The organism is Priestia sp. USM5, from assembly GCF_058323215.1.
The window spans coordinates 230,686-288,356 of sequence record NZ_JBSGKN010000001.1; the positions used below are offsets into that span (position 1 = coordinate 230,686).

58 protein-coding genes, 2 pseudogenes and 3 other annotated features (2 of these 63 only partly in view) are annotated in these 57,671 nt (G+C 38.7%); of the genes and pseudogenes, 50 read left to right on the forward strand and 10 right to left on the reverse strand.

Annotated features, from left to right (window positions below):
- Window positions 1-998 carry the 3' portion of a spore coat protein YsxE gene (ysxE, locus tag ACWATA_RS01160; protein ID WP_013085128.1) on the forward strand. It extends 52 nt beyond the left edge of the window, so 998 of the gene's 1,050 nt are visible here — the last part of the coding sequence; the start codon falls outside the window, past its left edge; its stop codon occupies window positions 996-998.
- A gap of 11 nt (window positions 999-1,009) precedes the next feature.
- Here ysxE and ACWATA_RS01165 read toward each other — a convergent pair whose 3' ends face one another.
- Window positions 1,010-1,207, reverse strand: coding sequence for a YszA family small membrane protein (locus tag ACWATA_RS01165; RefSeq protein WP_013059354.1), 198 nt, complete (start codon window positions 1,205-1,207; stop codon window positions 1,010-1,012).
- Between the two features lie 230 nt (window positions 1,208-1,437).
- Window positions 1,438-1,682: a binding site (T-box leader), on the forward strand.
- 82 nt (window positions 1,683-1,764) lie between these two features.
- On the opposite strand from ACWATA_RS01165, the gene ACWATA_RS01170 reads away from it, so the two are divergent.
- The 11 genes and pseudogenes from ACWATA_RS01170 to ACWATA_RS01220 all read left to right on the forward strand — a co-directional run bounded on the left by ACWATA_RS01170 (window position 1,765) and on the right by ACWATA_RS01220 (window position 13,598).
- Complete coding sequence (locus tag ACWATA_RS01170) at window positions 1,765-4,407, forward strand: valine--tRNA ligase (protein ID WP_034265552.1); 2,643 nt, start codon at window positions 1,765-1,767, stop codon at window positions 4,405-4,407.
- Between the two features lie 96 nt (window positions 4,408-4,503).
- Entirely contained in the window at window positions 4,504-5,802 is a 1,299-nt protein-coding gene (locus ACWATA_RS01175; RefSeq protein ID WP_028411724.1) for a bifunctional folylpolyglutamate synthase/dihydrofolate synthase, read from the forward strand.
- 156 nt (window positions 5,803-5,958) lie between these two features.
- The gene (locus tag ACWATA_RS01180; RefSeq protein ID WP_028411723.1) at window positions 5,959-6,516 is read left to right on the forward strand and encodes a DUF420 domain-containing protein; all 558 of its coding nucleotides are present in this window, start codon (window positions 5,959-5,961) and stop codon (window positions 6,514-6,516) included.
- Between the two features lie 186 nt (window positions 6,517-6,702).
- A complete protein-coding gene (locus ACWATA_RS01185; RefSeq protein WP_033579647.1) occupies window positions 6,703-6,897 on the forward strand; it encodes an ATP synthase subunit B family protein in 195 nt (64 codons plus the stop codon).
- Window positions 6,894-7,649 (forward strand): prepilin peptidase, encoded by a 756-nt coding sequence (locus tag ACWATA_RS01190; RefSeq protein WP_034265545.1) that lies wholly within the window; start codon window positions 6,894-6,896, stop codon window positions 7,647-7,649. The genes ACWATA_RS01185 and ACWATA_RS01190 overlap by 4 nt, the downstream gene beginning before the upstream one ends.
- Before the next feature lie 118 nt (window positions 7,650-7,767).
- The gene (locus ACWATA_RS01195; protein ID WP_033579649.1) at window positions 7,768-8,850 is read left to right on the forward strand and encodes an SPOR domain-containing protein; all 1,083 of its coding nucleotides are present in this window, start codon (window positions 7,768-7,770) and stop codon (window positions 8,848-8,850) included.
- A 111-nt stretch (window positions 8,851-8,961) separates the two neighbouring features.
- The gene (locus tag ACWATA_RS01200) at window positions 8,962-9,531 is read left to right on the forward strand and encodes a Maf family protein (protein WP_033579650.1); all 570 of its coding nucleotides are present in this window, start codon (window positions 8,962-8,964) and stop codon (window positions 9,529-9,531) included.
- Window positions 9,532-9,546: 15 nt separating this feature from the next.
- A pseudogene (radC, locus tag ACWATA_RS01205) lies at window positions 9,547-10,098 on the forward strand (RadC family protein); the annotation flags it as partial.
- Window positions 10,099-10,229: 131 nt separating this feature from the next.
- Window positions 10,230-11,315 carry a phage lytic cycle repressor MrpR family protein gene (locus tag ACWATA_RS01210; RefSeq protein WP_000867971.1) on the forward strand — a complete coding sequence of 362 codons (1,086 nt, stop codon included), beginning with the start codon at window positions 10,230-10,232 and terminating at the stop codon, window positions 11,313-11,315.
- 2 nt (window positions 11,316-11,317) lie between these two features.
- Complete coding sequence (locus ACWATA_RS01215) at window positions 11,318-13,231, forward strand: tyrosine-type recombinase/integrase (RefSeq protein WP_029658482.1); 1,914 nt, start codon at window positions 11,318-11,320, stop codon at window positions 13,229-13,231.
- A 1-nt stretch (window position 13,232) separates the two neighbouring features.
- Window positions 13,233-13,598, forward strand: coding sequence for a DUF6262 family protein (locus ACWATA_RS01220; protein ID WP_000619629.1), 366 nt, complete (start codon window positions 13,233-13,235; stop codon window positions 13,596-13,598).
- A gap of 282 nt (window positions 13,599-13,880) precedes the next feature.
- Here ACWATA_RS01220 and ACWATA_RS01225 read toward each other — a convergent pair whose 3' ends face one another.
- The 3 genes from ACWATA_RS01225 to ACWATA_RS01235 all read right to left on the reverse strand — a co-directional run bounded on the left by ACWATA_RS01225 (window position 13,881) and on the right by ACWATA_RS01235 (window position 16,299).
- Window positions 13,881-14,297, reverse strand: coding sequence for an NAD(P)H-dependent oxidoreductase (locus ACWATA_RS01225; RefSeq protein ID WP_000855243.1), 417 nt, complete (start codon window positions 14,295-14,297; stop codon window positions 13,881-13,883).
- 177 nt (window positions 14,298-14,474) lie between these two features.
- A complete protein-coding gene (fexA, locus tag ACWATA_RS01230; RefSeq protein ID WP_078122474.1) occupies window positions 14,475-15,902 on the reverse strand; it encodes a chloramphenicol/florfenicol efflux MFS transporter FexA in 1,428 nt (475 codons plus the stop codon).
- A gap of 253 nt (window positions 15,903-16,155) precedes the next feature.
- The gene (locus ACWATA_RS01235) at window positions 16,156-16,299 is read right to left on the reverse strand and encodes a hypothetical protein (RefSeq protein ID WP_002360221.1); all 144 of its coding nucleotides are present in this window, start codon (window positions 16,297-16,299) and stop codon (window positions 16,156-16,158) included.
- Between the two features lie 438 nt (window positions 16,300-16,737).
- On the opposite strand from ACWATA_RS01235, the pseudogene ACWATA_RS01240 reads away from it, so the two are divergent.
- The 16 genes and pseudogenes from ACWATA_RS01240 to pheA form a co-directional block, all read left to right on the forward strand.
- A pseudogene (locus ACWATA_RS01240) lies at window positions 16,738-16,878 on the forward strand (JAB domain-containing protein); the annotation flags it as partial.
- 229 nt (window positions 16,879-17,107) lie between these two features.
- Entirely contained in the window at window positions 17,108-18,133 is a 1,026-nt protein-coding gene (locus ACWATA_RS01245) for a rod shape-determining protein (RefSeq protein ID WP_013059345.1), read from the forward strand.
- Between the two features lie 19 nt (window positions 18,134-18,152).
- Window positions 18,153-19,034: a rod shape-determining protein MreC gene (gene mreC, locus ACWATA_RS01250; RefSeq protein WP_013059344.1), complete on the forward strand. Its 882-nt coding sequence runs from the start codon at window positions 18,153-18,155 to the stop codon at window positions 19,032-19,034.
- Window positions 19,034-19,552, forward strand: coding sequence for a rod shape-determining protein MreD (gene mreD / locus ACWATA_RS01255; RefSeq protein ID WP_014458115.1), 519 nt, complete (start codon window positions 19,034-19,036; stop codon window positions 19,550-19,552). The genes mreC and mreD overlap by 1 nt, the downstream gene beginning before the upstream one ends.
- Before the next feature lie 116 nt (window positions 19,553-19,668).
- Window positions 19,669-20,352: a septum site-determining protein MinC gene (minC, locus tag ACWATA_RS01260; protein WP_028411717.1), complete on the forward strand. Its 684-nt coding sequence runs from the start codon at window positions 19,669-19,671 to the stop codon at window positions 20,350-20,352.
- Window positions 20,353-20,354: 2 nt separating this feature from the next.
- Window positions 20,355-21,155 (forward strand): septum site-determining protein MinD, encoded by an 801-nt coding sequence (gene minD / locus ACWATA_RS01265; protein ID WP_013059341.1) that lies wholly within the window; start codon window positions 20,355-20,357, stop codon window positions 21,153-21,155.
- A gap of 120 nt (window positions 21,156-21,275) precedes the next feature.
- Window positions 21,276-22,058, forward strand: a complete 783-nt coding sequence (locus tag ACWATA_RS01270) for a M23 family metallopeptidase (RefSeq protein WP_028411716.1) — start codon at window positions 21,276-21,278, stop codon at window positions 22,056-22,058.
- Complete coding sequence (locus tag ACWATA_RS01275; protein WP_033579652.1) at window positions 22,051-22,917, forward strand: M50 family metallopeptidase; 867 nt, start codon at window positions 22,051-22,053, stop codon at window positions 22,915-22,917. Before ACWATA_RS01270 ends, ACWATA_RS01275 begins: the two co-directional genes overlap by 8 nt.
- A gap of 83 nt (window positions 22,918-23,000) precedes the next feature.
- Entirely contained in the window at window positions 23,001-24,470 is a 1,470-nt protein-coding gene (locus tag ACWATA_RS01280; protein ID WP_048019719.1) for an Rne/Rng family ribonuclease, read from the forward strand.
- A 78-nt stretch (window positions 24,471-24,548) separates the two neighbouring features.
- Window positions 24,549-24,620, forward strand: a sequence feature (ribosomal protein L21 leader region).
- 14 nt (window positions 24,621-24,634) lie between these two features.
- On the forward strand, window positions 24,635-24,943 hold the full coding sequence (gene rplU, locus ACWATA_RS01285) for a 50S ribosomal protein L21 (RefSeq protein WP_013059337.1): 309 nt from the start codon (window positions 24,635-24,637) through the stop codon (window positions 24,941-24,943).
- 9 nt (window positions 24,944-24,952) lie between these two features.
- A complete protein-coding gene (locus ACWATA_RS01290) occupies window positions 24,953-25,285 on the forward strand; it encodes a ribosomal-processing cysteine protease Prp (RefSeq protein ID WP_013059336.1) in 333 nt (110 codons plus the stop codon).
- Between the two features lie 16 nt (window positions 25,286-25,301).
- Window positions 25,302-25,595 (forward strand): 50S ribosomal protein L27, encoded by a 294-nt coding sequence (gene rpmA / locus ACWATA_RS01295; RefSeq protein ID WP_013059335.1) that lies wholly within the window; start codon window positions 25,302-25,304, stop codon window positions 25,593-25,595.
- Between the two features lie 171 nt (window positions 25,596-25,766).
- Window positions 25,767-26,303, forward strand: a complete 537-nt coding sequence (locus tag ACWATA_RS01300; RefSeq protein WP_013085118.1) for a Spo0B C-terminal domain-containing protein — start codon at window positions 25,767-25,769, stop codon at window positions 26,301-26,303.
- A 51-nt stretch (window positions 26,304-26,354) separates the two neighbouring features.
- Window positions 26,355-27,641 (forward strand): GTPase ObgE, encoded by a 1,287-nt coding sequence (obgE, locus tag ACWATA_RS01305; RefSeq protein ID WP_028411712.1) that lies wholly within the window; start codon window positions 26,355-26,357, stop codon window positions 27,639-27,641.
- Window positions 27,642-27,674: 33 nt separating this feature from the next.
- Window positions 27,675-28,124, forward strand: coding sequence for an ACT domain-containing protein (locus ACWATA_RS01310; RefSeq protein WP_028411711.1), 450 nt, complete (start codon window positions 27,675-27,677; stop codon window positions 28,122-28,124).
- A 28-nt stretch (window positions 28,125-28,152) separates the two neighbouring features.
- Window positions 28,153-29,025 (forward strand): prephenate dehydratase, encoded by an 873-nt coding sequence (pheA, locus tag ACWATA_RS01315; RefSeq protein WP_028411710.1) that lies wholly within the window; start codon window positions 28,153-28,155, stop codon window positions 29,023-29,025.
- A 29-nt stretch (window positions 29,026-29,054) separates the two neighbouring features.
- Here pheA and ACWATA_RS01320 read toward each other — a convergent pair whose 3' ends face one another.
- Together ACWATA_RS01320 and ACWATA_RS01325 are read right to left on the reverse strand one after the other, a co-directional pair.
- On the reverse strand, window positions 29,055-29,600 hold the full coding sequence (locus ACWATA_RS01320; protein ID WP_028411709.1) for a transcription repressor NadR: 546 nt from the start codon (window positions 29,598-29,600) through the stop codon (window positions 29,055-29,057).
- Window positions 29,601-29,615: 15 nt separating this feature from the next.
- Window positions 29,616-30,752: an IscS subfamily cysteine desulfurase gene (locus tag ACWATA_RS01325; RefSeq protein ID WP_473049548.1), complete on the reverse strand. Its 1,137-nt coding sequence runs from the start codon at window positions 30,750-30,752 to the stop codon at window positions 29,616-29,618.
- 89 nt (window positions 30,753-30,841) lie between these two features.
- On the opposite strand from ACWATA_RS01325, the gene nadB reads away from it, so the two are divergent.
- The 6 genes from nadB to ACWATA_RS01355 all read left to right on the forward strand — a co-directional run bounded on the left by nadB (window position 30,842) and on the right by ACWATA_RS01355 (window position 37,576).
- Complete coding sequence (nadB, locus tag ACWATA_RS01330; protein WP_028411707.1) at window positions 30,842-32,386, forward strand: L-aspartate oxidase; 1,545 nt, start codon at window positions 30,842-30,844, stop codon at window positions 32,384-32,386.
- Window positions 32,387-32,421: 35 nt separating this feature from the next.
- Window positions 32,422-33,315, forward strand: coding sequence for a carboxylating nicotinate-nucleotide diphosphorylase (gene nadC, locus ACWATA_RS01335; protein WP_028411706.1), 894 nt, complete (start codon window positions 32,422-32,424; stop codon window positions 33,313-33,315).
- Window positions 33,272-34,372 (forward strand): quinolinate synthase NadA, encoded by a 1,101-nt coding sequence (nadA, locus tag ACWATA_RS01340; RefSeq protein WP_034265535.1) that lies wholly within the window; start codon window positions 33,272-33,274, stop codon window positions 34,370-34,372. The genes nadC and nadA overlap by 44 nt, the downstream gene beginning before the upstream one ends.
- 214 nt (window positions 34,373-34,586) lie before the next feature.
- The gene (gene safA, locus ACWATA_RS01345) at window positions 34,587-35,867 is read left to right on the forward strand and encodes a SafA/ExsA family spore coat assembly protein (protein ID WP_165635125.1); all 1,281 of its coding nucleotides are present in this window, start codon (window positions 34,587-34,589) and stop codon (window positions 35,865-35,867) included.
- On the forward strand, window positions 35,857-36,822 hold the full coding sequence (locus tag ACWATA_RS01350) for a phosphotransferase (RefSeq protein WP_231099271.1): 966 nt from the start codon (window positions 35,857-35,859) through the stop codon (window positions 36,820-36,822). Before safA ends, ACWATA_RS01350 begins: the two co-directional genes overlap by 11 nt.
- Window positions 36,823-36,916: 94 nt before the next feature.
- The gene (locus tag ACWATA_RS01355) at window positions 36,917-37,576 is read left to right on the forward strand and encodes a YhcN/YlaJ family sporulation lipoprotein (RefSeq protein WP_033579658.1); all 660 of its coding nucleotides are present in this window, start codon (window positions 36,917-36,919) and stop codon (window positions 37,574-37,576) included.
- 103 nt (window positions 37,577-37,679) lie between these two features.
- Here the strand turns inward: ACWATA_RS01355 and ACWATA_RS01360 are convergent, their stop codons facing one another.
- Window positions 37,680-38,759 (reverse strand): YsnF/AvaK domain-containing protein, encoded by a 1,080-nt coding sequence (locus ACWATA_RS01360; RefSeq protein WP_165635126.1) that lies wholly within the window; start codon window positions 38,757-38,759, stop codon window positions 37,680-37,682.
- Between the two features lie 291 nt (window positions 38,760-39,050).
- Between ACWATA_RS01360 and ACWATA_RS01365 the strand changes: the two genes are divergently transcribed.
- The 7 genes from ACWATA_RS01365 (at window position 39,051) to yajC (ending at window position 44,261) form a co-directional block, all read left to right on the forward strand.
- On the forward strand, window positions 39,051-39,587 hold the full coding sequence (locus ACWATA_RS01365; RefSeq protein WP_028411700.1) for a BofC C-terminal domain-containing protein: 537 nt from the start codon (window positions 39,051-39,053) through the stop codon (window positions 39,585-39,587).
- A gap of 296 nt (window positions 39,588-39,883) precedes the next feature.
- Window positions 39,884-40,495 carry a Holliday junction branch migration protein RuvA gene (gene ruvA, locus ACWATA_RS01370; RefSeq protein ID WP_028411699.1) on the forward strand — a complete coding sequence of 204 codons (612 nt, stop codon included), beginning with the start codon at window positions 39,884-39,886 and terminating at the stop codon, window positions 40,493-40,495.
- A 16-nt stretch (window positions 40,496-40,511) separates the two neighbouring features.
- Window positions 40,512-41,513, forward strand: a complete 1,002-nt coding sequence (ruvB, locus tag ACWATA_RS01375; protein WP_028411698.1) for a Holliday junction branch migration DNA helicase RuvB — start codon at window positions 40,512-40,514, stop codon at window positions 41,511-41,513.
- Window positions 41,510-41,710 carry a DUF2905 domain-containing protein gene (locus ACWATA_RS01380; protein ID WP_028411697.1) on the forward strand — a complete coding sequence of 67 codons (201 nt, stop codon included), beginning with the start codon at window positions 41,510-41,512 and terminating at the stop codon, window positions 41,708-41,710. Before ruvB ends, ACWATA_RS01380 begins: the two co-directional genes overlap by 4 nt.
- A 23-nt stretch (window positions 41,711-41,733) precedes the next feature.
- Entirely contained in the window at window positions 41,734-42,762 is a 1,029-nt protein-coding gene (gene queA / locus ACWATA_RS01385; protein ID WP_028411696.1) for a tRNA preQ1(34) S-adenosylmethionine ribosyltransferase-isomerase QueA, read from the forward strand.
- Between the two features lie 23 nt (window positions 42,763-42,785).
- Window positions 42,786-43,925 (forward strand): tRNA guanosine(34) transglycosylase Tgt, encoded by a 1,140-nt coding sequence (gene tgt, locus ACWATA_RS01390; RefSeq protein ID WP_013059317.1) that lies wholly within the window; start codon window positions 42,786-42,788, stop codon window positions 43,923-43,925.
- 72 nt (window positions 43,926-43,997) lie between these two features.
- Window positions 43,998-44,261 (forward strand): preprotein translocase subunit YajC, encoded by a 264-nt coding sequence (gene yajC / locus ACWATA_RS01395; RefSeq protein WP_028411695.1) that lies wholly within the window; start codon window positions 43,998-44,000, stop codon window positions 44,259-44,261.
- Window positions 44,262-44,296: 35 nt separating this feature from the next.
- Here yajC and ACWATA_RS01400 read toward each other — a convergent pair whose 3' ends face one another.
- Window positions 44,297-44,680: a TIGR04086 family membrane protein gene (locus tag ACWATA_RS01400; protein WP_034265495.1), complete on the reverse strand. Its 384-nt coding sequence runs from the start codon at window positions 44,678-44,680 to the stop codon at window positions 44,297-44,299.
- Window positions 44,681-44,826: 146 nt separating this feature from the next.
- Between ACWATA_RS01400 and ACWATA_RS01405 the strand changes: the two genes are divergently transcribed.
- Window positions 44,827-45,480: a DUF421 domain-containing protein gene (locus tag ACWATA_RS01405; RefSeq protein WP_028411694.1), complete on the forward strand. Its 654-nt coding sequence runs from the start codon at window positions 44,827-44,829 to the stop codon at window positions 45,478-45,480.
- 20 nt (window positions 45,481-45,500) lie between these two features.
- On the opposite strand, the gene spoVB is transcribed toward ACWATA_RS01405, so the two are convergent.
- Window positions 45,501-47,111, reverse strand: a complete 1,611-nt coding sequence (gene spoVB, locus ACWATA_RS01410) for a stage V sporulation protein B (RefSeq protein ID WP_028411693.1) — start codon at window positions 47,109-47,111, stop codon at window positions 45,501-45,503.
- 64 nt (window positions 47,112-47,175) lie between these two features.
- Between spoVB and ACWATA_RS01415 the strand changes: the two genes are divergently transcribed.
- The 6 genes from ACWATA_RS01415 (at window position 47,176) to dtd (ending at window position 55,716) form a co-directional block, all read left to right on the forward strand.
- On the forward strand, window positions 47,176-47,469 hold the full coding sequence (locus ACWATA_RS01415) for a post-transcriptional regulator (RefSeq protein ID WP_028411692.1): 294 nt from the start codon (window positions 47,176-47,178) through the stop codon (window positions 47,467-47,469).
- 137 nt (window positions 47,470-47,606) lie between these two features.
- A complete protein-coding gene (gene secDF, locus ACWATA_RS01420) occupies window positions 47,607-49,844 on the forward strand; it encodes a protein translocase subunit SecDF (RefSeq protein WP_328170660.1) in 2,238 nt (745 codons plus the stop codon).
- A gap of 140 nt (window positions 49,845-49,984) precedes the next feature.
- Entirely contained in the window at window positions 49,985-52,327 is a 2,343-nt protein-coding gene (gene recJ / locus ACWATA_RS01425; protein WP_473049549.1) for a single-stranded-DNA-specific exonuclease RecJ, read from the forward strand.
- Window positions 52,328-52,342: 15 nt separating this feature from the next.
- On the forward strand, window positions 52,343-52,855 hold the full coding sequence (locus tag ACWATA_RS01430) for an adenine phosphoribosyltransferase (RefSeq protein ID WP_165635128.1): 513 nt from the start codon (window positions 52,343-52,345) through the stop codon (window positions 52,853-52,855).
- A 185-nt stretch (window positions 52,856-53,040) separates the two neighbouring features.
- Window positions 53,041-55,239, forward strand: coding sequence for a RelA/SpoT family protein (locus ACWATA_RS01435; protein ID WP_013059308.1), 2,199 nt, complete (start codon window positions 53,041-53,043; stop codon window positions 55,237-55,239).
- A 15-nt stretch (window positions 55,240-55,254) separates the two neighbouring features.
- Complete coding sequence (dtd, locus tag ACWATA_RS01440; RefSeq protein WP_028411689.1) at window positions 55,255-55,716, forward strand: D-aminoacyl-tRNA deacylase; 462 nt, start codon at window positions 55,255-55,257, stop codon at window positions 55,714-55,716.
- Here the strand turns inward: dtd and ACWATA_RS01445 are convergent.
- Entirely contained in the window at window positions 55,707-56,591 is an 885-nt protein-coding gene (locus ACWATA_RS01445) for an N-acetylmuramoyl-L-alanine amidase family protein (RefSeq protein ID WP_223546263.1), read from the reverse strand. The two genes, dtd and ACWATA_RS01445, sit on opposite strands and share 10 nt — an antisense overlap.
- A 166-nt stretch (window positions 56,592-56,757) precedes the next feature.
- On the opposite strand from ACWATA_RS01445, the gene ACWATA_RS01450 reads away from it, so the two are divergent.
- Complete coding sequence (locus ACWATA_RS01450; protein WP_013059305.1) at window positions 56,758-56,934, forward strand: hypothetical protein; 177 nt, start codon at window positions 56,758-56,760, stop codon at window positions 56,932-56,934.
- 87 nt (window positions 56,935-57,021) lie between these two features.
- Window positions 57,022-57,254, forward strand: a binding site (T-box leader).
- Between the two features lie 68 nt (window positions 57,255-57,322).
- Window positions 57,323-57,671: the 5' end (the start) of a histidine--tRNA ligase gene (gene hisS / locus ACWATA_RS01455; protein ID WP_028410586.1), read on the forward strand. 920 nt of this gene lie beyond the right edge of the window; 349 of the gene's 1,269 nt are visible here — the first part of the coding sequence; the start codon lies at window positions 57,323-57,325; its stop codon lies off the right edge, out of view.

Genomic DNA, 57,671 nt, shown 5'->3' on the forward strand with positions numbered 1-57,671 from the left:
ATGTTGACTTTATCGAAGACTACGGAAAAGTAAAAAAAGTCTATACAAAAACTGGCGTATTTGCGCTTAAAGAAATGGCGAATCATCAAGAGCGAAATCAGAACTTCATTCAAAAGTTGCAGAACGTGTATCAAAAAGGGTGGATGGGCTTTGTCCCTATTTATCAAACGAAGCGTTCTCAGCCCATTGTTTCAGATGAAAGCGGCTCGTATTACTTAATGCCGTGGCTCCCAAATAACCCAACCGAAGAGCGTGATATTCGATATCATAAATTATTTCAAGAGCTTGCTAAGCTTCACGGCGCTTCGGCGCAGGAAGTAGAAGTAAAAAAAGAAGATATAGAAAATCATTATACATCGATGAAAGAAACGTGGGAAAAACGTCAGGAAGAGCTGAAGCAGTACGTAGTAGAATGCGAGAAGAAAGTGTATATGTCCCCGTTTGAATTGCATTACTGTACATTTTATTATGAAATGACAAGAGCTCTTGAGTTTGGTTTTGGAAAGCTCGATCAGTGGAACGATGAAATGGAAGAAAAGGAAAAGATCCGGCTGGTTACGTCTCATGGAAAGCTATCGGCTAAACATTTTATCTATGACGAACGGGGAAATGGTTTTTTTATTAACTTTGAACATGCAAAAGATGCTTCACCGATTTATGATTTGGTCTCATTTTATTTCCGTACTCTTCGCACGTACCCAGTAACTACCTATGACAGCTATGAGTGGTTTAGTACGTATGAAAAACATTTTGCTCTCAGAGAAGAGGAAAGACTGCTTTTGCACAGTTATTTAGCGTTTCCAGAACCCTTGTATCAGTGTATCGTTCAATATAGGCAGCATAAAGAAAGTAAAACGGAGCTTGAACATATGCAGTCATTTATTCGAGCATACTGGCTGACGAAAAACATTGAACAGCTCAATATTAAAATATTTGAAGTAGATCAGCAAAAAAAAATGGCAGCGGAAGCAGCTGCACAAGCCCAAGCGAACGAATAGCGCTTGGGTTTTTAAATCCAGTCCGAATATAAAGCAACTGCTAGTATGGCAAGAAGTGCCAACAACAGTACATCAAAGGTTGTGGGGAAGAATAGTGTACGTATACCTTGAAAAATTGTTAAAGGAACAATAAACTGTCCACAAGCCGCTCCTGCTGTTTTGAGCCACCGCTGCAGCTGATACGAATTTACATTTATTCGTTTCTTCATTTGTACATGCCCCTTTCAATCCACGTGCCCAGGTTAAAGTAAGTATATGAAAAAAGAAAGAAATGGTGCCATTTTTTTGAGCGGACTTTTCATTTTATTTCCAAAATTAGCGAGTGAATGAAAAAATAAAGAGCAGAACAAAAAAATTATGAATATAATCATAAAAAAATGGAGAAGATTATTGACGATTCAACATTTTTTCATATAGTATAATTAAGAGAAATTCATACATAAATACAGTGAATAGGAAGAGTACGGGATGTTCGTCTTTCAGAGAGAGAAATCAGCTGCTGTGAGATTTCTTAAGAATGTGCACTCGGAATGTCGCCTATGAGTAGCTTTTTTGAACAGCTGCATAGCTCAGTAGAAAAAGCCGGTTAATCAACCGTTATGAAATGAAGTGTATAGGCTTATCAAACGGGATACGTCTATAAAAAAAGGTGGTACCGCGAAATCAACTCCTTTCGTCCTTTTATTAGGAAAGGAGTTTTTTTATGTTTATAAAAGCTTTACACAGTTTCTAAAGACTGAAACTTTATATTATGGAGGTATACATTATGTCTGAAAAAGAAGTGACTCTTCCAACGAAGTATGATCCAAAAGCCGTTGAAGAAAATCGTTATCAGTATTGGTTAGACGGGAAGTTTTTTGAAGCAACAAATGACCCTGAAAAAGAGCCATATACAATTGTAATTCCACCCCCAAACGTAACGGGCAAGCTGCATTTAGGCCACGCTTGGGATACAACGTTACAAGACATCTTAACGCGTATGAAGCGCATGCAAGGCTATGACGTTTTATGGCTTCCCGGCATGGACCATGCGGGGATTGCAACGCAGGCAAAAGTAGAAGAAAAGCTTCGCAGCGAAGGGAAAAGCCGCTACGATCTAGGCCGCGAAAATTTTGTAGCCGAAACGTGGAAATGGAAAGAAGAATATGCAAGCTTTATTCGCCAGCAGTGGTCGAAGCTAGGACTTGGCTTAGACTATTCACGCGAGCGCTTCACGCTTGATGAAGGCCTTTCTAAAGCAGTGCGCGAAGTATTCGTAACGCTTTACAAAAAAGGGTTAATCTATCGCGGAGAATATATTATCAACTGGGATCCAGCTACAAAAACAGCTCTTTCAGACATCGAGGTTATTTACAAAGATGTACAAGGTGCGTTTTATCATATGCGCTATCCGTTGGCAGATGGTTCTGGACATATTGAAATCGCAACAACTCGTCCTGAAACAATGCTAGGAGATACGGCTGTAGCTGTTCACCCTGAAGATGATCGCTATAAGCACTTAATCGGCAAAAAGGTTGTCCTTCCGATTGTAGGTCGTGAAATTCCAATCGTAGGCGATGATTATGTAGATATGGAATTCGGTTCTGGTGCGGTAAAAATTACGCCTGCTCATGACCCGAACGATTTTGAAATTGGAAACCGTCATAATTTAGAGCGTATTTTAGTGATGAATCAAGACGGCACGATGAATGACAAAGCAGGTAAATATGAAGGAATGGATCGTTTTGCTTGCCGTAAGCAAATTGTTAAAGACCTTCAAGAAGACGGCGTATTGTTCAACATTGAAGACCACATGCATTCAGTAGGTCACAGTGAACGAAGCGGTGCCGTTGTTGAACCTTATTTATCAACTCAGTGGTTTGTAAAAATGCAGCCGTTAGCAGATAAAGCAGTAGATCTTCAAAAACAAGAAGAAAAAGTAAACTTTGTGCCTGATCGTTTTGAAAAGACCTACTTACACTGGATGGAAAATATTCGCGACTGGTGTATTTCGCGTCAGCTTTGGTGGGGACATCGCATTCCAGCTTGGTATCATAAAGAAACTGGAGAAGTATACGTAGATCATGAGGCTCCAGCAGATATCGAAAACTGGGAACAGGATTCAGATGTATTAGACACATGGTTCAGTTCAGCGCTATGGCCGTTCTCAACAATGGGCTGGCCGGATGTGGATGCAGCTGATTTCAAACGCTACTACCCAACAAATGTGCTTGTAACGGGCTACGACATTATTTTCTTCTGGGTATCTCGTATGATTTTCCAAGGTCTTGAATTTACGGGTAAACGTCCGTTTGACGATGTACTTATTCACGGTCTTGTACGAGATGCTGAAGGTCGTAAGATGAGTAAATCACTTGGTAACGGCGTAGATCCAATGGAAGTAATTGAGAAATACGGTGCAGATTCTCTTCGCTATTTCTTATCTACAGGAAGCTCACCGGGACAAGATTTACGCTTCAGCTTTGAAAAAGTCGAAGCGACGTGGAACTTTGCAAATAAAATTTGGAATGCTTCTCGTTTTGCATTAATGAACATGGACGGCATCACATTTGAAGAGCTTGATTTATCAGGCGAAAAGTCAGTTGCGGATAAATGGATTTTAACGCGCTTAAATGAAACGATTGAGCACGTAACAAAATTAGCTGACAAATATGAATTTGGTGAAGTTGGACGCATTCTTTATAACTTTATTTGGGATGACTTCTGCGATTGGTACATTGAAATGGCTAAACTTCCTCTTTACGGAGAAGATGAAGCAGCTAAAAAGACCACTCGCTCAATTTTAGCTTATGTACTTGATAACACAATGCGACTTTTACATCCATTCATGCCGTTTATTACTGAAGAAATTTGGCAAAGCTTGCCGCATGAAGGTGAATCAATTACAGTAGCTAAATGGCCGGAAGTACGCGCTGAGCTTTCGGATAAAGAAGCTGCTAACGATATGCGTTTACTTGTAGATATTATCCGTGCTGTTCGTAACATTCGTGCTGAAGTGAACACGCCGATGAGCAAACAAGTAAAATTATTTATTAAAGCTAAAGATGAAAATATTCAAAGTCAGCTTGAAAAGAATCGTGCGTATGTAGAACGTTTCTGTAATCCAAGTGAGCTTGTGATTTCAACCGATGTTTCATTAGATGAAAAAGCGATGACTGCTGTTGTAACAGGCGCAGAATTAATTTTACCTCTTGAAGGTTTAATTAATATTGAAGAAGAAATCGCCCGTTTAGAAAAAGAATACGATAAGTTAAACAAAGAAGTAGAACGTGTACAAAAGAAATTAAACAACCAAGGCTTTATTGCAAAAGCGCCTGCTAAAGTAGTAGAAGAAGAGCGTGCAAAAGAGCAAGATTACGTTGAAAAACGTGAAGCTGTTCAGTCTCGTATTGCTGAATTACGCGGATAATCAATGGGTTAATAAACTAACAGAAAAAGCGTGGCTTGTATAGCGACGCTTTTTCTTTACATAATAATAGCGATGGAAAAGAAAGGTGAATAAAAGATGATAACGACATATGAAGAAGCGCTTGATTGGATTCATAACAGACTTCGCTTTGGAATCAAGCCGGGGTTAGAACGAATGGAATGGATGCTAGAGCAGCTTGATTTTCCGCAGCAAAATATAAATGCTATTCACGTTGCTGGGACGAATGGTAAAGGTTCTACTGTTTCGTATTTGCGAAATATGTTAGAAGAAGCAGGGTATAAAGTTGGAACGTTTACTTCCCCTTATATCGAAACATTTAATGAGCGGATTAGCGTGAATGGACAGCCTATTTCAAATGAAGCAATGACCGCTCTTGTTCAGGAAGTAAAGCCTGTAGTGGAGCGACTAGAACATACGGACTTAGGGTCAGCAACGGAATTTGAAGTGATTACAATCATGGCTTTTCTTTATTTCGGCTATCATGATTCAGTTGACTATGTTGTGTTTGAAACAGGTCTTGGGGGACGATATGATTCAACAAACGTTGTGAATCCTATGGTGAGTATTATTACAAACATTGGATTTGATCACATGGCGATACTAGGTGATACGGTAGAAGAAATTGCAGCAGAAAAAGCGGGGATTATTAAAAAAGAAGTCCCTATTATTACTGGTGCAGAGCAAGTAAAGGCGCTTGACGTCATTACAGAAGAGGCAAATTTGAAGCAGGCTTCGTTATTTGTGTTAGGAAAAGAATTTAAAATTGAAAACTATGAGCCCTTAGCAAATGGAGAAGGCTTTACGTTAAAAACGCCGTATGGTACATTTGAACACTTGCAATTAAATATGCTTGGCTATCATCAAGTTAAAAATGCAGCTTTGGCTGTGATGGCCGTTTGTTATTTAAAAGAAAAGAAAAAGCTTTCTATCTCCAATGAGCAAATGATAAAAGGGATTCAGCATACAAAGTGGAACGGCCGCTTTGAGATAGTAAATGAGCATCCTTTAACGATTATTGACGGGGCTCATAATGCAGAAGGCATTGATAGCTTGTTATCTACTTTACGCCTTCATTATGAAGATCGAAACATTCATTTAATCTTCAGCTGCTTAAATGATAAAAGCGCTGATCGAATGGTCCAAGAACTTGAAACAATCGCTGCAAGTATTACATTTACGTCGTTTGACTTTCCTCGTGCTCGCGCAGCTGGAGAGCTTTATGAGATGAGTACTCATCGTAATAAGCATATGGACGAGGAGTGGAAAAAAGCAATTGCTTACGTAAAGGAAAAGGCGACAGGTGAACAAGACATGGTCGTGATTACAGGGTCTCTGTATTTTATATCAGAAGTGCGGGCCTTTCTTCTCAAATGAGCAGAAGCAGCAAGTGAAATCTTGCTGCTTTTAACATAATGTAAGAAAGGGATACAAATAATAAGGAAGCACTAAGTTCAAAGTATTGTCACTTTCACCCCCTAGGTAAGTGATATATAATAAACATGTACATCACTAAATAAGGAGATTGTTAACATGAGTAAGAATAATGAAAAAATTGTACCGAAAAGTAATAAAAACTTTACCGGTATTATTCTTACCTTTTCAGTGATAGCGAATGTTATTATCTTACTGCTATTCTTTTCGAATATTGGCTATCAAGGAAAAGTAAGTTTTGATTTGACTATCTTTCCACGGTTAAATGCTATTTTGAATAGTTTTACGTTTATTTTTTTAGTTGCAGCGTTGATTTCAATCTTTAGAAAAAACATCAATGCTCATAGAGGGTTTATCTTAGCGGCATTCACTTCTACACTGCTCTTTTTAGTTTCATATTTAACGTTCCACTATATCTCAACGGAAACAGCTACGTTTGGTGGAGAAGGAATTGTTCGTCCCATTTACTTCTTTATTTTGATCACACACAGTTTCTTAGCAGCGATTATCGTTCCGCTGGCACTGTTTGCACTTGTGTGGGGCTGGACAATGCAAGTTGAAAAACATAAAAAAATTGTGCGATGGACAATGCCAATCTGGCTTTATGTAAGCCTTACAGGTGTAATTGTCTACTTATTTATGGCTCCTTACTATTAAAAAAACGTCTGCTTTTGCAGACGTTTTTTTATGCTGTTTTTGTTTTTTAGTGGTATAATCCTTATTACCTATAAAAGGTGTGTTTTAAGGAAGGAGGCATACAGAATATGACTTTTATGGGTATTAAGATTCAGTTTATTAATGAAGGAGCTGTTTGATACTAATCAATAAAAGAGAGGTGTGGAAATGGATAAACTGTCAAAAGAGAATAAAGGACTTTCTCTCACGCAAGTGATCATACTGGTTATCGTAATAGGTCTTCTAGCAGCTTTTCTCATACCGTTTATTGGCAGCTATTTAAAAGGAAAAGATACATTGCCCCATTCAAAAGAAAATCTACAGTTAGTATTCTATACCCCTGAAATGGAAGGAGTCGTATGAGTATAATTTACCTTTATCTATTCGTTTCAGGTATCACTCTAGGTTCATTTTACAACGTAGCAGGCCTTAGAATTCCTCAGGGAAAATCTATTTTATCTCCAAGATCTCATTGTCCACACTGTTTATACGTTCTTTCTCCACAACAGTTAATCCCCGTAGTCTCCTACATTAAAAATGCAGGAAAATGTAGTATGTGTCGCAAAAAAATCTCCTTCATCTACCCGTTCGTAGAATTTTCGACAGGAAGTTTATTTGTATATGCTTTTTTAAAATTGAATATGACGTTAGAACTGATTGTCATATTAACTTTTGTTTCTTTTTTAACAATTATCGTTGTCTCAGATATAGCCTATATGATTGTCCCAAATAAGGTGCTGCTTTTCTTTTTGCCTATCTTTCTTCTTGAGCGTCTTTTCATTCCATTAACTTCGTGGAGTGATTCTTTAATGGGAGGAGGAATCGCATTTTTTCTCCTCTTTCTAATCGCATTTCTCAGCAGAGGAGGCCTTGGAGAAGGAGATATTAAATTGTATGGTTTGATTGGTATTGTGCTTGGAGTAAAGCTTGTTTTGCTATCACTTTTTTTAGCTATATTAATAGGCGGAACCGTTAGTATAGGAGCATTATTAATGAAAAAGGCAAAGGTAGGTGTACCAATTCCTTTCGTTCCTTTTATTTTTATAGGGACAATCGCTGCTTATTTTCATGGAAACGAATTGATAGATTGGTATGTTAGCAACTATTTTTATTGAGCTTCAAGTCTTCGACAAAGTTAAAATTTCTGTAACTAAATAGCGAAAACCTTTTGTAACAAGACGACAAATGTCTTGTTATTTTTTTTTTCTTCTATGATAGCATGGAAAAAAGTGTATGTTTTATGTCGGTTTACCTCAGCTTACAACCGGTACTAAGACTACGTTAACTAAAGGCGGTGGGGCAGTGGACAAGCAGGAACGAAAAATTTCAATTAAAATCAATGGTCAATCTAAGGATGAGAAGGAAGAACAAGCGCCGGAAAAAGACGAATTTACGTGGGTTCTTCCGGAACCGGCATCCAAAGATTCTCATGTGGAAGAAAATAAAGTGGTGTTTATTGAAGATGTAAGAAATGAAAAGAAGAAAAAGCCGCGATTACACCCTAAAAATGTTTCGATTAAAACAGTAAACGGCGGTGTGATCAAACGAACGGCTGTGATTGTATTACTAGCAGTCGGAATAGGCAGCGGCATCGGTATGGTTGGTGTGAAAATGATGACAGGAAGCGAACAGCCTGTAGGAAAAGCACAAACAAGTGAGCGAGCGAAAGAAGAAAAAGCTGCTCAAACAGCGTCTGCCACTGAAAGTGTTGGTAAAGCTGAAAAGAAAAGCGAACAGGAATCGAAGGATACGTCAGCTGCTGCTTCTACTTTAGACCCTTTTTCCTTTTACATTGTGCAAGCAGGTGCTTTTTCATCAAAAACTGCTGCAAATAAAGCAATGGATAAATGGAAAGAAGAGAACGAAGCAGGCGAGATTTTTTCACCTAAAACCTATTCTCTTGTCGTTGGTGCTGCCACTGGAGAAGAAAAAGCAAAGGCACTTAGTAAAACGTATAAACAACAAGGTAAAGATGTATATGTAAAGTCTTATGAAATTAAGCCCACCAGCGAATTAGGGAAAAAAGATCAAACGGTTATAACAACAGCGCAGCCGTTTATGGCTAATCTCTTAGATCAATCTGTTAAAGCGATTGAGGGAGAGCGGGTAGCCGATATCAAATCTTTGAAAAAAGAGCTGACAAAAGTTCAGAAAGAAGCGTCAAATGAAGACATTAAAACCATGGTGAGAACCCTTCAAAAGGCTGCGGCTTCTCTTTCTTCATATGAAGACAATAAAAGCAGTAAAGACGCTTGGCTTGCTCAGGGATACGTGTTAAAAGCTCTTCAGCAGTATGAAAGCCTTGTAACGTCTTAACAGGTGAGGTAGTGTAATGCTGCCTCACTTGTTTATTGTCATTTAGAGATGAAATTGCTAAAATAACGGTGTGTCCTTCTTTTTTTAAATCAAAATGCAAAGGTGAGATGTATGAAACAAACATTAATTTTAGCCTCAGGCTCTCCTCGTCGAAAAGAATTACTTCAGCAGCTTCACATTCCCTTTACCGTTCACGTTAGTACAATTGAAGAAATCGTCAATCCATCATACACTCCGTCCGAGGTAGTAATGGATTTAGCTAGGCAAAAAGCAGTGGACGTCGCTTCGCATTATAAAGAGGATATGGTCCTAGGCGCCGATACAGTTGTCGTATATGGCAATCGTATTTTAGGAAAGCCAAAAACGAAACAAGAAGCGATTGAAACACTTACGATGCTGTCAGGTCAAAAACATCAGGTGTTAACTGGAGTAGCGTTCGTATCAAATGCAAAAGTTCATACGTTTTATGAACAAACTGATGTAGAGTTTTGGCCGATTGAACAAGATGAAATCGTACAGTACGTAGAGTCAGGAGAGCCTATGGATAAGGCTGGTTCTTATGGAATTCAAGGTCTCGGTGCTGCGCTAGTTAAAAAAATTGAAGGAGACTATTTCTCCGTGGTGGGCTTGCCGCTCTCCCGAACAATACGTGAGCTAAAACAATACGGTTTCGTCTATTAAAAAGGAGTGACGAAATTGGATCAATCATTGCTAATTAAAGATTTTCCTCAAGATGAAAGACCTCGAGAGCGCCTTGTGGCAATGGGTGCTTCTAGTCTTTCTAACCACGAGCTTATTGCTATTTTGCTGCGCACCGGAACCAAAGATGAATCTGTTCTTCAGCTGTCCAATCGCATATTAACGCATTTTGAAGGTCTTCAACTTTTACAGCATGCATCGCTTGATGAAATGATGAATATTAAAGGTATCGGACCTGCAAAAGCGATTCAAATTATAGCGGCTATTGAAATAGGTAAGAGGATTGTACAGCGGAAATCTAGTGAGCGATATACCATTCATGGCCCTGAAGACGGAGCTAATTATGTGATGGAAGAAATGCGCGTGCTGTCCCAAGAGCATTTCGTCTGTTTATACCTCAACACGAAAAATCAAGTTCTCCACAAGCAAACCATTTTTATCGGAAGCCTCAATTCATCTATTGTCCATCCAAGAGAAGTATTTAAAGAAGCCTTTCGCCGTTCAGCTGCATCTCTTATTTGTATTCATAATCATCCCTCCGGCGACCCTTTAAACATAGTATCCTAAACTAGAGTACTCTAAGTACTCGAAGTTTAGGATTTTTTAATTACAGTGCTTTAACTATTAAATATATAAGGGTATTATTAATAGTAGTTAAAGTATTTAAAGGTGGTGGAAAGATGAAGGTTCAGAAAGTAATTGTGGAGGAAAAATCATATCCGTTATACATACTGCTAGATAAAGAATTTGAAGTGATAGAACCGGTTAAGCGATTTATAAAGTACTTGGATAATACGGGCAAAGCTCCAAATACCATTAAAACATATTGTTATCATCTCAAGCTGTTTTATGAATTTATGAGCCAAAGTAGAATCGAATTAGGAGATTTACAATTTGAGGATTTAGCAAACTTTGTAGGATGGTTAAGAAATCCAGCAGGGCATTTAAAGGTAATAGATATACAACCAAAGAAGGCTAAAAGAGAGGAAACATCAGTTAATTCCATACTTAACGCTGTAACTAGTTTCTTAGAGTATTTAAATCGCACAGAAAATTTTAAAGCTATAGATATGTCTAAAGAAGCAAGAGGAAGAAACTTTAAGGGGTTTCTTCACCATATTTCTAAAGGTAGATCCTATAAAAAAAATATTTTAAAGCTTAGGGTCAAAAAGAAACTTGTACAAGTATTAGAACATGGACAAGTCAAAGCAATAATTGAGGCATGTCATACCAAAAGAGATAAGTTACTTATTATGCTTATGTATGAAGGGGGACTTCGGATAGGAGAAGCATTATCCCTTCGTATTGAAGATATTTCAACATGGGATAACCAGATTAACATCAGGCCAAGAGATCATAATGAAAATGGAGCTTATATTAAACTTAAAAAAGAAAGAACTATTGATGTAAGTAAGGAATTAATGGCATTATATACCGATTACTTAGTACATGAATATGGGGAAGATTTAGATCATGATTATATATTTATTAATCTTAAAGATTCTTATTTTGGCCACCCTCTAAAATATCAAAGTGTATTAGACTTAATAAGAAGACTAGGAAAACGGACAGGGATTACTTTCACTGCCCATATATTACGTCATACGCATGCCACAGAGCTTATTAGAAGTGGATGGGATGCTGCATATGTACAAAAAAGATTAGGGCATGCCCATGTACAAACAACACTTGATACGTATGTTCATCTTTCTGATCAAGATATGAAGAATGAATATAAAAAGTATCTTCAAGGGAGAGAAACATGACAATGAAATTTCCAAGTGTAGCAACTAATCGAAAGCTTATCGCTAGTACAGAGATTAATAAAAAAATAGCTAATATGACAAGTGTTTTAAAAGGTTATTGGGCAGCAGATAGATGGGATATAAGAATTTGTCCGCATCCTAGTGCAATTGAGTTAAGTAAGAATCCGTCACTAAGAAATCGTTGGGTAAATTTCGATAAGGTGGAAAATGTCTGGTTGAAAACAGAATTAAAATATTTTTATTACCTTCACTTGAATAATGGAGCTTGGAATGCAAAATCCGTTTGGATTAGAAAGGGAACAGTGATAAGCCGGATGATGGGATTTTTAAATTTAAAATATCCTAATATTACATCGATAACCGAAGTGCCTATAAAAAAAGCTTTGACAGAATACCGGACCTACTTAACAGAACAAAAAGTAAAAACTACGACTACTAATTACAAACTTGATGTAAATCAGCAGAAAGTTACTGTACATGCGAATTCCTATTACGTTACTCATCTTAAGCAGTTTATGGAATTCTATGAGGACTTCTATTTTGATGGGGAAGAATGGGAAAAAGATGTTTGGAATCGAAGAAAATTATCATTACCGGAAGATAAGGTAAACCCAACATCCTACGAATATACGATCAACTTTAAGGGTTTTAAGAATAATTATTTTAAAGAAATAGTTAAGCGATATTGTAAACTAATGTTAAACACAGCTAGCTTTTCTCACGTAGTAGATATAGCTTCAAAATTAAAAGAATTTTTTAATTTCATGAACAAAAATTGTGAAGGTATACAAAGGATTCATCAATTAACTAGAAATGAAATTGAGCAATATTTTAATTATATTAATTTAAAAGGTTTAAAACCCAGTACTGTAACTGGACGAATATCTACTTTAGACGTTTTTTTTACTACAATTCAAAGATATGACTGGAAGGATACACCTTCTAAGATCCTTATCTTTCAAGAAGATTACCCTAAAGTGCCGAAGGCACTACCACGTTATATTGATGAACATATACTTGAACAATTAAATGGGAAATTAGATAAATTGGAACCTTATATTGCTACAATGGTTATGGTACTTCAAGAATGCGGGATGCGTATCAGTGAACTTTGTACATTGAAAAAAGGGAGCGTCATAACCGATAAAGAAGGGGATTGCTTTTTAAAGTATTATCAGTGGAAAATGAAGAAAGAGCATATCATTCCTATTTCTAAAGAAATTGCTGCATTGATATTAGTTCAAGAGCAAAGGGTGGCTGATGAACTCGATGATGGATGTGTATATGTGTTTCCCCGAAAAGATTGCTCACCATTGAAACAAGATACCTTTAGGGTTAAATTAAATGAACTAGCTTATGAAGAAAAGATAACGGACAGCAACGGAGAAATTTTTCGTTTTCATGCTCATGCCTTTCGGCATACAGTTGGCACTAGAATGATAAATAACGGAGTGCCACAACATATTGTCCAGAAGTTCTTGGGTCACGAATCACCGGAAATGACGGCAAGATATGCACATATTTTTGATGAAACCCTAAAGAAGGAATTTACGAAATTTAAGGAAACCTTAGTAACGAATAACGGTAGCATTCTGGATTTAAGTGAGGAAAATACTGAAGCTGACAATACAGATCTTCAATGGTTTAAAAAGAATATCAATGCACAGGCACTTCCTAATGGCTATTGTCGGTTACCAGTAATTGCAGGACCATGTCCTCACGCAAATGCATGTTTAGATTGTACGAATTTCTGTACAAGTAAACAATTTCTTACTGAACATGAAGAGCACTTAGAGCGAACTAAAGAAATACTAAATAGGGCTAAACAAAACCAATGGCAGCGTCAGGTTGAAACCAATGAACGTGTTAAAAATAGATTAGAACAGATTATTCATTCGTTAAAGGAGACGAATTAAAATGATTAGAAAAGGTAACACAACTGCCATAGTTCAGCTAGCTAAAGACAAGTCGGAGAAAACAAGAATTAGGGTTGAAAAGACAATTTCAGAGATGGCATTGAAAGAAGAGAAGATTAATTTTAATTCCGTTGCACAAAAAGCAAATGTTTCAAAGTCATGGCTTTACAAACAAAAAGATATTAGAACTAGAGTGGAGACATTAAGAGGGATGCAGATAAGTGAGTTAACCCCCCGTAAACCTAGTAAAAGCCCTCGTTCAGAGGACGTATTAATAAAAACCTTAAAAAGCCGTATAAAGGCGTTAGAAGAAGAGAATGAACGGTTAAAGGATCAAGTTCAAAAATTACATGGCAAGCTGTTTTAGCAGATTTGTGTTTCTTGGAATTTATTGGGCACTTTGAATTGGCTACCTAAAATGAAATCGCTAAAACCTTCAATAACTTCAATAGCCCATTTCCCTAAATGTGTTAAGGGGAAATGGGCTTTCTTCTAGTATTGTTGGCATGATCGCAGAAGTGTTTTATGCTCTTAAATAATACTTTTTAATATATTGCAAATACTCATTAGCACTTTTCTGTATCTCTTCGCCCTTCATATCCGAATTAGCACCGTAAAGTACAAACTCTGGTACATATTCAGCATGAATCTATGCACATAAAGATTTGAATGGTGTTAACATCTGGGTTAATGTATGCTTGTTTTTACCCATACTTGTAAATTCACCTTTTTTTACGCCAGCTGATATAGCTAATCCTAATTTTCGATTATAAAATATTCTTTTACCCTTTGATCCGTAAGCCCATCCATATATAATCACTTCATCGATCCATTTTTTTAATAATGAAGGAGAACTATACCAATATAATGGAAATTGAAAAATAATATTATCATGATTTTCAACTAATTCCTGCTCTCTTTTTACATTTATAATAAAATCAGGATACTCTCTATAAAGATCATGAATGGTAATTTCGTTTGAATAAGACGCTGCTTTTTCTACCCAAACTTTATTGATTCGAGAATTTGGCATATCTGGGTGAGAAACGATCACCAATGTTTTCATTGTTTCATCCTTAACATACTCAACTTTCGCACCAATAAAACAGTGTACGAAAGTTGAGTTACTTAAAAGTATTCTATTCTAAGAAATTCAAATTTGCGTGATTCCTAAGCTATTTATTTACAGCTTAAACTATAGAAGATGAACTAAACAATAACTAATCTTTACATAACTAAGTTATTACCCACGCTTTTTTAAACCTAATCCAGCTATTAAGGCAATGAGTATTGCCCCTGTAGCTGCAAGGAACGCATCTGAGTAGGACATAGCGTCCAATATATATAATGGATTTATCGGCTCAGTAGCATCACGTCGAGCGGATAATAATGCTCCAATCATACCTGCTCCAGTTCCTGCTCCAAGGTACAAAGCACCTTGGAAAATCCCCATTCCGACACCAACCTTGTCTGCATCGAGTGCACTTACTGCGGCGTTATTTGCGGGAGAATTCGTGAATGCAAAAGCAATCCCTACTCCGAGGACCCCCACGGAAACTAACAGAGGTGAAGCACCAGATGCATAGGTGGACAAGAATAAGGTAGACAGCCCCATCAGAGTCATCCCAGTAATTATCAGACGTTTATCCCCAAATCGATCAGAAAGACGGCCAACGAAGGGAGATAAGATTGCAACAGCCACACCACCTGGCAACAATATCATTCCAGCCTGTCCAGAAGAGAGTCCATTCACCTCAACGACTAGTAATGGGACGAACACAAGAACAGCGAAATAAGCAAACATCGAAAAAAATGCAATTATGACCGTATTGACATAATCCTTGTTATTGAACAGGACAGGTGGTACAAATGGATTTTCTGCGGTAACAATTCTCCAAATAAATCCCACCAAAGCTACAACAGAACCAATTAGGCTAGTTAACGATGAGAACGAAGAAAAACCAGAAGTTTCTCCTTGAGTGATGCCAAAAAGGAGTAATCCTACTGTGAGGCCGAGGAATAAACCACCAATGAAATCAAAGTTCTTATTGCTTCCTACGGATTCTGCCGGTTTAATTGTCGGTAACGCGTAGTAGGCACCAATAACAATCATAATGGCTAACAAAAATGTGAACCAAAACAAGGCATTCCACCCTAAATATTGACCAACTACTCCACCAAATATTGGACCAGCAGCAGTTCCAACACCAATACTTCCTGCGATAATTCCCAAAGCTCCCCCACGTTTTCCTTGTGGGAAAACCTTCGAAATTGCAATGACTGATAGAACTGGAATTGCGGACATCCCAGCACCCTGAACCATTCTTCCCAAAACCAACAATGGGAGGTTCGGGGCAATTGCACATAAAAGACTACCACTTGCCAGAATCATAATGGCAAAGATATATAGCTTTCGTAACTCAAAAAAGTCTGAGATTCGACCATAAATCGGAACTCCAATCGCAAGAACAAGTGCAATACCACTAACTATCCAACTCACTTGAGATTTCGAAGCTTCTAAATCTTTGCTTATTAGTGGAAGTACGGGATTGACTATATCACTCGTAATTGCACCTACAAGTACAGATAGGGAGAGTACCATCATTAAAAGCCTAGTAGAACCCCTTTTTTCAGATTGAATCATTTCTTTAGATTTACTATCCTTTTTCATTTTATTTCCTCCTAAAATATATTGTGATTTTAGGAGGCTAAATCCACTGCTTTCACCATAAACCTCACCTCATATCTATTTATATTGTAAAACCAAATCAACGAACTCACCATATTTCTACAGCATGATTAAAGATTCGGTTCTCCAAACTAACTGAACTGATCAAACAAAAAAAAGGCACCAGTTTAACAACCGGTGCCTAATCATTCGTATGCATTTTTACAAATGCAATAGATTCATAAATTTTTGCCCATTATATAAAAGGAGGCAAAAAGTTTTCCGGTAGTGTTTCCATTTTTTGTTTTTGTGAAAAAGGACATACTGATCCCGTTGTACCTAAATCCCCTGAAACTTTTACATGCTTTCTAAACTCGACATTAATGAAATCAATTCCCATTACTTTTTGCCTCCTTTCTCATATTGTGATAATAACACAATAATAATTGATGAAAAAGAAATAATCAACCCTACTTTTTTGAAAACCAATTTAAAGCTTTACTACTTTTACTTACATAATAAAGGCAGGTGCAGTATAAACTTTTTTAAATAGGTCTTCTTTAACGAGCAGGTAGCGTCAGTTAAAGTAGATAATTTAAGATCGAAATCATATTATAGATATTCCGAAATTGGGCGTGATTGTTGCAGGTCAAAAGCTTAATTCCTCGATAAAATAAAAAGGAATTAGTTTTTTTATTTGTGGTACATTCTTCTGACCGTAATCAATTGTCATCTAATAATTACATTGTATTTTTTCATTTGATTTAACACGTTAAATATATGTTCTTAAAGTAAAAACATTGATGTTAATGGATTTTTAGTAATTTACTCTTGATAAGACACAACTCCCAGCAGAGAAGATATAGAGGTAACGAAGCGCTTAAAAGAGTGCGGATTTATCATAGGAATTGAATTGTTAGATCATTTAATTATCGGAGATCGAAAATATATTAGTTTAAAAGAAAAAGGATACATGTAAGGCTATGCTTTTTAAAATCCTTGGGTTATAATAGTAGTCATGATTTTAAATGACAAGTTCTTTACAATCATTCGTTATTAATAGACAAAGTATGACTTTTTATCATACAATATTTGGCGTTGACATCTATGAAAAAAGTATAGAAAATAAAAAATGTTACTTATGAAATGAAGAAATTGAATTATGGAATTTTTACCTTTGCATTTTGGTAAGAGAAAGGAAGAGACACATGTTTGGAATCGGTACTAGAGACCTTGGAATAGATTTGGGTACTGCAAATACGCTCGTTTATGTAAAAGGAAAAGGAATTGTTGTGCGTGAGCCGTCTGTTGTGGCTTTGCAAACTGATACAAAACAAATCGTTGCGGTAGGTAACGATGCAAAAAATATGATTGGTCGTACACCTGGGAACGTAGTAGCCCTTCGTCCAATGAAAGATGGAGTTATTGCAGATTACGAAACAACTGCGACGATGATGAAATATTACATCAATCAAGCTCAAAAAACAAAAAGTTTGTTTGCGGGTAAGCCGTATGTAATGGTTTGTGTACCTTCTGGCATTACAGCTGTTGAGAAGCGTGCCGTTATTGATGCGACTCGTCAGGCTGGCGCGCGTGATGCGTATACAATTGAAGAACCGTTTGCTGCAGCAATCGGCGCCAATCTACCGGTTTGGGAGCCAACGGGAAGTATGGTAGTAGATATTGGTGGAGGAACAACAGAAGTTGCGATTATTTCTTTAGGCGGAATCGTAACATGTCAGTCAATCCGTATCGCTGGGGACGAGATGGATGAAGCGATTATTCAATATATTCGCAAGAATTACAATTTAATGATCGGTGAGCGTACGTCAGAAGCATTAAAAGTAGAAGTCGGTTCTGCCGGAATTCCAGAAGGTATTGAAAACATGGAAATTCGCGGACGTGACTTACTAACAGGTCTACCGAAAACAATCGAAATTTCAGCAGAAGAAATTGCAGAAGCGCTAAAAGATACAGTGGCTTCTATTGTCGATTCAGTAAAAAGTACATTAGAAAAAACACCACCTGAACTTGCGGCAGATATTATGGATCGCGGTATTGTATTAACAGGCGGTGGCGCATTGCTACGTAATTTAGATAAAGTTATTAGTGAAGAAACAAATATGCCGGTTGTCATCGCAGAAGATCCGCTTGACTGTGTTGCAATTGGAACTGGGAAAGCGTTAGAACACATTGATTTATTTAAAAATCGTACAAGCGATTCATATCGCTAAATATTAAGAGGTGTAGATCGTGCCACAATTTTTCTTAAATAAACGTTTAGTTATTTTATTGGTCAGTATTATTGTATTAGTGGCATTGATTGGTTTTTCGTTAAATGGTCGTAAAAATGTAACGTGGCCTGAACAGTTTGTCAAAGATACGGTTGGTCTTGTTCAGGCTACCTTTAATGAACCCGCACAATTTGTAGCGGGTTTCTTTCAGAATGTAGGTGACTTAAAGCGTACATACGAAGAAAACGAGGTATTAAAAGCCCGTTTAGACGAACGCATGCAATTAGAAACGAAAGCCAACGCTTTGCAGCAAGAAAATAAAAAATTAAGAGCACAGCTCGACAAAAAAACGGATTTAAGTCAATACAATCCAATCGAAGCAACAGTTATTGCTCGTAATCCAGACCGTTGGCATGAGGTAATTGCCATTGATAAAGGGACGGTTCATAATGTACAGGAAAATATGGCTGTTATGACTCCTGAAGGGCTGATTGGTAAAGTGAAGCATGCATCTAAGTTCACATCTACTGTGCAGTTAATTAGTTCATCAGATCGTACAAACCGTGTATCTGCTAAAATTCAGGCTAAAAAAGAAGTGTTTGGTTTAATTGAAGGCTATGATGATAAAGAACAGGCGCTTGTTATGCGTCGTATTCCTTTTGATGCTGATATTAAAGAAAAGCAAAAAGTAGTAACGTCCGGTCTAGGACAAGAAGACGGCATTTTTCCTAGCAATCTTCCAATTGGCGTTATCACAAAAATTGAGCCTGATGAATATGGATTAACGAAAAAAGCTTATATCAAACCTGCTGCTGACTTGTATGACTTAGATAACGTAGTTGTAGCTAAAAGAAGTGCGCCCGCTGCTGAAGACGATTTAGGGGCGGAGGAGGCTAACTGATGAAGCGGTTTGTCCTTCCTATTCTCGTGCTTGTCGTTTTTATGTTTGAAAGTATCTTTGTTAATTTTGTCGCCATGGCATCACCATGGCGAGACTGGATTCTATCGCCTCACTTTGTTGTAGTGGTACTGGCTTTTATGGCAGTGTATTATCACCCAAAGCAAGCGATGCTATATGGGGTAATCCTTGGATTCATGTACGATATTGCCTTTACGGATGTCTTAGGAGTATACGCGCTTGGATTGCCGGCCGTATGCTATATCGTATCAAAACTAATGAAGATTTTTCAGCAAAATACGCTTATCGTAATCTGCATGTCGCTATTAGCTGTAGCCATTATTGAGTTTTATGTATATGGAATTAATAGCATTATTAATATATCCGATATGACCATTGGTCGCTTCTTGCAAGAGCGATTTTACGCAACCATCATTTTAAATGCCATATTTGCACTCATTTTTGCATTTCCGCTTCAAAGATGTTTTCAATATTTCGCTAAATTTATCGATGAACGCTGATCCGAAAATATATTACGCTTCTCGTTCGTGATGTGATAAAAATGCTGATTGAAGAAACGAAAAAAAGGAATTGAGTAAGTCTCTGTCGAAATTATATATTCGTTGAGGTGAGCGTCTTGAATAAACAAAAGCAACAAAATGTGACAATTAAAGGAACAAAAGATGGATTAACGTTGCATCTCAATGATACATGTTCATTTGCAGAGCTTTTGACGGAACTTAAGACGAAGCTTTTGACAAATAAGCATGGCGATGCCGATCAAATCGTCACAGTGTATGTCAAAATCGGAAATCGTTATTTAACTACAGAGCAGGAAACCGAATTGAAGGCGCTCATAGAAGAAAATCAGTATTTAGTAGTTAAACAAATTGATAGTAACGTTATTTTAAAGCAAGATGCAGTCCGAGTAAGAGAAGAAAGTGAATTAGTATCTGTTACAAAGGTAGTTCGTTCAGGACAGGTTCTCCATGTAGAAGGCGATTTGCTTCTAGTCGGAGACGTAAATCCCGGAGGAACCGTTGTAGCTGGAGGAAATTTATTTGTATTAGGTGCTTTAAAAGGGATTGCTCATGCAGGATATCGCGGCAATAAAAACGCCGTTATTGCTGCATCGTTAATGAAACCTTCACAGCTGCGCATTGCTGATATCATTACCCGATCAGAAGAAGAGCGCAGTGAGAAGGAAGAGAATATAATGGAATGTGCATACTTAGATGATAATGATCAAATGGTGATAGATCGCGTGCAAGCTTTACCGCATCTAAGACCGAATTTGACCAGGGTAGAAAGGAGAATTTGACAGTGGGAGAGGCTATTGTTGTTACGTCTGGTAAAGGTGGAGTTGGAAAAACAACGACATCAGCCAATTTAGGTACTGCTCTAGCATTAGCTGGAAAGCGCGTGTGTCTAGTAGACACTGATATCGGCTTACGCAACTTGGATGTTGTAATGGGGCTTGAAAATCGTATTATTTATGATCTTGTAGACGTGGTAGAAGGTCGATGCCAACCGCAAAAAGCCTTGATTAAGGACAAGCGTTTTGAATGTTTGTACTTACTTCCTGCTGCTCAAACGAGTGACAAAACAGCTGTTCAACCAGAACAAATGCGAGAGTTAGTTCTTCAGTTAAAGCAAGACTATGACTATGTGGTTATTGATTGCCCAGCTGGTATTGAACAAGGCTATAAGAATGCCGTAGCTGGCGCTGATAAGGCACTCGTTGTGACAACACCGGAAGTTTCAGCTGTTCGTGATGCTGACCGTATTATTGGATTATTGGAGCAAGAGGATATCGAATCTCCAAAACTGGTTATTAACCGAATCCGTAGTCATATGATGAAAAATGGAGACATGCTGGACGTGGAAGAAATTTCTCAGCTTCTGGCTGTTGATTTAATTGGAATCGTTGCTGACGATGAAAATGTTATTCGTGCTTCTAACAACGGTGAACCAATTGTCATGGATCCATCAAGCAAAGCATCAATTGCATATCGTAATATTGCAAGACGTATTCTAGGTGAAACGGTTCCTCTTCAATCGTTAGATGAAGAAGATAAGGGAATGTTTGCACGTATTAAACGATTCTTTGGTGTTCGTTCTTAAAAAGCTTCCGATAGAGGAAGCTTTTTTTATTTGTGTGATTTTGTAGAGTCAAGCTGTCATAAGCTCCACGGACAAGTCATATAGTTGATTATACGATAAGAACAAGGAGAATGATGAATCATGAATCGACGTGCTGATGAAATCCGTAAACGAATTGCTGAGCGCAAGCGAAAACAATTAAATACAACGAAGCGTCTTCCTCAAGAACCTCTTCATACGTCCTTAATGAGTGAAGAAGAAAAATATGGATCGATGGATTATTCTGCGGTTGAATACACACCATCAGCAAAGGAATATCACCCGTTATTTCGAAAAGAACGCTTTTTATTTAAAATTTTAGCTTCGGCCTGCTTAGTGTTAATTGTAGGGATTATGTTCAAGAACGCTTCTCCTGCTTTTGAACAGGCCAGAGTGGTGGTTCAACAAACAATGGATAAAGAATTTCAGTTTGCAGCTGTTTCCTCTTGGTATGAAGATAAGTTTGGGAAGCCGTTAACGCTCCTGCCGAATAAGGAGTCTAGCAAAACGGAGCAAAGTGTAAGCGGAGAATACGCTACTCCAGCTTCAGGGAAAGTAACGGAAACATTTGCTCAAAGTAAGCAAGGGGTGACGGTTCAAACAGGAGTGGATTCTGTTGTAGAAGCAATGAGTGAAGGTATTGTAAGGTATGTAGGAAAACGTGATGATACTGGGAATACCGTTATTATTCAACATGCCGATGGAACTGAAACTTGGTATGGACAGCTCAAAAAAATCAATGTTAGCATGTATGATTTTGTGAATAAAGGCAAAGAAGTAGGAATTGTGGAAAACAGTAAAAAAGGCGATGCTGGAACGTTCTATTTTGCTATTAAAAAAGGCGATAAGTTTGTGGATCCTAGTCAGGTGATTCAATTTGAATAGTGCTTTTTCGTTATTGATGAAAATTCACATTCATCCATTGTTTTGGGGGATTTTCGTAATTGGTATCTTAACGGCTACGGTAAAGCAGCTTTTTTTGTTATTTATTATTGTAATTATTCATGAACTGGGCCACGCCGTAGCGGCTCAGTGTTTTTCTTGGCGAATTCGTAGAATTATGCTCTTACCTTTTGGAGGAGTAGCAGAAGTAGATGAACATGGTAATCGTCCATTTCGAGAAGAGTTTATTGTGACAATAAGTGGACCTCTTCAGCATCTTTGGATGTTTGGAGCTGCTTTCTTATTAATGAAAATAAATGTGTTGTCTTTGGAAACGTATGAGCAATTTATGTTTCAATGCACAGTAATTTTACTATTTAACCTTTTGCCCATTTGGCCATTGGACGGAGGGAAGCTGCTTTTTTTAATGTGCAGTCGTTCTTTACCATTTTTAGAAGCGCATAAGCTTGCACTCCGGTTATCAACGTTTTTTTTAGCTATCGGTATTATCTACGCCGTCATTATGCATCCTTTTCAGCTGCACTTATGGATTGTTATTTCATTTTTAATTATATCCGGATATTTGGAATGGAAGAGCAGGCAATTTGTCTACATGCGCTTTTTGTTGGAGAGGTATCATGGAAAAGAGCATCCAATTGGAGCTTTAAAAACGCTAAGTGTATCAACCAGTGAGACGCTCCATCAAGTCCTGCAAAAATTCCAAAGAGGTTGTAAGCATATGATTATTGCTACATCTCAAACAGGCGAGCATGTACAAATTGATGAAAATGAACTTTTACACGCTTACTTTGTAGAAAAAAGAACAAATAGCCCACTAGATGAACTTGTAACAGTTTACTGATTTCTAGTAACATAGAATAGAATGAAAAAAGTTCGGTTGCACTGACCGAACTTTTTCCTATGAATTTAGATTAAAGTGAGGCAATGTATGTGAAGGCATGTATCATTAACGCGGCTACTTCTTCCAAACGTATAGCCGTGATAAACGATAAAACACTAGAAAAAATATATTTAGAAGAACAAAGCGAGAATCAAATTATTGGTGATATATATTGGGGTAAAGTCGTAAAAGTCCTGCCGCATATGCAAGCAGCCTTTATCGATATTGGTTTATCAATGAACGGATTTATTCATCGAAATGAACTTGTATCCTATCAGCAGTCAGATAATCCTCACAAGGATCAGCAGCCGATGTCTGCTTTTATTCGTGAAGGAGAAAAAGTATTGGTTCAAGTTGTAAAAGAAGGCATTGGAACAAAAGGGCCGAAGCTGACGGGTATTATTGAATTTTCTTCTGATGAGCTTGTATATTTACCGCACGGAAACTATGTCGCTGTATCCAAAAAAATAGATGAGCCAAAACGCCAACAGTGGAAACAGCTTGGCGAGCGGTTAAAACAGGGGATGGAAGGCTTTTTATTTCGAACAGCGATTGAGGAAAAATCAGAAGCTGCGGTCCAACACAAAATAAAAGAGCTACAGAAGAAATATGAGCGCCTTGAACGACAGACACAGGGAATGAAAGCTCCTGCCCTAGTCAGCAAAGGACAAGATTTTCTCGAAACAAGAGTGCAAGCTGCACTTCAACAAGGAATTGACGGGATAGTAGTAGATGACTTTGACCTATATCAGCATCTTCAAGCTGCCTACCCTAACTCGTCAATAGAGTACTATAAAGGAAATGAAAATATTTTCTCCTTTTATGATGTGGAACGGCAAATAGAGAAGCTTTTAAAGCGAATCGTGTGGCTCAAAAGTGGAGGTTATATCGTTATTGACGAAACGGAAGCGATGACGGTCGTAGACGTGAACACGGGGAAGTTTTCAGGAAAAGATAATATTCGAAAGACGATGCTTCAAACAAATATGGAAGCTGCGTATGAACTGTCCAAACAGATGCAATTACGTCACTTAGGCGGCATGATCTTAATTGATTTTATAAATATGTCTCATAAAGAAGATCGGACAGAAGTAGAAAGGTACATGAAAAAGCTATGTGAACAAGATGAAGTGCGGACGAATGTAGTTGGCTTTACAGAGCTCGGCATATTGCAATTAACGCGGAAGAAAGTGCGCAATAGCATTGGGTCAACATTAACTATGCCTTGTGAAGTATGTGAAGGAACCGGTAAAATGATTGATTCCAAAACGGTTGCTTTTCAAATTGAACGTGTAATTTGGGAACATCGCGGCGCGGAAGAAGAGGCTATTTGGATTGAGACGCGAAGTGATGTTATAAATGAAATGAAAGCTCAAGGGTTTCTCAAAGCTCTAGAGAAAATGGTTAAAAAAACCGTATATCTTACGCCAAGCGATGATTATACAAACGCATTTGTTTTGCGTCAATTGGGGTCGAAAGAGCAGATTCAAAAAAGGGTCTCTGCTTCTATATAAATTTTTAGAAGAAAACATGAATTCCAATTGACACTAACCTTTGATTTGTAGTAAGATTTAATATGTTGGTTTGTAGCACCCGTGCTACAACCGCTCAGAACAGGTTTTAAGTTCACTTGAACACCTGTGATGGCGAGTCTTAGTTTTTAGAGGAGGTGCAGAGAATGTACGCAATTATTGAAACTGGTGGTAAGCAAATTAAAGTAGAGGCTGGTCAAGCAATCTACGTTGAAAAACTTGCTGGTGAACAAGGCGAAACAGTTACTTTTGACAAAGTATTATTTGTAGGTGGCGACAGCGTGAAAGTTGGTGTTCCTTTCGTAGAAGGTGCAACAGTTACGGCTAAAGTTGAAAAACAAGGTCGCGCTAAAAAGATCACTGTATTTAAATACAAAGCAAAGAAAAACTATCGTCGTAAGCAAGGTCACCGTCAACCTTACACAAAAGTTGTAATCGACGCTATCAACGCGTAATTATAACAAATGATTAAGGTGACGATTTCTCGTGATGCAAATAAGAAAGTTGACGGGTTCACGATGAGTGGACATGCTGACTTTTCCGAACACGGAAAAGATCTTGTTTGTGCGGGAGCATCTGCAGTTTCATTTGGAACAATTAATGCTATCTTTTCAATAAGTGGGGTTGAACCGCACTTAGAGCAAGGTGGAGATGGTGGCTATCTCCGTTGTGAGATTCCGAAAGATGTGGATTCGTTCACATTGGAACAGATTCAATTGCTATTAGAAGGTATGGTTGTTTCACTGAAAACGATCGAATTAGATTACAGTAATTATATAAAAATTAACGACAACTAAACAGGAGGTGGATGTCATGTTAGTAAGATTAGACCTTCAATTCTTCGCTTCTAAAAAAGGAGTAGGTAGTACTAAAAACGGTCGTGATTCAATCTCGAAACGTCTTGGTGCTAAACGTGCTGATGGCCAATTCGTATCTGGTGGTTCAATTTTATACCGTCAACGCGGTACTAAAATTTACCCAGGTGCAAACGTAGGTCGTGGTGGAGATGATACTTTATTCGCTCAAATCGACGGTATCGTTAAATTTGAACGTTTCGGTCGTGACCGTAAAAAAGTATCTGTATACCCTGTTGCTCAAGAAGCATAAGATACAAAAAGAAAACTCTAACCCAAGTAGGTTAGAGTTTTCTTTTTGTAGAATATTTCACCTATTACCCATTGGAATTTGTTATAATCGAACATATCTAAGAAGATTGATACGAGATGTTTGTCAGCGTTGTGAAATACTTATGCTCGAGTCAAAGTTAGGAGTGCTAAGATGGAAAAAGAATGGGATGTCGTAGAGGTATTAAGATACGCGCGGCATGATTGGTTAAATAAGCTGCAATTAATCAAAGGCAATCTAGCGTTGAATCGGCTTGATCGAGCGAATGAAATCATTGAAGAAATTGTAAATGAATCCAAACATGAATCCAAGTTAACAAACATCAATATGCGACTGTTTGCGGGCTTTGTTATGACCTATCATTGGAATAACCATGCTGTTCGCTTAGATGTGGAAGTGCTTGGAGAATTGAAGGATTTATCACAATACGATGAGTTCGTATACAACTGGTGTTGCTATTTGACAGAAGCACTCGAAAAGTATGTTGATTATCATGCAGAAAACTATTTGAGTATTTCAGTATGCATTGAAGAACAGGGAATTCGTTTCTTTTTTGACTTTAGTGGAATACTAACAGATATACAGAAGCTACAAAACAAGCTACAATGTTATGAGTGCGCTCAAGGAGTTGCATTGGTTGAACAGCATATGTCTGAAGATGAATTTAGCCTTATGCTCACAATAAGTTAAAAGCGCTTTTGCTATGGCAAGAGCTAAGATATAGAACGGAGTGAAAAAGAAATGTTTGTAGATCAGGTCAAGGTATATGTAAAAGGTGGCGACGGAGGAAATGGAATGGTTGCCTTCCGTCGCGAAAAGTACGTACCAAAAGGAGGTCCTGCAGGTGGTGACGGTGGTCACGGTGCAGATGTCATTTTTGAAGTAGAAGAAGGATTACGTACGCTGATGGATTTCCGCTATAAGCGTCACTTTAAAGCAAGCCGTGGTGAACATGGAATGTCAAAAGGACAGCACGGACGTAACGCTGAGCCGATGATTGTAAAAGTTCCACCAGGTACCGTTGTGTTGGATGAAGATACGAACGAAACGATTGCTGATTTAGTTGAGCACGGCCAGCGCGCAGTGATTGCTAAAGGTGGACGCGGAGGGCGTGGGAATACGCGTTTTGCTACACCTGCAAATCCAGCACCGGAGCTTTCAGAAAATGGAGAGCCAGGTAAAGAGAGAAATGTCATTCTTGAATTAAAAGTATTAGCCGATGTAGGATTAGTTGGTTTCCCAAGTGTCGGAAAGTCAACGTTATTATCCGTAACGTCTGCTGCAAAGCCAAAAATTGCTGAATATCATTTTACAACAATTAATCCGAATTTAGGAGTAGTTGAAACAGAAGATAATCGCAGTTTTGTGATGGCAGATTTACCAGGGCTAATCGAAGGTGCACATGAAGGTGTAGGATTAGGTCATCAGTTTTTACGTCACATTGAACGTACCCGCGTGATTGTCCATGTAATCGATATGTCAGGTTTAGAAGGCCGTGATCCATATGAAGATTACTTAACTATTAATGAAGAGCTGCGTCAGTATAATATGCGTTTAACGGAACGTCCGCAAGTAGTGGTAGCAAATAAAATGGATATCCCGCAAGCCGAAGAGAATTTAGCTGCATTCAAAGAAAAAGTAGGGGACGAAGTGAAAATCTTTCCAATTTCTGCGGCAACGCGTGATGGAATCCGCGAACTGTTATTTACAGTAGCTGATCTTGTAGAAACGACCCCGGAATTCCCAATGCAAGAAGAGGAAGATCTATCTATGCACCGCGTACTGTACAAGCATGAAAAGAAAGAAGTGGAATTTGTTATTACGCGTGATAGCGATGGCTCATACGTATTAAGCGGTGAAAAAATCGAAAAATTATTCAAGATGACTGACTTCTCACGTGAAGAATCAGTTCGTCGATTCGCGCGCCAGCTTCGAGGCATGGGCGTCGATGAAGCCCTTCGTGAACGAGGAGCAAAAGATGGCGACATTGTAAAGCTGTTTGAATATGAATTTGAATTTATCGACTAATTGTTGTTCATAGGATAAGGGGAGGGGCTTTGCTTGCATAAGAGCGATAAGCAGTTTTATTTAGTTCGCGAAGATGTATTACCGGAAGCGATGAAAAAAACATTGGATGCGAAGCTGTTAATTGAACGGGGAAAAGCTGAGTCGGTAGCAGATGCTGTACAAGCCGTAGACTTGAGTCGCAGTGCTTTTTATAAGTACCGCGACACGGTCTTTCCGTTTCAGACGGTTGTCAAACAGCGCATTATTTCACTATTTTTTCATATTGAAGATCGATCAGGAACTTTATCACATTTATTGAGCACCGTTGCATCATCAGGATGCAATGTGTTAACAATTCACCAAACCATCCCTTTACAAGGGCGTGCCAACGTAACTCTTTCATTAGATACAGCAAGTATGAGTGTTGAGTTAAATGAAATGCTGCGAAGACTGAAAAGCTTAGAGTTTGTAGATAAAGTGGACGTGCTTGGTTCAGGGGCATAATGGTAAACAGATATAGATAAGGAGAGGCATGATTGTGGGGAAAGTAGGATATTTAGGACCAAAGGCAACATTTACACATGTGGCCGTCCAAGGCGTATTTAAACAGCACGACCATATTCCATACAAAACAATTCCAGCATGCATTGACGCAGTGGATAAAGGAGAAATTGAGTATGGAATTGTACCGTTAGAAAATGCACTTGAAGGATCTGTAAATTTAACACTTGATTATCTTATTCACGAACGTCGTCTGCCGATTGTTGGAGAAATTGTGCTTCCAATTCGTCAGCATTTAATGGTTCATCCATCTCATGCAGAACAGTGGAAAAACATTGAAACGATTTATTCTCATCCTCATGCAATTGCGCAGTGTCATAAATTTTTACACGGAGAATGTACGTCAACTGCAGTAGAAGAGATGACATCAACGGCGTTTGCTGCTAAATATGTAAGCGAACACCCTGAGCTTAATATTGGAGCTATTGCGAATGGATTAGCAGCCCGTGAATATGGATTACATATTGCTTGCCCGAACATTCATGATTATGATCATAATACAACAAGATTTGTTATTTTGCATAAAGATGGAGGGCAAGAGGTGCCATTTTTAGCTGGAAACGGGTGCAAGACAACGTTAATGATTACACTTCCATCTGATCAGGCAGGAGCGCTTCATCAAGTGCTTTCAGCTTTCTCTTGGCGTAAGCTAAATCTGTCTAAAATTGAATCCCGTCCCATGAAAACAGGGCTTGGAAACTATTTCTTTATCGTTGATATTGAACAAAAAATGGATGAAGTATTAATCCCTGGGGCTATGGCTGAACTTGAGGCACTAGGCTGTAGCGTAGAGCTGTTAGGAAGCTATCCTCATACACTACTTGAAACAGAAATCCCGCTTTAAAGCGGGATTTTTTTTGTTATAACACCTTTTTACTCATTCGAAACTAAATAACCTTCCGCTTCAAGAGCTAAGCAGGCAGCATTCAGTTTTTCAATTGTATCTGCTTCAATCGTATGAAGGTGAATCCCCTCTGTTAACTGAGATAAATAAGTTGCGTTTGTTTCTTGAATTTTTTTTATGAACGTTTCTACTTCTTTTCGGGTTTGAATCATAACGGAAGCCGTTAATTCACCATACACAGGGTGTTCAACGGTTACATTTTTTACGAGAACGCCGTGGTCAACAAGCAGGAGAAGCTCCTTTTCAGCATCTTCTGGCGTATGCTGACAGGCAATAATTCGCTGATGCACGGTAGTTTGAGATGGATTTTGAATATAAATATATCCTTGGCTTGTTGCGATAATGGGCTCATTTTTAGCTTTAAGCAGCGAAATATCTTGTACAATGACTTGGCGGCTAACGTTTGTTCTTTTCGAAAGCTCACTGCCCGTCATTGGTTTATTCTCTGTTTGTAACCATTGTAGAATAAGTTCTCTTCTTTCTTCTCCAAGAATTTTCTTTTGAGTTCCTGGCACCTTTAATCCCTCCTTTTACACTGTCATAAATTCTTGCTGTAATAAATGAAAAACGGATATGAGTCGATCAATATGCTTAAACGTTGAATGTTGACTAAATGAAAGACGTACAAAGTTCTTAGCATTCGCAGTCGATTTGCCAATTGCAAGTAAAGAAGCTAATGGTTCCTGCTGATTTACATGGCAGGCACTTCCCGTAGATATAGCAATTCCGTGACGATTACATTGTAACATAACATATTGACCCTGTATGTTTGAAAATGTCAGTCCAATAATTCCAGGAAAATGAGAGTTCCCAAGGCCTTCTACCTCTATAAAAGGAGCAAGAGATTCTAGTTTTTCCAGTAAGTACGATTTTAAGCGCTCATAATGGCTTCTGGCGGTCTTCATTTCTGCATATGCGCATTCAGCTGCTGCAGTAAAGGCAGCAATGCCTGTGGTATTTACAGTCCCAGGGCGAAAGCCTTTTTCATGAGTTGCTTTATGATAAATAGGCTTCCAAGAAGAACTTGAATTCATGTATACCATTCCTACACCTTTTGGTCCGTAAATTTTATGACTAGAAACTGAGATGCTATCAGCTTTCAGCTTTTTAACATCAATAGGAAGCTTACCGAAAGATTGAACACAATCACAGTGAAAGAGAATTTCTTTTTGAGATAAAAAATGGCCAATATCCTCAATTGGCTGAATTGTACCGAGCTCATGATTGATATGCTGAATGGCTACTAGCACAGTGTCAGGTCGAATCGTCTTCTTTAAGTCGTCTACAGACACAACGCCGTTTTGATCTACAGGTACGTAAGATAAGGAAAAGCCTTCTTTTTCAAGCTGCTGCAACGTATGAAGAACTGAAGAATGTTCAAGCTTCGTTGTAACCAAATGTTTTCGTTTGCTAGTGTTTCCTTTTAAAAGAGAGTGAATAGCTAAGTAATTAGCTTCTGTTCCCCCGCTTGTAAAAAAAAGATCATCCTCTCGGCAATTTATTAACAGACTTAATTTTTTTCTGCATAGTGTAAGCAGATTCTCTGCTTGTGTTCCAAGTGTGTGAAGACTGCTGGAATTTCCATAATAGCTCGTTGCCGCTTCAGTATATACCTTAATTGCTTCTTGTCTCATTGGCGTTGTTGCTGCATAGTCCAGATAAATCATTTTCTCCCCCCGATAAAAAAACTTCTTGTCTTTCATTTAATAATATGTAAATATAGGTGTCAAGACACATGTAAATAAAGAGGTGTAAAATGTTAGAGACGGATGTTTTAATTATTGGAAGCGGATTAGCAGCGTTTTCTGCAGCTTATGAACTGTGTCGTCATAACAGAGTTGTAATGGTAACGAAAGGGAAAATTGACCGCAATAACTCAGTTCTTGCTCAAGGCGGAGTAGCAGCTGCTATTGGAAGCAGCGATCACTGGAGTGAACATCTCTATGATACGTTGATTGCGGGCAATAAGCATTGCAATGAACAAGCGGTACGCACTTTAGTGGAAGAAGGTGCGGCTGTAGTAAATGAATTGATTCATAAAGGAATGAAGTTTGATAAAAATCCAGATGGTACGCTGCATTTTGGAAAAGAAGGAGCCCATCGTGTCAATCGTATTCTGCATGCAGGTGGGGATGCAACAGGACAAGCGCTGTTCGCTTTTTTGAAAAAAGAAGTACTGCCATATATTACAGTGATTGAAAACGAAATGATTCAGCATTTAGTAACTGTAGATGGAACGTGTAGAGGTGCTATCGGACAAGGTGAAAACAACAAAATTACTATATATTATGCTCGCCAAACCATTATTGCTACCGGAGGAATCGGCGCTTTGTACAAGCATACATCTAACCAGCCGCTTGCGACAGGAGATGGGCTAGCGCTTGCGTACAGGGCTGGAGCAAAATTAGCGGACTTAGAATTTGTTCAGTTTCATCCGACCCTTTTGTATCAAAAGGAAGCGAAAGGTCTAGTATCCGAAGCGGTTCGAGGTGAAGGTGGTGTACTGGTAAATGAATGGAATGAACGCATAATGGAAGGCGTTCATCTCTTTAAGGATTTAGCACCGCGAGATGTTGTAGCAAGGACGATTTTTAATGAAATGAAAAAAGGAAGATCCGTATTTTTAGACATTGAAAAAGTGGCTCATTTTGAACAAAAATTTCCTACGATTACGGCACTGTGTCGAAAGTATAAAATTCAATTGGACAAAAAACGAATACCTGTTACTCCGGGCGCACATTTTTTAATGGGTGGAATTGAAGTAGATGCTTACGGACAAACAAGTGTTGAAGGATTGTATGCCGTGGGGGAAGTTTCTTCTACAGGCGTTCATGGAGCAAATCGTCTAGCAAGCAATTCATTGTTAGAGTGTCTTGTATTCGGAAAACGGGCAGGGCGTCATATTTTACATAAAGCGAGAACGGTATCTCGTTATACTCCCGTTCGTTACGTCTATAAAGGCATGCCTAAAATACTGCCTGCCACAAGACAAATTCAGCATAAAATGATGGATTGTGTAGGAATCATTCGTCATGAAAACGAATTGGCTACCATTGTGCATGAATTCACAAATTATTTGGATGGAATACCTCTTGATCAAGAAGTTATATATTCGAGGGAAGCTGCAACCATCTGCAATATGCTAACTGCAGGTCTGCTTATTGCCGAGTCCTCTCTTGCAAGAAAAGAAAGTAGAGGAGGTCATTACCGAAGTGACTTTCCGCATGAAAAGCAAGAGTGGGAGCATAAGCGAATTATTAAGCAGTCTGCTGCTTCAACAAAACAATCATTGATTTTATAAGCAAGGAAATCTAAAAAGAAAGGTGAGGTAGCATAATGAACACGTTGAAATTACAAACACTGTTGCATTCTTTTTTTATAGAAGACATTGGAGATGGAGATATAACTTGTGAAGCTATTTTTTCTCCGTCTGACCAAGGGAAGGCTGTGTTTACGGCAAAGCAATCAGGTATTATCGCAGGAGTGGAATTGATTAAAGAAGGATTTCATTTAATAGACCCTAATGTGAAAGTGGATTTCGAAAAAAAAGATGGAGATGTTCTTAAGCCTGGAGATAAAATAGCTGCCGTTTCAGGATCCGTGCGATCTATTTTGACCGGTGAACGGGTAATTTTAAACTTACTTCAAAGAATGAGCGGCATTGCCACGATGACGCACAAAGCCGTAGCGATGCTTGGCAGCTCACATACCCGCATATGTGACACGCGAAAAACAACGCCTGGTCTGCGAATGTTAGAGAAGTATGCCGTTCGTGCTGGAGGAGGTTATAATCATCGTTTTGGCTTGTACGATGGCGTCATGTTAAAAGATAACCATATTGCACATGCAGGATCTATTCTAGACGCTGTTGTGAGAGTAAGAGAGCAGCTTGGACATATGGTTAAGGTGGAAGTAGAAATTGAAAATAAAAGTCAATTGCTAGAAGCAATAGAGGCAGGAGCAGATGTCATTATGTTCGATAACTGTTCTCCAGAAGTCATTAAAGATTGGATACCGCTGGTTCCCGCTCATATTGTCACAGAAGCATCCGGTGGAATTACGCTTGGCACGCTCCATTCTTTTAGAGACAGCGGAGTGGACTATATTTCACTTGGAGCTTTAACGCATTCAGCAGGGTCTATCGATATCAGCTTGGACTTATTAACAGAAAGGGGAACAGAAAATGATGAGTTTATTACAAACGCTTCAGCAGCAAACGCTGCCCGCTAAATATACGGAGCTCACAGAAAATGAAATGAAAAGAAGAGTATTAGAAATCAAGAAAAAACTGGGAAGCAAATTGTTTCTGCTCGGCCACCATTATCAAAAAGACGAAGTGTACGAGTTTGCAGATGCGGTAGGAGACTCCTTACAGCTGGCTCAAATAGCGGCTGAAAATAGAGAAGCTGAGCATATTGTGTTTTGCGGCGTTCACTTCATGGCAGAAACAGCTGATATTTTAACAGATGAAAACCAAAAAGTCATTTTACCCGATATGCGAGCTGGCTGTTCAATGGCTGATATGGCTACTATTCAGCAAACAGAAAAGGCATGGCCTGTCTTGCAGGATCTTTTCGGAGATACGATTATTCCGCTTACGTATGTAAATTCTACAGCTGCAATTAAATCTTTTGTAGGCGAACATGATGGTGCAACAGTAACATCTTCAAATGCAAAAAATATGGTGGAGTGGGCATTTTCTAAAAAAGAGCGCATTCTCTTTTTACCAGATCAGCATTTGGGCAGAAACACAGCTTATGATTTAGGTGTTGGACTAGATGAAATGGCCATTTGGAATCCTATTGAAGAAATGCTTGAATATGAAGGCGATATAAACAACATCAAGGTGATTCTATGGAAAGGTCACTGTTCTGTGCACGAAAATTTCACGGTTAAAAATATTGATTATTTACGCGAGAAGCAGCCTAGGATGAATATTATTGTTCATCCAGAGTGTTCCCATGAAGTGGTGCAAAAATCAGATTATGCAGGTTCTACAAAATATATTATTGATACAATTGAACAAGCTCCTTCAGGCTCTAAATGGGCCATTGGCACGGAAATGAACTTAGTGAAACGGATTATCAATAGTCATCCGGATAAAGAAATTGTTTCACTTAATCCCTATATGTGTCCTTGTTTGACGATGAACCGAATTGATTTGCCTCACTTGCTGTGGGCTTTAGAAAGCATCGAAGAAGGAAAAGAAGTAAATCAAATCAAGGTGGATAAACATACAGCAGAAGGTGCTATCAAAGCCCTAACGAATATGTTAGAACGAGCATAAAGATTTTTAAGACAATTAAACAAAGAAGGTCTAAAAGAAGACTTATTGACATATTGTTTGTGTTGATAAGTCTTTTTTTCTTTATCATAAAAACTTGAACCAAACTGTGGGCAAAATGAATAAAAAAATGGTTCAAGGCATATCTTGTGATGAACAAACAGAACTTACTTTGATTTTGCACATATAGATGGCAGAGACTCTACTCGGGAGGGGAATGACGTTGAAAATCCATATCGTTCAAAAAGGGGATACCCTTTGGAAAATCGCTGAAAAGTATGGGGTTAATTTTGAAGAGTTAAAAAAAGCGAATTCTCAATTAAGCAATCCAGATATGATCATGCCTGGAATGAAAATTAAAGTGCCGACAAGCGGAGTGCCTGTTCAAAAAGAAGGAGCTCCTTCACCTGGGATAAAAGAAATGCCTAAAGTTCAACACCCTTATAGTGACCAATCCACAAAAGCTTATCCAGTAACGGAAATTGATGAAAGTCCAGATGAGAAAAAGTCAGCTAATCAGCCTGCTCAGACACCGTTTATGCAACCGATAAAAGAAGCACCAATTGCCCAGCCTAAAAAAGAAGCACCGATTGCTCAACCGAAAAAGGAAGCGCCGATTGCGCAGCCAAAGAAAGAAGCGCCGGTCGCCCAGCCTAAAAAAGAAGCACCAATTGTTCAGCCTAAAAAAGAAATGCCAGTTGCGCCAAAGCTTCCTAAATTAAAGCCAATTGCACCTGAGATTGATATTAACAATTATTACACAGTTAATATGGCGATGCAGGCTCCAAAAAAAGAAGCACCAAAAGAACTACCCAAGCATGAATCGCCAGAAAGTCCTGAGATGGAGAGTATAGAAATGCCTCCTCAAATGCCATGTTACCCAATCATGCCAATATCGCCTGTGATGCCAGGCTGCGGATTTAATTATATGCCGTGTCATCCGCCAATGTATGCACCGCAGCCATATCCAATGCCAATGTATCAACAGGCTCCAATGTATCATCACGGTTATGAAAACGAATCGTTTGAAGAACATGCAATGGGCGCTCACATGGCACCGATGCCAATGTATCCAATGATGCCACACAGCTGCTATGGACCAGTACAATGTTCTCCTTGTCCGCCTCCATGGGGATATCAGCAGCCCGTTTATCCGGCCTATCATCAAGCACCGATGTATCCACAAGTGCAAGGAGCTATGACAGGTGGCCATTATGAAAGTTCTTCCGAAGGTTTTGGAAACGCGCCTTACCATTATGGGCAGCACTATGCGCCACAGCAGCAAGGAGACTGCGGCTGCGGTGAACCACGACCTGAAGACTATGCACCACAGCAGCCTTATCCACAGTACCAGCAGCAGGTACCTTATGGCTTTCAGGACCCAAGGGCACCCTATCCAGCCCCATATGGCATGATTGGTGTACCTCCGTATCCTGCGTTTGACCCAAATGCATTTAGTATTCCAGAATATGATGAGTACGACGAAGATGAGGATTGATTATTATACACGAGACGATTTTAATTTAAATCGTCTCTTTCTCTATTTGAAAAAAAGAGATATTCAAGTTGAGACCTACCGTATGAAAAAGCCTCATGTCATCATAGCGGATACGAATAAAGGAAAAAAAGTAATAAAAGCTTACAGAGATAAAGGTAAAATTGAACATGTTTATCATTTTTTATCTCAGATTCAACAAGGGTACGCTGTTAATTTCGAAGCTTACCCACAAGGTGAACTTTATATAAAGGACCGTCATTTGTATTGGGCGATGATGCCCTTTGTTAAGCAAGTAAAAGAGGTAACGTATGAAAGTTTTCAGGATCGAGAAGAAGTATTACAAGCATTGAGCCGCTATCATGGAGAAGTTCATAAAAAGAAAATAGCCGCGTATACAAAGCTTTCTGAGTATGATCTTATTTTAAAATGGAAAAAGCGGCTTTCCTCTTTTCGAGAAGCATCACACATATTTAGAGAATTTAATCAATTTCATGTATATAAAGATATTGTGACTTGGGGAGAAAAAGCTTTAGTCTTAATGGAGCGCTTCAAAGATAGAGGGTTGAACTATTCTATTATTCATGGTGATGTTGCTTCACATAATTTCTTGAAAACAAACCACTTGGGTATTGTTATGATTGATTTTGACTTAGCGGCTAAAGCTCCTGCTCTTTATGACTATGTTCAGCTGGCCCAGCGCTTTTTGCCTTACGTCCAGTGGTCGATGAAAGAACTACTTCAACACTCGAAAATAAAAGAATTAAGCAAGCAGCGTTTTTTTCTTGCTTCTTTGCTATTTCCATCGATGCTGATGAGAAACTGGAATATAAACCCCTCTGCTTTATCATGGGCAAACCGTCAAAGGTTAATGCAGCAATCAGTTGAAGAATGGTCACAGCGTACGCGGTTTTATCGAGTGATTTACCAGCACTTACAAAACCTACATGACATGTAAAGAGTTTATAAACACTTCATCGAATAAGAAACGGCTTGTCTTTTAATCCTAATAGTAAGCTCAGAGTAAATAGAGCTTAAATTAGGGGGCGATTATGTTGAATAGGTATGTAGCAACTTCTTTAGCTTTTGCATGTATGATGGGACTTGGCGCTTGCAATAACAAAGACCAAGGTATGGAACAACGCTATACAGATACGACACAGCCTGTTGGGTATCATACAAATGAAAAAGCGAATGAACATCGCGTAGATAATCCGAAAGGTCCAATGACCGAAGTTTTAGATGGGAATGGAACACCTAATTATCCGTTAAACGTAAGTGATGGACGTTTTGACAATCCGACAAACCCTTATGGAAACATCAATAATACAAATGATCGTACAAATGGCGTTGCTAATATGTATTATGGTGAAGATTATCCAAGAGACTTTACGGAAAAAGTGGCTGATCGAGCTGCAAGCGTTAAAGGTGTAGAAAATAGTCGCGCCGTTGTCCGTGGAGATCAGCTATTAGTTGCTGTGGATCCTGCCAAAGACATAAATAACGGCCGTTTAAGACAAAATGTGCTCGATAAAGTAAAGCCTATTGCGAAGGACTACAATGTTCAAGTAAAAGTAGATCACGATGTATTTATGAATGCTCGTTCTCTTGATGACGATATTCGAAATGGAAAAGACCGAAATACGATTCAAACTAATTTCAATGGTCTATTTGAATCAGTCGATGAGAATGTCAATCATAAACATCGTTAAATGAAGAAGCAGCTGTCTGTGAAGGGCGGCTGTTTTTTTGATGAGAATACATATAAAAAAGCTGCCATTGAAGCCAGGCAGCTATTCCTCGAACATGTAACTATTAATTTTTCTTGTTAGAAGCAGATTTGTTTGTTGTTTTAGATTCCGCTTCTTCATTTTGAGCGTTAGTTTCGTTTTGTTTGAGGCGACCTTCTCTTTTTTTCGTATCTGCTGGTGCCGTAGCGACACTTTTTGTATTTTTAACATTTTTTGCAGAAGAGCTTGTCTTATTAGCTTGTGTGTTTGGCTTCTCGTTGTTAGTTGTCTGACTATTTTCGTATTCAGCTTCCACGTCGCTTGCTAGAGCTGCAGAAACTTGAGCGTAAGTATGGTCTGTATAGTTCATCATATTTTCGTATACTTCAGCGCTCGCGAGTCCATCAGGTTCTACGCTTGCTTCTTCTTTCTTAATCGTTTCAGTCCATTCTTTTGTTTCTTGAATAAGTTTTTTTCCTATAATTACTTCTTCAACAATAACTGGTCTTTTGGTTATTTCTACTCGTTCTTCCATGATTGGAACACGAATAATTTCATCTTCTGTAAGTGGGCCAGCGTTATAGTCTCCGTCAATTACAGGGCGGCGTTCAATATAAAACTCTTCTCTTGTAACAGGAACGTGTACAGTTCTTTCTTCCTCTATTACTTTTTTGTGGAGTTTTACTTCACCTACTTGAACGCGTTCTTTTAAGACATCTAATTTTTCTTCACGCAGTTGGACAGCTCTATGCTCGTTGTGTTCCGTATAGGTTCCGTACGCTGGAGTTTGTTCAGAGCTTACGGCATCTATCAAAATTAGAATTTTACCAGCAGCTACATCTGTCTCGCACTGCACGGCTGAGATGTCTGGGATGCCCATGCGGATTAATTTTGATTTCAAGCCGCTTCCTTGTTTGAGCCCCATGCCGCCTGTCATCATGGTAAAAAAGTTATCCATCATGACGCCAGCTAATGAACTTACGGCAGGCGAACCAGCTTCAATAATTACATTTGTATCATGACCTATTTGAAATGTATTGCTTTTACTATTAGAAATGACCATGATGTCTGTTTCTCGATAACCTTGACGTTTTAAATTATGGATAACATCTAAAGCTTCTTTTTCTGAAAAAAAAGTTCCGACTACACGTTTATTCATTCTCATTACTTCAGCTCCCTTTTTTATGAAAATAGATAATAGAAGTCCTTACAATTACTTCCACTATGTACATACCCTGCGAAAATTTAATTAAAACGTTTAAGAGAAAATTTTACAAATAGTGTGCAAATGTAACAAATACTCCATGTTTTCTTAACATAATATCGTGAAAAGGATTCGTTTCATAAAATAAGAGGATAAAAGAAAATAAGTAGGTCAAACTATTAGTGTAGATTTTCACAAAACCTTTTTAGATAATACTAAAAAGAGTATGATTAACGTGTGAGGTGAAGGTGAGTGAAGAAAGTCATTCATCAAGCAGCTTTTTTAATGCTAGTAAGTATTGTGCTTTGTATAATGCCATACCGTGCAGATGCGAATGAAAAGGAGCCGATGACATTATTTCTTGAGCGCGTGTATGTGGATGGAGTCGTAAGTCAAGAGATGATTAAAAGCCCTTCTATGACAAAAAAACAATTAATGAAAAAATATAAAAATTGGCGACTGCTTAAAGAAACCGATCGAGAGCTAGTTTTTAGAACAAGCATAGACGATATTTCACCTATTTTAAAAGACAACGGCTACGTAGGGCTTTCTGTTAACGGTATTCTCTCAGCATTTGAAGGCAAGCCAGCTTCGTCGCAGCACATTATACAGTCGTTTTTTCAAATTGACATCAAAAGGCTTGAAAGCTATCAGCATGAACAATTAAAGAAAGGTATTCGCGTTCAATCAAAAGATGAATATCTTTCCCTCATTAATTTCTATAAAATCTATCAGCTCCAGCAGCGGCCGCTTTCGATCAAGCAGCCGTTTTTTAGTATGGTAAAATAATTATTGAATTCAACATTCTAAATTGCTTCTATTTGCTTTTGGCGATATGTTAAAATGGTATTCAGCAGTCTAGTATTGTATATAACTTAAAAGGTCATTCATCAATAAAAGTGGGCGGTTCTATTTTTTACAGCTATTGTGAAAGTGGGTTGAGAAAGATGAAAAGAGGCGAACGTTCTCTTGAACGTCTTTTTAAAAGGAACTGTAAAGGAAAATAGAGAACGATGCGGGCAGGACTCTTCATAGGTAAGATGGAAGGTCACTGCCCGCGCGTACGTGAGTAAGGAGAGAGCTTATTGTTTGATTATATCAAAGGCACGGTTACATATATAAATCCTGAGTATATAGTAATTGAAAACAACGGAATAGGCTATCAGGTCTTTACGCCGAATCCATACGTGTTTTCAATTGATGAACAACCAAAAACGGTTTACACCTATCAATATGTAAGAGAAGACGTAATTGCACTTTACGGGTTTGCTTCGCGAGAACAAAAGGATTTATTTATGAAGTTAATTAGCGTGTCAGGAATCGGCCCAAAAGGCGGTTTAGCTATTTTAGCGTCAGGTAATCCAGCGCAGGTTGTCCAAGCTGTGGAGGAGGAAGACGAGAAGTTTTTAGTTAAGTTTCCAGGAGTAGGTAAAAAAACAGCTCGACAGATGATTCTAGATTTAAAAGGAAAGCTGCATGATATTGTACCAGATGCCGTTCCTTCTTTATTTGCAGATTTGGACGCACAAGAAGTCAAATCTCAAAGTTCAGAAGCACTCGATGAAGCGATTGAAGCACTTAAAGTATTAGGTTACGCAGAAAGAGAAATCAAAAAAATTGTTCCAGCTTTAATGAAGGAAACGATGACAACAGATCAGTATATTAAAGAAGCGCTAAAACGATTATTGAAACAATAAGTAAGGGAGGAGTAAAATGGACGATCGTATTGTAACGGGAGATGTTCTTGGTGAAGAAGAAATCATCGAGCAAAGTTTGCGGCCGCAAACCTTACAGCAGTATATTGGTCAGCATAAAGTAAAATCCCATCTTGACATTTTTATTAAAGCTGCCAAAATGCGAAGCGAAACGTTAGATCACGTGCTCTTATATGGTCCTCCAGGATTAGGTAAAACAACCCTTGCCACTATTATCGCTAATGAAATGGGCGTGCAAATCCGAACGACCTCAGGGCCAGCCATTGAGCGTCCAGGCGACTTAGCCGCGGTTTTAACCAGCTTAGAGCCTGGAGATGTGCTTTTTATTGATGAAATTCATCGATTAAATCGTTCTGTTGAAGAAGTACTGTACCCAGCAATGGAAGACTTCTGTTTGGACATTGTGATTGGAAAAGGGCCGAGTGCACGTTCTGTCCGTCTTGATTTGCCTCCGTTTACGCTAGTAGGTGCAACAACAAGAGCAGGGCTTTTATCTTCTCCTTTACGTGATCGCTTCGGCGTTTTAAGCCGTTTGGAATACTATCAAGAAGAAGATCTTGCTTCGATAGTAGAAAGAACAGCAGCTATTTTAGATGTAGAGATTGATCAGAAAGCGACGTTTGAGATGGCTAGGCGTGCTAGAGGAACTCCACGTATTGCGAACCGCTTGCTTCGAAGAGTCAGAGATTTTGCCCAGGTAAAAGGAGACGGAGCTATAACTGAAACCCTTGCTACTGAAGCATTAGAAATGTTACAGGTGGACCGTTTAGGTCTTGACCATATTGACCATAAATTATTAAGAGGGATTATTGAAAAATTTAGAGGCGGGCCTGTAGGCTTAGATACAATATCAGCTACTATTGGTGAAGAATCTCACACGATTGAAGATGTATACGAGCCTTATTTACTACAAATTGGCTTTTTGCAGCGAACGCCTCGAGGACGAATTGTGACTCCTTTGGTTTATGATCATTTTCAGCTGGAGGTGCCTGATCAGTGAATGATATGCCTAAGATGCTGATCACATTAGGAGGCATTTTAGTAGTCATTGGGCTGTTATGGCAGTTCGTTGGCAAGCTTCCTGGCGATATTTTTATTAAAAAAGGAAATACAACCTTTTATTTCCCAATTGTGACATGTATCCTAGTAAGCGTTGTGTTATCACTTATTTTTTATGTAATTGGCAGGTTTAAATAATTAAGTAGAAACAGGTGAACATTTTGAAAGTAGATTTATTTGATTTTCATTTACCAGAAGAATTGATTGCGCAAACACCACTTGAGCAGCGAGATGCATCAAGACTCATGGTATTAAACAAAGAAACAGGAAATGTGAAACATCATATGTTTCATGACCTTCTTGATTATGTGCAAGAAGGAGATTGTTTAGTGTTAAACGATACGCGTGTTCTTCCTGCACGTTTATTTGGCACAAAAGAAGATACAGGTGCTAATATTGAAGTATTGCTTTTAAAACAAACACAAGGCGATACGTGGGAGACGCTTGTAAAACCGGCTAAGAGAGTAAAAGAAGGAACGGTTATTTCGTTTGGTGACGGACGTCTGACTGCTGTATGCAAAGAAACGAGCGATCAAGGCGGACGTTTGCTAGAATTCAACTATGAAGGCATCTTTTATGAGGTGCTTGAACAGTTAGGAGAAATGCCGCTGCCGCCTTATATTAAAGAACGTTTGGATGATCAAGAGCGCTATCAAACGGTTTTTGCCCGTGAGCAAGGTTCTGCAGCAGCGCCAACAGCAGGTCTTCACTTTACAGAAGAGATGCTTGAACAGTTAAAAACAAAAGGTGTGCATATTGCATTTTTAACGCTTCATGTCGGATTAGGTACGTTCCGTCCAGTCAGCGTTGACGACTTAGAAGAGCACGATATGCACGCAGAGTTTTATCAAGTGAGTGAAGGAACCGCGGCTTTACTAAACAGCGTACGCGAAAAAGGCGGACGCATTATTTCAGTAGGTACAACTTCTACCCGTACTCTTGAAACAATTGCAACTGAGCATAACGGAAAATTTGTTGCTTCTTCAGGCTGGACCAATATTTTTATTTTCCCAGGGTATGAATTTAAAGCAATTGATGGAATGATTACAAACTTCCATCTTCCAAAATCTACGCTCATTATGCTTGTAAGTGCCTTAGCAGGAAGAGAAAACGTCATTTCTGCCTATGAACAAGCTGTAGCAGAGAAGTATCGCTTTTTCAGCTTCGGCGACGCGATGCTAATCGTGTAATTTAACATGAAAGGAATACATCAATGACAGCAATTCGTTACGAACATATAAAAACTTGTAAACAAACAGGAGCGCGTTTAGGTATTGTCCACACGCCTCATGGTTCATTTGAAACGCCTATTTTTATGCCAGTAGGCACATTAGCTACAGTAAAAACAATGTCTCCGGAAGATTTAAAAGCAATGGGGGCAGGCATTATTTTAAGTAATACGTACCATTTATGGCTTCGTCCAGGTCATGAAATTGTTAAAAAAGCAGGTGGTCTGCATAAATTTATGAACTGGGATCGTCCTATCTTAACAGATTCAGGCGGCTTCCAAGTTTTTAGTTTAAGCGATTTGCGCCGTATTGAAGAAGAAGGCGTTCATTTCCGCAACCATTTGAATGGAGACAAGCTTTTCCTATCTCCAGAAAAAGCGATGGACATTCAAAATGCGCTTGGGTCTGATATTATGATGGCATTTGATGAATGCCCTCCTTATCCAGCAGAGTATGACTACTTAAAACGTTCAGTAGAGCGTACTAGCCGATGGGCAGAGCGATGCCTTGAGGCTCACAGCCGCCCTCAAGACCAAGGTCTTTTTGGAATTGTTCAAGGCGGAGAGTTTGAAGATTTACGCCGTCAAAGTGCAGCTGATTTAGTATCAATGGACTTCCCAGGTTATGCTGTGGGAGGCCTGTCAGTTGGAGAGCCAAAAGATGTGATGAATCGTGTGCTAGAGTTTACGACGCCATACTTGCCAACTGACAAACCTCGTTATTTAATGGGAGTAGGATCACCTGACTCGTTAATTGATGGGGCAATTCGCGGGATTGACATGTTTGACTGCGTATTACCAACGCGTATTGCACGTAACGGAACGCTTATGACAAGTGAAGGTCGTCTTGTTGTTAAAAATGCCAAATATGCAGAAGACTTCGGTCCGATTGATCCAAACTGTGACTGCTACACATGTCAAAATTATTCAAGAGCGTATATTCGCCACTTAATTCGCTGTAATGAAACGTTTGGAATTCGTTTAACATCTTACCATAACTTATATTTTCTGCTAAACTTAATGGAGCAAGTCCGTGAAGCCATTCGCGAAGACCGACTTGGCGATTTCCGCGATGAGTTCTTTGAAAAATATGGGTTTAACGGCCCAGACGCAAAGAATTTCTAGGTCACTACAGGAATTTTCATCAAATTTATGAATGAGTACCTGTTGATAATATAAATAAAAGGAGGAGTTTTCATGGGTGTTTTACAAAATATTTGGCCATTACTTTTAATGTTTGTCATTTTCTATTTCTTGTTAATCCGTCCACAGCAAAAACGTCAAAAAAACGTACAGCAAATGCAATCAGCACTTAAAAAAGGTGATAAGATTGTTACAATTGGCGGTATGCACGGTTTGGTAGAAGCAATCGATGAGTCACAAGTTGTGGTTCGCAGCACTGACGGTTCAAAATTAACATTTGACCGCAATGCTATTCGTGAAGTAAGAAGCGTAGATTAATAAAAAAACGTCACGTACATGTACGTGACGTTTTTTTATGCTTCTCGTGAACCGGAAATGTTTACGCCAACAATTCCCCCGAGAATAGCGACTCCAATAAACCCAGCGTGAAATAAAAGCTGCTGTGCAGAAAACAGGTGACTATAGCCGAGGAATTGCAGCAAAAACATTAAAAAAGAATAAGAAATACCAGTGGCTCCTCCAACAAGCAGTCCCTTTGAACCGTTTCGTCCTCCCGCGATAAATCCTCCGATAAACAGTGTAATAAATGAGAGAATAAGTAAAAATAAACGTACGGACTGTTCTTCAAGCGATGTGAATTTTAAAATAAGCGAAAAGATAATGCTAATCGCTAAAGCCATCACTAAGATTGTTGCTACCCCTGCAAATACAGCGTTGCTCATTCGTTTTGCACCCAACTTGTTTCCCCCTCATGAAATAAAAAGATAGGTGAACCCTTAGTACGAGCATATTCGGGATGACTTCAAAATAGACGCATAAAAGTAAGGCTATTTTAAAATAAATGGTACAAACTACAAGGGAATACATAAAGGAGGTCTTTGCAGTGGAACTATTAATCATGGTTGCGCGAACCGTGCTTTTGTATGTAGTAGTTTTAATTATTTTTCGCGTTATGGGCAAAAGGGAAATAGGAGAGCTGAGCATTTTGGATTTAGTTGTCTTTATTATGATTGCTGAAATGGCAGTAATGGCTATTGAAAACCCAAAAGATCCTTTGCTGTATTCAATTCTTCCGATGTTAACGCTTCTTATTATTCAAATTGGTTTAGCTATATGGTCTCTTAAAAGCAATCGAATGCGAAATTTTATTGATGGTAAACCTAGTATTATCATTGAAAATGGAAAAATAAATGAACATGAAATGAAAAGGCAGCGATATAACTTCAATGATTTGCTTGTGCAGCTACGAGATAAAAATATAAAAAATGTAGCTGATGTTGAATTTGCTATTTTAGAATCTTCAGGAAGGCTATCCGTGTTTGAAAAAGATCAGCAATCAGGTAAAAAAGGCAATTTGAATTTGCCTTTTATCATTGACGGCGTTATTCAAGAAGAGCATCTGTTGCATGAACATAAAACAACGGAATGGTTAAGGCAGGAGTTAGAGAAACTGGGGCATTCAAACTTAGACAAGATTTCATATTGCAGCTACGACAACGGAAAATTTTTTATAGATTTAATAGATGTGAAACAATAAAACGCGGAGTGCTCCGCGTTTTATTTTCGTTTAAAATAACGTAAAACAGAAAAGCGATTTAATTCTTCTTTTGTTATCAGTCTAAAAAGCAGCAAAAACAGTACATATACAAAGCTTGTCAGTGCAATTGATAAAATGGTTCGTAAGCTTAACGGGATGGAAGTGAAAAGGTTCATATAAGCAAAGTGTCCAATAAAGCCTGATATGCCCATTACAGCAAAGCTGCGAAGATACTCAAACACATGAAGCTTATACGTGATTTTTTTCATGACCGTAGACAGATGTAAAAGAGTGACAAGCATCATTCCCACAACAATTGCAAGGCCAGCTCCCATAATGCCTAGATTGGGCTGAGTTGCGAGTAAGAAGATAAGAGACGTTTTGACCGCTGCTCCTATAAAACTGTTAATCATGGCGGCTTTTGCAAGGTCTAGCGCCTGCAGAACAGCTTGAAGCGGCCCTTGAAAGTAATAAAAGATAAAAAAAGGCGCCATGACTTTGACAAAAATAGCAGCTTTGTCAGAACCATACATCAATTCCATTACCGGATTAGCAAATACATAAAGAACAACAACGGCCAGTCCGCCTGTTACAAACGACAAGCGGAGAGCTTGATGAAGCCGATATTCGATTTGTTTCATTTGATTCTGTGCAAGAGATTCACTGATTGCGGGAACCAAAGAAGTGGATAGAGACACCGTTACAAAAGAAGGCAGCATCAGGAGAGGGAGTGCAAAGCCTGTTAATTCTCCGTACTGCTTCGTTGCTACCGCTGTCGCTACTCCTGCAATTGCTAAACTTTGAGCTACTACAATAGGTTCTAAAAACCAAGAAATTGACCCAATCATGCGGCTTCCTGTCGTGGGAAGAGCGATTCGCATTAAGTCAAGGAACGTATCTTTGCCCGCATGTAAAGAAGCAAAAAATTTTCGCCTTACCGTTATTTTCTTCTTTCGCTTGAACATAAACACCATGTAAAACAGGGAAGCGAGCTCTCCAAATACCGAAGAGAGCATAGCGCCAGCCGCGGCGTACTCAATTCCATAAGGTAAAAATGCTTTTGTACAGACAGCAATTAACGTAATTCGCACCACTTGTTCAATAATTTGAGAATAAGCAGCGGGCTTCATTTGCTGCTTTCCTTGAAAATATCCGCGAATGACAGACGACACGGCGATGATCGGAATAACAGGAATAATCGCAAGCAGCGGATAGATCGTACGTGAATCTGTAAAGAAGGTTTTTGCTACAACGGGAGCGAATAATATTAGTCCGAGCGTAAATAAAACGCTCAGCGTACACGTAATACTTAAAGAGACGACAAGTATTTTTTTTATTTTATGCCTGTCACCTAAAGCTTCTGCTTCTGCCACTAACTTTGAAATGGCAACCGGTAGCCCAAGCTGTGTTAAGGTGATTACTAATACCAGCGTGGGGACCGCCATCATATAAAGTCCCACACCTTCGTCTCCAATCATTCGAGCCACCACAATTCGATTGACAAACCCGAGTACACGTGTAATTAAGCCAGCAATTATTAAAATAATAGTTCCCTGTAAAAATTTAGACATATACTCACTGCTTTCTTGAGGTTTATACAGTGAATATATGCGCCGTCGGTGTCCAAGCATGACAAGTATTCCTCATACGAGAAAGAAATTTTACGCAAAATGTCAAACGGAAAGGAGGATCAATATGACACATCCATTTATTTCAGCTTCGAAAGAACTTATACAGCCTGTCGTATCCAGCAAAATGGAAGAATTTCATATGCTCGGATATGAAGAAGTAACGGAGAACGATTTATTGAGTTATTTGGAAATGAAAAAATGGAAAAAAGAAAAGGAGCTATCTCTCCATCAAGTTGTAAATGATATTTTATCTGTTAAGATCACGCAGGTGATGAGCTATGTAACCATTGAATCTTATAAATCTGATATGTTCTCAAGTGTTAATAATGGAGAAGACTGGAAAGAATTATTAAAGTAGAGTTTGTAAAATACATGTATTAAAATTTGATAAGGTCTTTATTTGACAGACATTAGGTTATGAATGATAATTAGATTGGTCATTTATCTATTGTTATCATTTCATGTTTTTTACATAAGAAGGAGGATTTTCTGTCGATGGTTAAAAGAGGACGTATCGTTGCCTTTTTCCTCTTAGTACTGCTTGTGTTTAGTACAATCGGAACAACGATGACTGGAATTACAAAAGATATTAAACTTGGCCTCGACCTTCAAGGTGGATTTGAAATTTTATATAAAGTCAGTCCAGCTAAAAAAGGCGATGTCATTGACAAAAAGGCACTTAACAGCACGGTTGAAGCGCTGCGTCAACGTGTCGATGTACTGGGAGTTAGTGAGCCCAGCATTCAAATTGAAGGAAACGACCGCATCCGTGTTCAGCTAGCTGGTGTCACGAATCAAAAGCAAGCCAGGGATCTGTTATCAACTCAAGCAAACTTAACGTTCCGTGACGTGAACGATAAGGTGCTGATGGATGGTACAGACTTAGCGCAAGGCGGAGCAAAGCAATCGTTTGACCAAAGCAATCAGCCTAGCGTCTCACTAAAGTTAAAAAATGCGAAAAAATTTGAAAAGATTACGCGAGAGCTTTCTCAAAAACCAGCACCTAACAATTTAATTGTCATTTGGCTGGATTATGAAGAAGGAAAAGACTCGTACCAAAAAGAATCAGCAAAACAAAATCCGAAGTACCTGTCTGCAGCTTCTGTTAGCAGCGTGTTAACACAGCCAGATGTTGAAATTTCAGGTGGAAACTTCACAGTGAAAAGTGCAACGCAGCTGGCGGAATTGTTAAATGCCGGGTCGCTGCCAGTTAAATTAGATGAGCTATACTCTACATCCGTTGGAGCTCAGTTTGGAGAAGAAGCTCTTCATACGACTATATTAGCGGGTATTATCGGCATCGGAATTATCTTCCTTTACATGCTGTTTTTCTACCGTTTACCGGGGCTTGTTGCCATTATTACACTCAGTTTTTATATCTACTTAAACTTAGTTGTATTTGACTGGATGCACGTGGTTATGACGCTTCCAGGGATTGCGGCTCTTATTCTCGGCGTAGGTATGGCAGTAGATGCGAATATTATTACCTACGAGCGGATTAAAGATGAACTGAAAACAGGAAGGTCTGTTATATCGGCTTACCGGGCAGGAAATCGTCGCTCACTTGCGACCATTTTTGATGCCAATATTACAACAATGTTAGCGGCTCTTGTACTGTTCTTTTATGGTCAAAGTTCAGTAAAGGGATTTGCAACAACATTAATGATTGGGATTGTGCTAAGTTTTATTACGGCCGTATACGGTACGCGTTTATTAATGAGCCTTTTAGTAAACAGCCGCTGGTTTGATAAAAAACCAGGCTACTTTGGCGTGAAGAAAGAGCAAATTCACGATTTAAGCAAAGATGACGGCACAACCGTTTTACCTACAGCGTGGGATAAAATTGACTTTGTTAAATACCGTAAAGCGTTCTTCACATTCTCAAGCGTGCTCGTGATTATCGGTATTATCTCGGTTGCTGTGTTTAGGCTGAACCTCGGTATTGACTTTACGAGCGGAACTCGCATAGAGATTCCCGCAAATCATACCGTTACGCAGGCTGAGATACAGCGTGAAATGAAGTCTCTTGATATCAAAACGGATGACATAGTTATTACAGGAAAAAGTAATGATACGGGTGTCGTACGTGTAGTTGGGGTCTTGAATAAAAAAGAAATTGCTAATTTAAAAGACCACTTTAAAGACAAATACGGTTCTGAACCAAACGTAAGCACCGTTTCGCCGACAGTTGGAAAAGAACTGGCGAAAAATGCAATGATGGCGATCGTGATTGCTTCAATTGGAATTATCATCTATGTAACGATTCGATTCGAGTTTTACATGGCGCTTGCAGCCGTGCTTGCTCTGCTGCATGATGCGTTCTTTATCGTTACGGTCTTTAGCTTAACAAAGTTAGAAGTAGATTTAACGTTTATCGCCGCTGTCTTGACGATTGTTGGTTACTCAATTAACGATACAATCGTTACGTTTGACCGCATTCGTGAAAATATGCAGAAATTTAAATCCAAAACGTTTGACGATTTAGCATTTATCGTAAATCTAAGTTTACGCGAAACGTTTACTCGTTCGATGAATACCGTGTTAACAGTTGTGATTGCAGTTGTAGCACTTCTTGTATTCGGAAGTGAGTCCATTCAAAACTTCTCAATTGCCCTGTTAGTAGGTTTAATTCTTGGTGCATATTCATCTGTGTTTATTGCTGCGCAGCTATGGCTTGTGTGGAAAGGTAAACAGTTGAAGCGTGAGGAACAAAAAGAAGTAGAAAGCAAGTAATTCAAAAACGTGCGAAGTGTTCGCACGTTTTTTTGTACGTGAAAATTTAAGGCGCACTGTCAGAAAAATATGCTTATTTTCTTTCGTTGCTCCATTTCATCCACTCTAGTATAATAATGTGGGTTAAGGGGTGAAGAGACATGTTACAGTCAAAAAAACGTTGGAATGTTCAAGAATGTGATGAACAACTTGTTAATGAATTTGTAGAAAACCTCAATATTACACCTCTAGTAGCTTCGTTATTACTTAATAGAGGCATGACAACAGTAGAAGCGGCACGTGAGTTTTTACACGTTGATGCACAAACGTTCCACGATCCGTTTTTATTGCACGATATGGACAAAGCAGTAGCTCGTATTCAGCAAGCAATTGATCATAATGAAAAAATTATGATCTATGGAGATTACGATGCGGACGGCGTCAGCAGTACTTCAGTTATGTTATCTGCTTTACAGCAGCTCGGCGCTGATACTGATTTTTATATTCCTAATCGCTTTACAGAAGGTTATGGGCCGAATAAGGCAGCATTTGATAAAATAAACGCAGGCGGCTATCAGCTGGTGATTACGGTAGACACAGGTATTTCGGCAGTCGAAGAAACGGCGTATGCACGTGAATTAGATTTTGATTTAATTATTACTGATCACCACGAGCCGGGTCCGGTTTTACCCGATGCCTATGCAATTATTCATCCAAAGCTGCCGGGCAGTACATATCCATTTAAAGAACTGGCAGGTGTAGGAGTTGCTTTTAAACTTGCTCATGCGCTGTTAGGGGAGCTTCCGGAACATTTGTTAGAACTAGCAGTGATTGGGACGATTGCTGACTTAGTTCCTTTAGTCGACGAAAACCGCTTAATTGCTCGCAAAGGTCTTGACTATCTCAAGCTCACGAAGCGTACTGGAATTGAAGCGCTGCTGAGCGTATGTGGAGTAAAACGCGAAGAAATTACTGAGGATACAATTGGATTTGCCATGGCTCCTCGCATTAATGCAGTAGGACGTCTTCAAGATGCTGATCCAGCTGTTCATTTGCTTATGACAACAAATGCTGAAGAAGCAAAAGGTTTAGCTAAAGAAATTGATGCGTTAAACAAGGAAAGGCAGCAAATCGTAAACGATATTACGGAAGAAGCCGTTGAATTTGTTGAAAGTATGTATCCTCCGGATGAAAATAGCGTTCTTATTGTAGAGGGAGAAGGATGGAATGCAGGCGTTGTTGGAATTGTTGCTTCTAGGCTCGTAGAAAAGTTCTACAGACCAACAATTGTATTAAGTGTTGACTCTGAAAACCGTATTGCTAAAGGTTCAGCAAGAAGTATCCAAGGCTTTGACTTATTCGCGAACTTATCTAAATGCCGTGACATTTTGCCGCATTTTGGAGGGCATCCAATGGCAGCCGGCATGACGTTAAACAGCGAGGATGTAGAAGAACTGCGCAGACGCCTTAATGAACAAGCAAGCAACGTGTTAACTCAACAGGACTTTATTCCAATTACATCAGTTGATACAGTATGCAAAACAGAGGAAATTACGCTGGAAAACATTGAACAAATGAGTGCGCTTGCTCCATTTGGTATGCATAATCCGAAGCCAAAAGTTCTCATTAAAGATGTTCATACAACATCTATGCGGAAAATTGGTGCGAATAAAAATCATTTAAAACTCGTATTTGAAGACAGCGGTGTATCGGTTGATGCAGTAGGATTTGGGTTAGGCTATATATTAGATGAAGTATCTCCTATAGCTAAGGTATCATTAGTAGGTGAACTATCCATTAATGAGTGGAACAATATGCGCAAACCGCAGCTGATGGTAGAAGATATCTCTGTAGATGAGTGGCAGATGTTTGATTATCGCAGCGCGGTTGATGTCAAACGTTTCTTTGAACAGGTATTCACAGATCAAATGAAAGTTGTTGCTTTTCACGATTCAACAATTGATAAATACAAGTCGATGCTGCCGATGGAACATGTTGTTCTTATTCAAAATGAAGAACAGGCAAAAGCATGCATGTTTGCAGGAGAACAGATCGTTTTATTAGATTTGCCTCCGTCACAGAAGTGGCTTGAAGCTTTGTTTGTCCAAGGTATTCCTTCTAGGATATACGCTATTTTCTTAACGGAAGAAGACCATTATTTTGATACAATCCCAACTCGCGATCACTTTAAGTGGTTCTACGGCTTTTTAGCGAAAAAGGGTCCTTTTGATTTAAAACGCTACAAAGAAGATTTAGCAATTCATAAGGGCTGGTCGAAAGAAACGATTGATTTTATGACAAAGGTGTTTTTTGAGTTAGAATTTGTTACAATAAACAATGGCTTAATTTCGTTAGTGAAAAATTCTACGAAACGTGATTTAATAGAATCTGCGACTTATCGCCAAAAGCAGCAGCAGATTGAAATAGAAAAAAACTTTATTTATACGTCATATGTACAGCTTAAAAATCAATTTCAAGATATTTTTAAGCGTTCGATTGAATGAGGAGGCAACATTAGAATGAATTTTAAAGATTATATTACAATTGTACCTGACTGGCCAAAACCAGGTATTACATTTAAAGATATCTCAACATTAATGGATAACGGTGACGCATACCGTGCCGCAACGGATGAGATTGTAAAATATGCCAATGATAAACAAGTTGATATTATCGTAGGACCGGAAGCTCGCGGATTTATCGTTGGTTGTCCGGTAGCATATGCGTTAGGTATCGGCTTTGCACCTGTTCGTAAAGAAGGAAAATTACCGCGTGAAGTAATTAAAGTAGATTACGGTTTAGAATACGGTAAAGACGTATTAACGATTCACAAAGATGCAATTAAGCCAGGTCAGCGCGTGTTGATTACAGATGATTTATTAGCAACAGGCGGTACAATTGAAGCGACAATTAAGCTTGTTGAAGAATTAGGCGGAATTGTTGTTGGAGCTGCGTTCTTAATTGAACTTTCTTACCTTGACGGCCGTGACAAACTAGAAGGTTACGATGTATTCACATTAATGACGTATTAAGAAGAACGATCACATAAAAAAGAGTACCTGATACAGGTGCTCTTTTTTCGTTAAAAAACGTGAATACGTAAAATGGAAATGATGTAAATTTCATAAATTAGACGCAAAGGCTTTACATCCTTGGATTTTTTCAAGATAATAGTTACAATATGAATTAAAAATGCTAGTTGATAAAAGGTGATTTCATGGCAAATGAGCAAGTCCTAACAGCGGAACAGGTCATTGACAATACGAAGCGATATTTAAATGAAGAAGACGTGGCTTTTGTACAAAAAGCATATGATTTTGCAAAAGAAGCTCACAAAGAACAATATCGCAAGTCGGGTGAACCATATATTATCCACCCGATTCAAGTCGCAGGAATTTTAGTTGATCTAGATATGGATCCAGCAACAATTGCAGCTGGATTTCTACATGATGTGGTCGAAGATACAGAGATAACACTAAAGGATTTAGAAAAAGCTTTTAACGAAGAAGTAGCAATGCTAGTAGACGGCGTAACGAAACTTGGAAAAATTAAATATAAGTCTAAAGAAGAGCAGCAGGCTGAAAATCACCGCAAGATGTTTGTGGCAATGGCTCAAGATATTCGAGTCATACTGATCAAACTTGCGGATCGTCTTCATAACATGCGTACGCTGAAGCATTTACCGCAGGAAAAGCAGCGACGCATTTCAAATGAAACGCTTGAAATTTTTGCTCCTCTTGCTCATCGTCTTGGTATTTCAAAAATTAAGTGGGAGCTTGAAGATACAGCTTTACGTTACTTAAATCCTCAGCAATATTATCGCATTGTCAATTTGATGAAGAAAAAGCGTGCGGAACGCGAGCAATATTTGGCTGAAGTTATTGATGAAGTTCGTGAGCAAGTAGATGAAGTGTCGATTAAAGTTGAAATTTCAGGACGTCCAAAACATATTTATTCCATTTATCGTAAAATGGCACTGCAAAACAAGCAGTTTAATGAAATTTACGATTTACTAGCTGTGCGCATTATTGTAAATAGCATTAAAGACTGCTATGCGGTGTTAGGGATTATTCACACGTGCTGGAAACCAATGCCAGGACGTTTCAAAGATTATATTGCGATGCCAAAACAAAATATGTACCAGTCTCTTCATACGACGGTTATCGGACCAAAAGGTGATCCGTTAGAAGTTCAAATTCGAACATTTGACATGCACCAAATTGCTGAGTATGGAATTGCTGCTCACTGGGCTTACAAAGAGGGAAAAACAGCTGAGCATGCTTCATTTGAAGAAAAGTTAACGTGGTTTAGAGAAATTTTAGAATTTCAAAATGATGCAAACGATGCAGAAGAGTTTATGGAATCTCTAAAAGTTGATTTGTTTTCTGACATGGTTTATATTTTTACGCCAAAAGGCGACGTCATTGAGCTTCCTTCGGGTTCTGTTCCAATTGATTTTTCCTATCGTATTCATTCTGAAATCGGAAATAAAACCATTGGAGCAAAAGTCAACGGCAAGATGGTTACGCTTGATTACCGTTTGAAAACGGGGGACATTATCGAAATTTTGACGTCTAAGCATTCATATGGTCCAAGCAAGGACTGGTTAAAGCTTGCTCAAACGTCTCAAGCCAAAAATAAAATTCGCCAATTCTTTAAAAAGCAAAGCCGCGATGAAAATATTGAAAAAGGCAAAGAGCTGGTTGAAAAAGAAATTCGTCAAATGGAGTTTGACTTAAAAGAAGTATTAACAGCTGATAATATCAAACGAGTAGCGGAGAAGTTTAATTTCTCAAATGAAGATGATATGTATGCAGCTATTGGATATAACGGATTAACTGCGGCTCAAGTAGCTAATCGTTTAACCGAGAAGTGGAGAAAGCAGCGCGATCAAGAACAAGAGATCCAAATTGATGACATTGCACGCGACACTGCGGCTAAACGTGTTCGCCAGCATAAACGAAAAGATTCCGGTGTTATCGTACCGGGTGTAGAGAACATGCTGATTCGCTTGTCTAAATGCTGTAATCCAGTTCCCGGAGATGAGATTGTTGGTTTTATTACAAAGGGGCGGGGAGTATCTGTTCATAGAGCAGATTGTTTAAACGTTCACACAGATGATGCTGAAAGCCGTCTTATTCCTGTAGAGTGGGAAACACATATTAAAGAGGGCAAAGAGTTTAATGTGGAAATTGAAATTTCGGGCTACGACCGTCGAGGCTTACTAAATGAAGTTCTGCAGGTTGTAAACGAGACTAAAACGAATATTTCAGCCGTTTCAGGAAAATCGGACCGAAACAAAATGGCTACGATTCATATGTCAATTTCTATTCATAACATCAGTCATCTTCATAAAGTGGTCGAGCGCATTAAGCAGCTTCGAGACATTTATTCAGTTCGCCGAATTATGCATTAAGAAAGGTCGTTATACATGAGAGTAGTCGTACAAAGAGCAAAGAATGCAAAAGTAACTGTTGCAGGCGAGACGGTCGGCGAGATTGAGCACGGATATATGCTTTTAGTCGGTATTACCCACGAGGATACTGAAGCCGATGCAGAGTATGTAGCAGACAAAATTGTAAATTTGCGAGTGTTTGAAGATGAGTCTGGCAAAATGAATTTGTCGCTTCTAGATGTAGAAGGAGAAATTTTATCGGTATCTCAATTTACGCTTTACGGAGATTGCCGAAAAGGCAGAAGACCAAACTTTATGGAAGCTGCTAGGCCAGATCATGCTGTAACGATTTACAACTATTTTAATAAAGTATTATCAGGGAAAAATATTCGAGTAGAAACCGGCGCATTTGGCGAAATGATGGACGTATCATTTACGAATGACGGACCGGTCACACTTATTGTAGAAAGCAAAGAAAAAACGCAGGCTCACAGATGAGTCTGCGTTTTTTCTTTGTTTTGAAAGTAGTGATTTAATCCTTCAGCGATAGCGGATGTAATCATTTGCTGATAACTGATGGAATTAATATACGTTTCTTCCCGTTCGTTGCTTAAAAAGCCCAGTTCAATTAATGTACTCGGACGTGTATTTTCGCGAAGAACATAATAGTTTCCAAATCGTTCTCCTTTGTCTTTCAATTTTGCATGTTCAATGAGTGACTGATGAATAGAATGTGTGAGTGGACTGTCCTGATGCTGATGATAATAATACGTCATAAGGCCAGTTAGCTGTGAGCTGTTCGTACTGTTGTAGTGAACGCTTATAAAAGCATCTGCTTTAGTCGATTGCAGCGTGCGCTGTGAAAGTAGAACGTACTCATCACGGGTGCGGGTTAAAATGACGTGTGCGCCTTCTTTTTGAAGTTTGTTTTGTAAAATCAGCGCTGTTCGGAGAGTGAGATCTTTTTCATATGTGCCCTGTGTGCCGATGGCTCCTTTGTCTTTTCCTCCATGGCCTGCATCAATAATAATGGTTTTGCCCTTTAGGTGCTGCAAGCTTTTACTCAGCGTATAAACAGGCTGGCGCTGCGCTACCTGCATGCTGGGCTGAACGCTACGGAGCGCTACGGTTTTCGTGAATTTTTTAAACACCCAGCCTTGAATACCCGAGCTTTCTACATAATACCAATCTCCTTGACGGTCTGAAACGGATAGTCTTGTATTCTTCGTCAATTTATTTGTAATTGAAAATGAACGTCCTGGACCGCTGCGTACATGAAGAGAGTCAGCTGTTACAACAATGGGTTGATGCACCGGTACATTTGGGCGCTCAAATGAGGAAGAGCACAGTAACAAAAGGATACTTGCAGCCAAAACAGATACAGACTTCATGTTAAGATGGCGAATAGATAGACCTCCTTTTTATAACAAAATAGAGTATTCGATGAAAAGAAAAAAAATCCTTTCTCTTATGTAAAAACATCTTTTTTGGGCAATGCTAATAAAAGGATAAGTAAGTGTAGGCAGGGAGGAAGAAACGATGAAGTTTAGTGAAAAAGGTGAACAATCATTTCAGCAGGTAAATCCGGTATTTGGCATTCATTTTCATGATTTTATTGATAGAGAAAGTGAAGCTTCATCCCTTGAATTGGCTTCTGAATTTGGTTTAACGCTTCGAGATATTCAGAAACTAAGAAAACAATTAGACCGCTCTTAACATGAAAGGTGCTTGACAACTGCTCATTTCATTCGTAATATAGAAAGCAATTGCTAAATTAAAATGAATGTATAACATTTTTATATTGATAAGCCAAAGATCGAGAAAAGTAGTAAAGATGACACATGGCTAGAGAGGAAATGTCTTAGGCTGAAAGCATTTCTACATGATGACTTTATGAAAGAACACTCAGGAGGCTTCACTCTGAAAAGGGAAACTTAGTAGGAGATGAACGTGTTCGTGCGTTAACGAAATGAGTGGAAACATGTCATATGTTTCAATTAGGGTGGTACCACGTGAGATTAACTCTCGTCCCTACTATGGAAAAATAGTAGAGGCGAGAGTTTTTTTGTATTGTAAATTTTAAATATAGGAGGCATATCACGTTATGTCAGTTCAAATACCTAGAGGCACACAAGATATTTTACCGGGCAAAGTAGAGTATTGGCAGTTTGTTGAACAGCGAGCAAGAGAAATCTGCCGTGCGTTCAACTACCAAGAAATTCGTACACCAATGTTTGAACACACTGAATTATTTTTGCGCGGAGTGGGAGAAACAACGGATATCGTGCAAAAAGAAATGTACACATTTAAGGATCGAGGCGACCGCAGCTTAACACTTCGTCCAGAAGGAACAGCTGCAGTTGGACGATCATTTGTTTCAAATAAAATGTTTGGAAATCCAACGCAGCCAACAAAGCTGTTTTATATCGGTCCTATGTTTCGTTATGAACGAC

Excerpts from the sequence above, each read along its gene's own strand:
- ACWATA_RS01165 (WP_013059354.1), bottom strand. The coding sequence starts at position 1,207 with ATGAAGAAACGAATAAATGTAAATTCGTATCAGCTGCAGCGGTGGCTC.
- ACWATA_RS01170 (WP_034265552.1), top strand. The coding sequence starts at position 1,765 with ATGTCTGAAAAAGAAGTGACTCTTCCAACGAAGTATGATCCAAAAGCC.
- ACWATA_RS01175 (WP_028411724.1), top strand. The coding sequence starts at position 4,504 with ATGATAACGACATATGAAGAAGCGCTTGATTGGATTCATAACAGACTT.
- ACWATA_RS01180 (WP_028411723.1), top strand. The coding sequence starts at position 5,959 with ATGAGTAAGAATAATGAAAAAATTGTACCGAAAAGTAATAAAAACTTT.
- ACWATA_RS01185 (WP_033579647.1), top strand. The coding sequence starts at position 6,703 with ATGGATAAACTGTCAAAAGAGAATAAAGGACTTTCTCTCACGCAAGTG.
- ACWATA_RS01190 (WP_034265545.1), top strand. The coding sequence starts at position 6,894 with ATGAGTATAATTTACCTTTATCTATTCGTTTCAGGTATCACTCTAGGT.
- ACWATA_RS01195 (WP_033579649.1), top strand. The coding sequence starts at position 7,768 with ATGTTTTATGTCGGTTTACCTCAGCTTACAACCGGTACTAAGACTACG.
- ACWATA_RS01200 (WP_033579650.1), top strand. The coding sequence starts at position 8,962 with ATGAAACAAACATTAATTTTAGCCTCAGGCTCTCCTCGTCGAAAAGAA.
- ACWATA_RS01210 (WP_000867971.1), top strand. The coding sequence starts at position 10,230 with ATGAAGGTTCAGAAAGTAATTGTGGAGGAAAAATCATATCCGTTATAC.
- ACWATA_RS01215 (WP_029658482.1), top strand. The coding sequence starts at position 11,318 with ATGAAATTTCCAAGTGTAGCAACTAATCGAAAGCTTATCGCTAGTACA.
- ACWATA_RS01220 (WP_000619629.1), top strand. The coding sequence starts at position 13,233 with ATGATTAGAAAAGGTAACACAACTGCCATAGTTCAGCTAGCTAAAGAC.
- ACWATA_RS01225 (WP_000855243.1), bottom strand. The coding sequence starts at position 14,297 with ATGAAAACATTGGTGATCGTTTCTCACCCAGATATGCCAAATTCTCGA.
- fexA (WP_078122474.1), bottom strand. The coding sequence starts at position 15,902 with ATGAAAAAGGATAGTAAATCTAAAGAAATGATTCAATCTGAAAAAAGG.
- ACWATA_RS01235 (WP_002360221.1), bottom strand. The coding sequence starts at position 16,299 with ATGGGAATTGATTTCATTAATGTCGAGTTTAGAAAGCATGTAAAAGTT.
- ACWATA_RS01245 (WP_013059345.1), top strand. The coding sequence starts at position 17,108 with ATGTTTGGAATCGGTACTAGAGACCTTGGAATAGATTTGGGTACTGCA.
- mreD (WP_014458115.1), top strand. The coding sequence starts at position 19,034 with ATGAAGCGGTTTGTCCTTCCTATTCTCGTGCTTGTCGTTTTTATGTTT.
- ACWATA_RS01270 (WP_028411716.1), top strand. The coding sequence starts at position 21,276 with ATGAATCGACGTGCTGATGAAATCCGTAAACGAATTGCTGAGCGCAAG.
- ACWATA_RS01280 (WP_048019719.1), top strand. The coding sequence starts at position 23,001 with ATGTATGTGAAGGCATGTATCATTAACGCGGCTACTTCTTCCAAACGT.
- rplU (WP_013059337.1), top strand. The coding sequence starts at position 24,635 with ATGTACGCAATTATTGAAACTGGTGGTAAGCAAATTAAAGTAGAGGCT.
- ACWATA_RS01290 (WP_013059336.1), top strand. The coding sequence starts at position 24,953 with ATGATTAAGGTGACGATTTCTCGTGATGCAAATAAGAAAGTTGACGGG.
- rpmA (WP_013059335.1), top strand. The coding sequence starts at position 25,302 with ATGTTAGTAAGATTAGACCTTCAATTCTTCGCTTCTAAAAAAGGAGTA.
- ACWATA_RS01300 (WP_013085118.1), top strand. The coding sequence starts at position 25,767 with ATGGAAAAAGAATGGGATGTCGTAGAGGTATTAAGATACGCGCGGCAT.
- obgE (WP_028411712.1), top strand. The coding sequence starts at position 26,355 with ATGTTTGTAGATCAGGTCAAGGTATATGTAAAAGGTGGCGACGGAGGA.
- pheA (WP_028411710.1), top strand. The coding sequence starts at position 28,153 with ATGATTGTGGGGAAAGTAGGATATTTAGGACCAAAGGCAACATTTACA.
- ACWATA_RS01325 (WP_473049548.1), bottom strand. The coding sequence starts at position 30,752 with ATGATTTATCTGGACTATGCAGCAACAACGCCAATGAGACAAGAAGCA.
- nadB (WP_028411707.1), top strand. The coding sequence starts at position 30,842 with ATGTTAGAGACGGATGTTTTAATTATTGGAAGCGGATTAGCAGCGTTT.
- nadC (WP_028411706.1), top strand. The coding sequence starts at position 32,422 with ATGAACACGTTGAAATTACAAACACTGTTGCATTCTTTTTTTATAGAA.
- nadA (WP_034265535.1), top strand. The coding sequence starts at position 33,272 with ATGAGTTTATTACAAACGCTTCAGCAGCAAACGCTGCCCGCTAAATAT.
- safA (WP_165635125.1), top strand. The coding sequence starts at position 34,587 with ATGACGTTGAAAATCCATATCGTTCAAAAAGGGGATACCCTTTGGAAA.
- ACWATA_RS01350 (WP_231099271.1), top strand. The coding sequence starts at position 35,857 with ATGAGGATTGATTATTATACACGAGACGATTTTAATTTAAATCGTCTC.
- ACWATA_RS01355 (WP_033579658.1), top strand. The coding sequence starts at position 36,917 with ATGTTGAATAGGTATGTAGCAACTTCTTTAGCTTTTGCATGTATGATG.
- ACWATA_RS01360 (WP_165635126.1), bottom strand. The coding sequence starts at position 38,759 with ATGAGAATGAATAAACGTGTAGTCGGAACTTTTTTTTCAGAAAAAGAA.
- ruvB (WP_028411698.1), top strand. The coding sequence starts at position 40,512 with ATGGACGATCGTATTGTAACGGGAGATGTTCTTGGTGAAGAAGAAATC.
- tgt (WP_013059317.1), top strand. The coding sequence starts at position 42,786 with ATGACAGCAATTCGTTACGAACATATAAAAACTTGTAAACAAACAGGA.
- yajC (WP_028411695.1), top strand. The coding sequence starts at position 43,998 with ATGGGTGTTTTACAAAATATTTGGCCATTACTTTTAATGTTTGTCATT.
- spoVB (WP_028411693.1), bottom strand. The coding sequence starts at position 47,111 with ATGCTTGGACACCGACGGCGCATATATTCACTGTATAAACCTCAAGAA.
- ACWATA_RS01415 (WP_028411692.1), top strand. The coding sequence starts at position 47,176 with ATGACACATCCATTTATTTCAGCTTCGAAAGAACTTATACAGCCTGTC.
- secDF (WP_328170660.1), top strand. The coding sequence starts at position 47,607 with ATGGTTAAAAGAGGACGTATCGTTGCCTTTTTCCTCTTAGTACTGCTT.
- recJ (WP_473049549.1), top strand. The coding sequence starts at position 49,985 with ATGTTACAGTCAAAAAAACGTTGGAATGTTCAAGAATGTGATGAACAA.
- ACWATA_RS01430 (WP_165635128.1), top strand. The coding sequence starts at position 52,343 with ATGAATTTTAAAGATTATATTACAATTGTACCTGACTGGCCAAAACCA.
- ACWATA_RS01435 (WP_013059308.1), top strand. The coding sequence starts at position 53,041 with ATGGCAAATGAGCAAGTCCTAACAGCGGAACAGGTCATTGACAATACG.
- dtd (WP_028411689.1), top strand. The coding sequence starts at position 55,255 with ATGAGAGTAGTCGTACAAAGAGCAAAGAATGCAAAAGTAACTGTTGCA.
- ACWATA_RS01450 (WP_013059305.1), top strand. The coding sequence starts at position 56,758 with ATGAAGTTTAGTGAAAAAGGTGAACAATCATTTCAGCAGGTAAATCCG.